The 56,717-nt window shown below is 71.8% G+C and carries 52 protein-coding genes (2 of these 52 cut by a window edge); 12 read left to right on the top strand and 40 right to left on the bottom strand.

Annotated elements, in window-relative coordinates:
- Together ABFX81_RS36490 and ABFX81_RS36485 are read right to left on the bottom strand one after the other, a co-directional pair.
- On the bottom strand, window positions 1-641 hold the 5' portion of the coding sequence (locus ABFX81_RS36490) for an RDD family protein (protein ID WP_346139267.1). The gene continues 97 nt to the left of window position 1, outside the view; only the first 641 of its 738 coding nucleotides appear in the window; the start codon lies at window positions 639-641; the stop codon falls past the left edge of the window.
- 118 nt (window positions 642-759) lie between these two features.
- Window positions 760-2,472, bottom strand: a complete 1,713-nt coding sequence (locus ABFX81_RS36485; protein ID WP_346139266.1) for an RDD family protein — start codon at window positions 2,470-2,472, stop codon at window positions 760-762.
- 244 nt (window positions 2,473-2,716) lie between these two features.
- On the opposite strand from ABFX81_RS36485, the gene ABFX81_RS36480 reads away from it, so the two are divergent.
- Window positions 2,717-3,127: an SsgA family sporulation/cell division regulator gene (locus ABFX81_RS36480; RefSeq protein ID WP_086842356.1), complete on the top strand. Its 411-nt coding sequence runs from the start codon at window positions 2,717-2,719 to the stop codon at window positions 3,125-3,127.
- Between the two features lie 38 nt (window positions 3,128-3,165).
- Here ABFX81_RS36480 and ABFX81_RS36475 read toward each other — a convergent pair whose 3' ends face one another.
- Window positions 3,166-4,587, bottom strand: a complete 1,422-nt coding sequence (locus ABFX81_RS36475; RefSeq protein WP_086842354.1) for an FAD-linked oxidase C-terminal domain-containing protein — start codon at window positions 4,585-4,587, stop codon at window positions 3,166-3,168.
- A 92-nt stretch (window positions 4,588-4,679) separates the two neighbouring features.
- Between ABFX81_RS36475 and ABFX81_RS36470 the strand changes: the two genes are divergently transcribed.
- Complete coding sequence (locus ABFX81_RS36470) at window positions 4,680-6,110, top strand: tetratricopeptide repeat protein (protein WP_086842360.1); 1,431 nt, start codon at window positions 4,680-4,682, stop codon at window positions 6,108-6,110.
- 50 nt (window positions 6,111-6,160) lie between these two features.
- Here the strand turns inward: ABFX81_RS36470 and hppD are convergent, their stop codons facing one another.
- Window positions 6,161-7,306, bottom strand: coding sequence for a 4-hydroxyphenylpyruvate dioxygenase (gene hppD / locus ABFX81_RS36465; RefSeq protein ID WP_086842352.1), 1,146 nt, complete (start codon window positions 7,304-7,306; stop codon window positions 6,161-6,163).
- A gap of 123 nt (window positions 7,307-7,429) precedes the next feature.
- On the opposite strand from hppD, the gene ABFX81_RS36460 reads away from it, so the two are divergent.
- The 7 genes from ABFX81_RS36460 to ABFX81_RS36430 are packed head-to-tail and all read left to right on the top strand — an operon-like array spanning window position 7,430 to window position 12,414.
- Window positions 7,430-7,900, top strand: a complete 471-nt coding sequence (locus tag ABFX81_RS36460) for an Lrp/AsnC family transcriptional regulator (RefSeq protein ID WP_020277695.1) — start codon at window positions 7,430-7,432, stop codon at window positions 7,898-7,900.
- 18 nt (window positions 7,901-7,918) lie between these two features.
- Window positions 7,919-8,566: an ABC transporter permease subunit gene (locus ABFX81_RS36455; RefSeq protein WP_086842350.1), complete on the top strand. Its 648-nt coding sequence runs from the start codon at window positions 7,919-7,921 to the stop codon at window positions 8,564-8,566.
- The gene (locus tag ABFX81_RS36450; protein ID WP_086842348.1) at window positions 8,559-9,818 is read left to right on the top strand and encodes a betaine/proline/choline family ABC transporter ATP-binding protein; all 1,260 of its coding nucleotides are present in this window, start codon (window positions 8,559-8,561) and stop codon (window positions 9,816-9,818) included. The genes ABFX81_RS36455 and ABFX81_RS36450 overlap by 8 nt, the downstream gene beginning before the upstream one ends.
- Window positions 9,815-10,636: an ABC transporter permease subunit gene (locus ABFX81_RS36445; protein WP_086842346.1), complete on the top strand. Its 822-nt coding sequence runs from the start codon at window positions 9,815-9,817 to the stop codon at window positions 10,634-10,636. The genes ABFX81_RS36450 and ABFX81_RS36445 overlap by 4 nt, the downstream gene beginning before the upstream one ends.
- Before the next feature lie 8 nt (window positions 10,637-10,644).
- On the top strand, window positions 10,645-11,595 hold the full coding sequence (locus ABFX81_RS36440) for a glycine betaine ABC transporter substrate-binding protein (RefSeq protein WP_086842344.1): 951 nt from the start codon (window positions 10,645-10,647) through the stop codon (window positions 11,593-11,595).
- A gap of 47 nt (window positions 11,596-11,642) precedes the next feature.
- Window positions 11,643-12,230 (top strand): ArsR/SmtB family transcription factor, encoded by a 588-nt coding sequence (locus ABFX81_RS36435; protein ID WP_428837252.1) that lies wholly within the window; start codon window positions 11,643-11,645, stop codon window positions 12,228-12,230.
- Window position 12,231: 1 nt separating this feature from the next.
- The gene (locus ABFX81_RS36430; RefSeq protein WP_086842342.1) at window positions 12,232-12,414 is read left to right on the top strand and encodes a hypothetical protein; all 183 of its coding nucleotides are present in this window, start codon (window positions 12,232-12,234) and stop codon (window positions 12,412-12,414) included.
- Here the strand turns inward: ABFX81_RS36430 and ABFX81_RS36425 are convergent.
- From ABFX81_RS36425 to ABFX81_RS36400, 6 genes are all read right to left on the bottom strand, one after another.
- Entirely contained in the window at window positions 12,411-13,202 is a 792-nt protein-coding gene (locus tag ABFX81_RS36425; RefSeq protein WP_086842340.1) for a S16 family serine protease, read from the bottom strand. The two genes, ABFX81_RS36430 and ABFX81_RS36425, sit on opposite strands and share 4 nt — an antisense overlap.
- An 87-nt stretch (window positions 13,203-13,289) precedes the next feature.
- A complete protein-coding gene (locus ABFX81_RS36420; protein WP_086842338.1) occupies window positions 13,290-13,931 on the bottom strand; it encodes an IclR family transcriptional regulator in 642 nt (213 codons plus the stop codon).
- A gap of 360 nt (window positions 13,932-14,291) precedes the next feature.
- Entirely contained in the window at window positions 14,292-16,091 is a 1,800-nt protein-coding gene (locus ABFX81_RS36415) for a DEAD/DEAH box helicase (RefSeq protein ID WP_279545618.1), read from the bottom strand.
- Window positions 16,092-16,228: 137 nt separating this feature from the next.
- Window positions 16,229-16,603, bottom strand: a complete 375-nt coding sequence (locus tag ABFX81_RS36410; RefSeq protein ID WP_086845618.1) for a type II toxin-antitoxin system death-on-curing family toxin — start codon at window positions 16,601-16,603, stop codon at window positions 16,229-16,231.
- On the bottom strand, window positions 16,600-16,800 hold the full coding sequence (locus ABFX81_RS36405; protein ID WP_086845616.1) for a hypothetical protein: 201 nt from the start codon (window positions 16,798-16,800) through the stop codon (window positions 16,600-16,602). Before ABFX81_RS36405 ends, ABFX81_RS36410 begins: the two co-directional genes overlap by 4 nt.
- Window positions 16,801-16,894: 94 nt before the next feature.
- Complete coding sequence (locus ABFX81_RS36400) at window positions 16,895-18,358, bottom strand: MFS transporter (RefSeq protein WP_086845614.1); 1,464 nt, start codon at window positions 18,356-18,358, stop codon at window positions 16,895-16,897.
- A gap of 136 nt (window positions 18,359-18,494) precedes the next feature.
- Between ABFX81_RS36400 and ABFX81_RS36395 the strand changes: the two genes are divergently transcribed.
- Window positions 18,495-19,115 (top strand): dihydrofolate reductase family protein, encoded by a 621-nt coding sequence (locus ABFX81_RS36395; protein WP_086845612.1) that lies wholly within the window; start codon window positions 18,495-18,497, stop codon window positions 19,113-19,115.
- A gap of 20 nt (window positions 19,116-19,135) precedes the next feature.
- On the opposite strand, the gene ABFX81_RS36390 is transcribed toward ABFX81_RS36395, so the two are convergent.
- From ABFX81_RS36390 to ABFX81_RS36335, 12 genes are all read right to left on the bottom strand, one after another.
- A complete protein-coding gene (locus ABFX81_RS36390; RefSeq protein ID WP_086845620.1) occupies window positions 19,136-19,624 on the bottom strand; it encodes a DUF6083 domain-containing protein in 489 nt (162 codons plus the stop codon).
- Window positions 19,625-19,708: 84 nt separating this feature from the next.
- Entirely contained in the window at window positions 19,709-20,875 is a 1,167-nt protein-coding gene (locus ABFX81_RS36385; protein ID WP_086845610.1) for an SUKH-4 family immunity protein, read from the bottom strand.
- 165 nt (window positions 20,876-21,040) lie between these two features.
- Entirely contained in the window at window positions 21,041-21,385 is a 345-nt protein-coding gene (locus ABFX81_RS36380; RefSeq protein ID WP_086845608.1) for a hypothetical protein, read from the bottom strand.
- Window positions 21,385-23,703, bottom strand: a complete 2,319-nt coding sequence (locus ABFX81_RS36375; protein ID WP_346139262.1) for a xanthine dehydrogenase family protein molybdopterin-binding subunit — start codon at window positions 23,701-23,703, stop codon at window positions 21,385-21,387. Before ABFX81_RS36375 ends, ABFX81_RS36380 begins: the two co-directional genes overlap by 1 nt.
- Complete coding sequence (locus ABFX81_RS36370; RefSeq protein ID WP_346139261.1) at window positions 23,700-26,444, bottom strand: 2Fe-2S iron-sulfur cluster-binding protein; 2,745 nt, start codon at window positions 26,442-26,444, stop codon at window positions 23,700-23,702. The genes ABFX81_RS36375 and ABFX81_RS36370 overlap by 4 nt, the downstream gene beginning before the upstream one ends.
- Entirely contained in the window at window positions 26,441-27,334 is an 894-nt protein-coding gene (locus ABFX81_RS36365; protein ID WP_086850970.1) for an FAD binding domain-containing protein, read from the bottom strand. Before ABFX81_RS36365 ends, ABFX81_RS36370 begins: the two co-directional genes overlap by 4 nt.
- Window positions 27,335-27,594: 260 nt before the next feature.
- Window positions 27,595-29,226 carry a beta-N-acetylhexosaminidase gene (locus ABFX81_RS36360; protein ID WP_428837249.1) on the bottom strand — a complete coding sequence of 544 codons (1,632 nt, stop codon included), beginning with the start codon at window positions 29,224-29,226 and terminating at the stop codon, window positions 27,595-27,597.
- 1 nt (window position 29,227) lies between these two features.
- Window positions 29,228-30,073, bottom strand: a complete 846-nt coding sequence (locus tag ABFX81_RS36355; RefSeq protein ID WP_086850968.1) for a carbohydrate ABC transporter permease — start codon at window positions 30,071-30,073, stop codon at window positions 29,228-29,230.
- Window positions 30,070-30,978, bottom strand: coding sequence for a carbohydrate ABC transporter permease (locus ABFX81_RS36350; protein WP_086850966.1), 909 nt, complete (start codon window positions 30,976-30,978; stop codon window positions 30,070-30,072). The genes ABFX81_RS36355 and ABFX81_RS36350 overlap by 4 nt, the downstream gene beginning before the upstream one ends.
- A gap of 716 nt (window positions 30,979-31,694) precedes the next feature.
- Window positions 31,695-32,993: an extracellular solute-binding protein gene (locus ABFX81_RS36345; RefSeq protein ID WP_086841124.1), complete on the bottom strand. Its 1,299-nt coding sequence runs from the start codon at window positions 32,991-32,993 to the stop codon at window positions 31,695-31,697.
- 211 nt (window positions 32,994-33,204) lie between these two features.
- Entirely contained in the window at window positions 33,205-33,486 is a 282-nt protein-coding gene (locus tag ABFX81_RS36340; protein ID WP_003990595.1) for a DUF3039 domain-containing protein, read from the bottom strand.
- 29 nt (window positions 33,487-33,515) lie between these two features.
- Window positions 33,516-34,088, bottom strand: coding sequence for a YqgE/AlgH family protein (locus tag ABFX81_RS36335; RefSeq protein ID WP_279545604.1), 573 nt, complete (start codon window positions 34,086-34,088; stop codon window positions 33,516-33,518).
- Window positions 34,089-34,340: 252 nt separating this feature from the next.
- On the opposite strand from ABFX81_RS36335, the gene murA reads away from it, so the two are divergent.
- A complete protein-coding gene (gene murA / locus ABFX81_RS36330; protein ID WP_086841128.1) occupies window positions 34,341-35,681 on the top strand; it encodes a UDP-N-acetylglucosamine 1-carboxyvinyltransferase in 1,341 nt (446 codons plus the stop codon).
- A 240-nt stretch (window positions 35,682-35,921) separates the two neighbouring features.
- On the opposite strand, the gene ABFX81_RS36325 is transcribed toward murA, so the two are convergent.
- From ABFX81_RS36325 to ABFX81_RS36285, 9 genes are all read right to left on the bottom strand, one after another.
- Window positions 35,922-36,203 carry an HU family DNA-binding protein gene (locus ABFX81_RS36325; protein ID WP_003990598.1) on the bottom strand — a complete coding sequence of 94 codons (282 nt, stop codon included), beginning with the start codon at window positions 36,201-36,203 and terminating at the stop codon, window positions 35,922-35,924.
- 339 nt (window positions 36,204-36,542) lie between these two features.
- On the bottom strand, window positions 36,543-37,976 hold the full coding sequence (locus ABFX81_RS36320; RefSeq protein ID WP_086841130.1) for a malic enzyme-like NAD(P)-binding protein: 1,434 nt from the start codon (window positions 37,974-37,976) through the stop codon (window positions 36,543-36,545).
- A gap of 366 nt (window positions 37,977-38,342) precedes the next feature.
- Window positions 38,343-40,628 (bottom strand): UvrD-helicase domain-containing protein, encoded by a 2,286-nt coding sequence (locus ABFX81_RS36315; protein WP_086841132.1) that lies wholly within the window; start codon window positions 40,626-40,628, stop codon window positions 38,343-38,345.
- Window positions 40,629-40,688: 60 nt separating this feature from the next.
- Window positions 40,689-41,516 carry an anti-sigma factor family protein gene (locus tag ABFX81_RS36310; protein WP_311772143.1) on the bottom strand — a complete coding sequence of 276 codons (828 nt, stop codon included), beginning with the start codon at window positions 41,514-41,516 and terminating at the stop codon, window positions 40,689-40,691.
- Entirely contained in the window at window positions 41,516-42,037 is a 522-nt protein-coding gene (locus tag ABFX81_RS36305; RefSeq protein WP_010039908.1) for a sigma-70 family RNA polymerase sigma factor, read from the bottom strand. Before ABFX81_RS36305 ends, ABFX81_RS36310 begins: the two co-directional genes overlap by 1 nt.
- Before the next feature lie 373 nt (window positions 42,038-42,410).
- Window positions 42,411-43,001, bottom strand: a complete 591-nt coding sequence (locus tag ABFX81_RS36300) for an ABATE domain-containing protein (protein WP_086841136.1) — start codon at window positions 42,999-43,001, stop codon at window positions 42,411-42,413.
- A 285-nt stretch (window positions 43,002-43,286) separates the two neighbouring features.
- On the bottom strand, window positions 43,287-44,438 hold the full coding sequence (locus ABFX81_RS36295) for a uroporphyrinogen-III synthase (RefSeq protein ID WP_346139256.1): 1,152 nt from the start codon (window positions 44,436-44,438) through the stop codon (window positions 43,287-43,289).
- Between the two features lie 116 nt (window positions 44,439-44,554).
- On the bottom strand, window positions 44,555-45,940 hold the full coding sequence (locus ABFX81_RS36290) for a nitrate/nitrite transporter (RefSeq protein WP_346139255.1): 1,386 nt from the start codon (window positions 45,938-45,940) through the stop codon (window positions 44,555-44,557).
- Window positions 45,941-46,093: 153 nt separating this feature from the next.
- Window positions 46,094-47,092, bottom strand: a complete 999-nt coding sequence (locus ABFX81_RS36285; protein WP_346139254.1) for a hypothetical protein — start codon at window positions 47,090-47,092, stop codon at window positions 46,094-46,096.
- A gap of 134 nt (window positions 47,093-47,226) precedes the next feature.
- On the opposite strand from ABFX81_RS36285, the gene ABFX81_RS36280 reads away from it, so the two are divergent.
- Window positions 47,227-47,769, top strand: a complete 543-nt coding sequence (locus ABFX81_RS36280; RefSeq protein ID WP_086849439.1) for a hypothetical protein — start codon at window positions 47,227-47,229, stop codon at window positions 47,767-47,769.
- On the opposite strand, the gene ABFX81_RS36275 is transcribed toward ABFX81_RS36280, so the two are convergent.
- From ABFX81_RS36275 to ABFX81_RS36235, 9 genes are all read right to left on the bottom strand, one after another.
- Window positions 47,752-48,342, bottom strand: coding sequence for a hypothetical protein (locus ABFX81_RS36275; protein ID WP_086849437.1), 591 nt, complete (start codon window positions 48,340-48,342; stop codon window positions 47,752-47,754). The genes ABFX81_RS36280 and ABFX81_RS36275 overlap by 18 nt on opposite strands.
- An 8-nt stretch (window positions 48,343-48,350) precedes the next feature.
- Window positions 48,351-49,742, bottom strand: a complete 1,392-nt coding sequence (locus ABFX81_RS36270; RefSeq protein ID WP_086849435.1) for a hypothetical protein — start codon at window positions 49,740-49,742, stop codon at window positions 48,351-48,353.
- On the bottom strand, window positions 49,739-50,041 hold the full coding sequence (locus tag ABFX81_RS36265; RefSeq protein ID WP_086849433.1) for a hypothetical protein: 303 nt from the start codon (window positions 50,039-50,041) through the stop codon (window positions 49,739-49,741). The genes ABFX81_RS36270 and ABFX81_RS36265 overlap by 4 nt, the downstream gene beginning before the upstream one ends.
- On the bottom strand, window positions 50,038-50,667 hold the full coding sequence (locus ABFX81_RS36260; RefSeq protein WP_086849431.1) for a hypothetical protein: 630 nt from the start codon (window positions 50,665-50,667) through the stop codon (window positions 50,038-50,040). Before ABFX81_RS36260 ends, ABFX81_RS36265 begins: the two co-directional genes overlap by 4 nt.
- A 79-nt stretch (window positions 50,668-50,746) precedes the next feature.
- Window positions 50,747-52,048, bottom strand: coding sequence for an acyltransferase family protein (locus ABFX81_RS36255; protein WP_086849429.1), 1,302 nt, complete (start codon window positions 52,046-52,048; stop codon window positions 50,747-50,749).
- Entirely contained in the window at window positions 52,045-54,243 is a 2,199-nt protein-coding gene (locus ABFX81_RS36250; protein ID WP_086849426.1) for a polysaccharide deacetylase family protein, read from the bottom strand. Before ABFX81_RS36250 ends, ABFX81_RS36255 begins: the two co-directional genes overlap by 4 nt.
- A gap of 211 nt (window positions 54,244-54,454) precedes the next feature.
- On the bottom strand, window positions 54,455-55,483 hold the full coding sequence (locus tag ABFX81_RS36245) for a hypothetical protein (protein ID WP_346139253.1): 1,029 nt from the start codon (window positions 55,481-55,483) through the stop codon (window positions 54,455-54,457).
- A gap of 162 nt (window positions 55,484-55,645) precedes the next feature.
- Complete coding sequence (locus ABFX81_RS36240) at window positions 55,646-56,611, bottom strand: LysR family transcriptional regulator (protein WP_086849424.1); 966 nt, start codon at window positions 56,609-56,611, stop codon at window positions 55,646-55,648.
- Window positions 56,612-56,660: 49 nt separating this feature from the next.
- Window positions 56,661-56,717 carry the end of a hypothetical protein gene (locus ABFX81_RS36235; protein ID WP_346139252.1) on the bottom strand. The gene runs 822 nt beyond the window's last position, so the window shows 57 of its 879 coding nt (coding positions 823-879); the start codon falls outside the window, past its right edge; the stop codon is at window positions 56,661-56,663.

Below are 56,717 nucleotides of genomic sequence, written 5' to 3'. Positions count from 1 at the left end.
CAGAAGCAGGCGCAGCAGAAGGCGAACGGGATCCACAGCACCGCCGCGCGCATCAGCGCGTTCTGCCCGGAGGGCGTGGCGCCGTTGTCCAGGTTGGCCACCCGCATGTGCAGCAGCTTCTTGCCGAGGGTCTGGCCGGTCCGCGCGGTCAGGATGGTGTCGTAGGCGATGTAGAGGACGGCGGCGACGGCCGACTGCCAGACGGACTTGCCGATCTCGATGCGGTCGCTGTCCACGTCGTACTCGTTGACGTCGAAGCCCCAGGTGAGCAGCCAGACGACGACACCCACCAGGATCATGTCGATGATGCGGGCGAGCGTGCGCTTGCCGCTGTCGGCGAGCGGGGGCATGCCGGCGAGGGGGTCGGTGGGGCCGCCGCCGTAGGGGGAACCGCCATAGGGGTCACCGGGGCCACCACCGGGAGGGCCGTCGTAGGGGCCGCCGCCTTGGCCGCCGCCGGGAGGAACACCGCCCGGGCCGCCGCCCTGGCCGCCGCCCGGCCCGCCGCCCGGGTACGGCGGGGGCTCATGGCCGTAGGGCGAGCCCGCGCCCTCGCCGGGCTGCTCGCCCGGGGGCCGCTTCCTGAACGGATCGTCTTCCGGGGGCTGCTGACCGGAGCCGGGGGGCGGTTCACTGCTCATGGCCCCGAGTCGACCGCGAACCCCACGGCTCCGCATCCGGCGGCGGCCGTCCGAGGGACGGATTCGCCTGGTGCCGCAGCGGTACGCCGCCCTCCCGTGCCGGACGTACGGGTGCCGCTCAGCCCGCCACGAACGTGTGCGCGGCCTTGTCGTGCCAGCACTGGCGCCACGGCTTGTCGAAGAGGCACCAGGCGATGCCGACGATCCCGACGACGAGGAGTCCGGGCACGCTGTAGACCAGCCAGCGGCGCAGGGCCGCGCCGAACTCCGGGGCGTCGTGGCCCTCGATGTCCCGCACTTCGAGACCCATCAGCTTCTTGCCGAGGGTGCGGCCCCACTTGGCGGTGGGCAGCACCTCCGAGACGACGCCGACGAGCAGCAGGACGGCCAGGACGATGCCGAGGTACGCCGACGTGGTGCCGTCGAGCAGCCAGACCGTGACGGTCTCGCCGGAGAGCTTGGCCTCCTCGATCTTCTCGTTGACGTGGTCGACCGCCTTGATGCCGAGCGGTACGGCGGCCACGGCCGTGATGCCGGCGAGGACGAGGGTGTCGAGGAGCCGGGCGGCGAGCCGCTTGCCGAGTGCCGCGGGGCGGGCCGACGCCTGGCGCCGGGCGGCCGCCTGGAAGATGTCCTCGGTCGGCGGCTTCCAGGGCGCGACGGGCTGATCGTCGTCGCCGCCCGCTCCGGCGAGCCGGTGCACCTGCTGCGCCCAGGAGGACTGACCGCCGCCGGGGCCGGCGCTGAGGGGGGTGGCGGAGGCGCCGGGGCCGGGCTGGGGCCCGCCGGACTGCGGAGGGACGGTGGGCGCCGACTGGGGCCCGGACAGCGCCGTCGGGGCGGCCGCGGAGGCCTGGACGGCGGGGTCGGCCTGTGCGGCGGCCCGGGCCGCGGCGGCCTTCCCGGCATTGAAGCCGGGGCGGTTCGAGGCGTCGGCGGGGGCGGCCGCACCGCGCTGCGCGCCGAAGGCGGGTCCCGACGGGCTGCCGGCCGGGCCCGCGGGGGCGCCGAAACCGGATCCCGCCGGACCGGCCGGGCCCGCGGAGCCGAAGCCCGCCGCCGCGCCCTGAGAGCCGAAACCGGAGCCTGCCGGGTCGCCACCGGATCCACCCGGCCCGGCCTGCGCACCGAACCCGGACGCCGCCGGGCCACTGCCCGGACCGCCCGAGCCCGCCGGACCGAACCCGGGAGTCCCGGAGTTGCCGCCCGGGCCCCCGGCCGTGCCCGGACGCGGGGACACCGCGCGGAACGTCATCGTGCCGTCGTCGGGCGCGTCGGCAGAGGCCCCTCCCCCGGCCTTCCCCGTCGGGCGCCGGAAGACGAACGTGCTGCCGGCGGCCGCGGCGTTCGCCTCCTGGTCGGCGGCGGACGGCGGTTTCCCCTGCGAGGAGGACTCGTCGGCCGGCTGCCGGTCGGCGGGCGACACCCTCGGGTCGGAGCCCTGCGCGCCCTGCGGTGCGCCCCACGCGACACGGCGGTCCTGGTCGCCGCCGAAGCCCGACTGACGGGAGCGGTCGGCGCCCCAGGCGGACGCGGGCTCGGGACGGCTGCCGTGCTGGGCGTCGGCAGGGGACGGCTCGTCGGCCGGATCCTCGTCGAAGAAGTGCGGGCCGGTCTCCTCGACCGAGGCCGAGCCGGGGCCGGAGCCCGAGCCGGAGGCCGCGGCACCGGGCGGCGGCGCGAGCGTCTCGCCGTCCTTGGGCGCGGGACGGCTGGTGCCCGGTACCCAGGACGCACCGTTCCAGTACCGGACATATCCAGGAATGGACGGGTCCGGGTAATAACCTTCGCGGGGCCTGTCGTCACCGGGGGCCGGGGTTGGGGCGCTCATCTCCGTCGTCCCGTATCTGCTCGAGGGCCAAATGGGGGCCTCCACATCTATCAGACCGGCGCAACCCCCACCGCCGGTCCCACCGGACCCACCCCTTTCGAGCACCGATGTGCTACGCATCGCTCGGCCCGGTGCCTCCCTCTGCGAAAAAACTTCCGGCAACACGCGTAATGGCGCCGCCTCCACGCGCTCTCTCCTCCCGACCGGCCCTCGCGGGCAGCCGTGCAGAGAAGGGAACACCGCCATGCGCACCGTGGTGGAACGCGAACTGGAGCTGGAACTCGTCCTGTCGCCGCAGCGCCGGATCCCGGTGCCGGCCCGGCTCGGGTATGTCACCGACGATCCGTACGCCGTGCACGTCACCTTCCACATCGACTCCGCGCACCCCGTGCACTGGACGTTCGCCCGGGACCTGCTGGTGGAGGGCGTGTTCCGGCCGTGCGGGCGGGGGGACGTGCGGGTGTGGCCGGCGAAGGCCGAGGGGCGCGGCGTCGTACTGGTGGCGCTGAGTTCACCCGACGGGGACGCCCTGCTGGAGGCCCCGGCGGCGCAGGTGTCGGCTTGGCTGGAGCGCACGCTGCGGGTGGTCCCGCCGGGGAGGGAGGGTGAGCAGCTCGGTCTCGACGACGAACTGGACCAGTTGCTCGCCCAGTGAGGCCGGTGAAGTCCGTGAAGCCGGTGAGGACCCGGCCGTCAGAACAGCTTGCCCGGGTTCAGGATGCCGAGCGGGTCGAAGGCCTGCTTGACGGCCCGCTGCATCTCCATCCCCACCGGGCCGATCTCACGCGCCAGCCACTCCTTCTTCAGCACCCCGACACCGTGCTCGCCGGTGATGGTGCCGCCGAGTTCCAGGCCGAGGGCCATGATCTCGTCGAAGGACTCGCGGGCGCGCCGGGACTCGTCGGGGTCGGCCGGGTCGAAGCACACCGTCGGGTGGGTGTTGCCGTCCCCCGCATGGGCGACGACCCCGATGGTGAGCCGGTACTTCTCGGCGATCCGGTCGACCCCTTCGAGCATCTCGGCGAGCCGGGAGCGGGGCACGCACACGTCGTCGATCATCGTCACGCCCTTGACCGCCTCCAGCGCGGTGAGCGACAACCGCCGTGCCTGGAGGAGCAGTTCGGACTCGGCCGCGTCGTCGGCCGGTACGACCTGGGTGGCGCCGGCGGCCTCGCACAGCGCGCCGACGGCGGCGAGGTCGGCGGCCGGGGCCGTGGTGTCGAAGGCGGCCAGGAGCAGGGCCTCGGTGCTCTCCGGGAGGCCCATCTGCGCCATGTCGTTGACGGCCTTGACCGTCGTACGGTCCATGAGTTCGAGGAGTGACGGGACGTGGCCGCCCTCCATGACGCGGCACACGGCGTCGCAGGCGGCGGCCGCGGAGGCGAACTCGGCGGCCAGCACCAGCTGCTCGGGCGGCTTGGGACGCAGGCCGAGCACGGCCCGTACGACGATGCCGAGCGAGCCCTCGGAGCCGACGAACAGCCGGGTCAGGTCGTACCCGGCGACGCCCTTGGCGGTGCGGCGGCCGGTGGACATGAGCCGCCCGTCGGCCAGCACGACGTCCAGCCCGAGGACGTACTCGGCGGTGACCCCGTACTTCACGCAGCACAGGCCGCCCGAGGCCGTGCCGATGTTGCCGCCGATGGTGCACATCTCCCAGCTGGAGGGGTCCGGCGGGTAGTACAGGCCGTGTTCGCCGACGGCCCGGGACAGGGCGGCGTTGATCACGCCGGGCTCGACGACGGCGACGCGGTCGACCGGGTTGATCTCCAGGATCCGGTCCATCCTGGTCAGGGAGAGCACGATGCAGCCGTCGGAGGCGTTCGCGGCGCCGGACAGTCCGGTGCGGGCGCCCTGCGGGACGACCGGGACGCGCAGGGCGGTGGCGGTGCGCATCACGTGCTGGACCTGCTCGACCGTGCGGGGCAGGACGACCGCTGCCGGGGCGCCGGCCGGACAGAAGCTGGCCATGTCGTGGGCGTAGGAGGCCGTGACGTCGGGGTCGGTGAGGACCGTCTCGGCGGGCAGGCCGCTGAGCAGGAGGTCGACGAGGTTGCCGGTCGCTGCGGTGTCCGCGCCTTCGGAGCTGGGCGCTTCGATACGGCTCATGATCACAGGTTCGCACCCGGGGCCATCGGTGTGAACCCCGTCGGCGGCACCCTTCACCTGCCCGGGTGTGGTCGTCGTACTGACGCACAGTGATCGTCATGGAGAACCAGCAGGAGGGTCCGCGGCGGCAGCAGAGCAGTCCGAGGGGCCGCTTCCGCACCCGGCGTGTGGTGCTCGGCTGCGTCGCGGGGTGTGCCGTGCTCGGCGGGGTGCTGGTGCTGGTGCCGTGGGAGCGGCCCGCCGAGCCTGCTCCGCCGTCGCCGGGGGCGCTGGCCATGGCGGCGGTCACCACCGGGGTGCCGGCCGCGCTGCCGGATCTGGCGGAGCTGATCGGCGAGCGGGAGAAGCGGCTGCGGACGCATCCGCGGGACGCGCGGTCCTGGGCGGTGCTCGGGGCGGCCTACGTGGAGCAGGGGCGGCGGCTGGCGGACCCGGCGTACTACCCGCGTGCCGAGAAGGCGTTGCGCACGTCGCTGAAGGTGCGGCCGCGGCGGAACACGCGGGCCCTGGCCGGACTGGCCGCGCTGGCCAACGCGCGCCGGGACTTCCCCGCCGCGCGCCGCTGGGGCGAGGCGGCGCTGAAGCTGGAGCCCCGGCGGTGGACGACGTATCCGCTGCTCATCGACGCCTACACCGGGCTCGGCGAGCAGGCGGCGGCCAAGCGGACGCTGGACCGGCTGACGGAGCTGCGCTCCGGGCCTGCCGTGCTGGCGCGGGCCGCTGCCGTCTACCGGGACCGGGGCTGGCGGGAGGACGCGGCGGCCGCGCTGGCGGACGCGGCGGCGGGCGCGCGGACACCGGCCGAGCAGGCGGCCTATCTGGAGCGGGCCGGTCAGCTCGCCTGGGAACGCGGGGACCTTCAGGACGCGCTGCGGCACTTCCAGGAGGCGGTGCGCCTCGACCCGGACCAGCGGGCCGCGCAGGCCGGGCAGGGCAGGGCCCTGGCGGCCCTGGGCCGGACGACGGAGGCGCTGAACGCGTACCGGGTGGCTCTCGCCGAGCAGCCCTGTCCCCGGTACGCCCTGGAGCTGGGCGAGCTGTACGAGTCGCTGGGGATGCCGGAGGCGGCCCGGGTGCAGTACGACCTGCTGCGGGAACGGGTCCGGGGCGCCGCCGCGGGCGGGGCCGACGAGGAGCTCGTGCTGGGGCAGTTCGAGGCGGACCACGGCGATCCGCGAGAGGCGGTACGGCGGTTGCGGGCGGAGTGGCGCCGCCAGCCGGGGACCGAGGTCGCCGACGCCCTGGGCTGGGCCCTGCACCGGTCCGGGGAGCCGGAGAAGGCGTTGCGCTTCGCGGTGCGGGCGACGGAGAGCGGGCACGGGGGCGGGGTGCGCAGCGCGGTGCACATGTACCACCGCGGCATGATCGAACGGGAGCTGGAGCGGTACGGAGCGGCCCGGCGGCACCTCGCGGAGGCACTGCGCATCAACCCGCACTTCTCGCCCCTGCACGCGCCCGCGGCGCGGGCGGCTTCGGAGGCGTTGGGGGAACCGCCGGACGAGGAGCTGCCGGAGCCGGCGGAGGAGTGAGGCGTGCGGGTGCCCCGTGACACCCGCACGAGCTCACAGGGGCGATCGGGTCACAGGTTGCCGCGGCGTGCCTGCTCGCGCTCGATCGCCTCGAACAGGGCCTTGAAGTTGCCCTTGCCGAAGCCCATCGAGCCGTGGCGCTCGATGATCTCGAAGAAGACGGTCGGGCGGTCCTGGACCGGCTTGCTGAAGATCTGCAACAGATAGCCGTCCTCGTCGCGGTCGGCGAGGATCTTCAGCTCGCGCAGGGTGTCGATCGGCACCCGGGTCTCGCCGACCCACTCCCCCAGCGTGTCGTAGTAGGAGTCGGGCGTGTTCAGGAACTCCACGCCGGCCGCGCGCATGGTGCGGACCGTCTGGACGATGTCGTTGGTGTTGAGCGCGATGTGCTGGACGCCCGCGCCGCCGTAGAACTCCAGGTACTCGTCGATCTGGGACTTCTTCTTGGCGATGGCCGGCTCGTTGATCGGGAACTTGACCTTGAGCGTGCCGTCGGCGACGACCTTCGACATCAGCGCGCTGTACTCGGTGGCGATGTCGTCGCCCACGAACTCCTTCATGTTCGTGAAGCCCATCACCTTGTTGTAGAAGCCGACCCACTCGTTCATCCGGCCGAGTTCGACGTTGCCGACGCAGTGGTCGATCGCCTGGAAGGTGCGCTGCGCGGGCGGCTCGACCATCGGCTGGGCCGCCACGAAGCCGGGCAGGTACGGGCCGTCGTAGCCGGAGCGCTCGACGAGGGTGTGGCGGGTCTCGCCGTACGTGGCGATCGCGGCCAGGACGACCGTGCCGTGCTCGTCCTTCAGCTCGTACGGCTCGGCCACCGAGCGGGCGCCGTGTTCGAGGGCGTAGGTGTACGCGGCGCGCGCGTCCGGCACCTCGATGGCGAGGTCGACGACGCCGTCGCCGTGCTCGGCCACGTGCCGGGCGAGGAAGTGGCCCCAGTCGCTGGACGGCTTGATGACCGAGGTGAGGACGAAGCGGGCGGAGCCGTTCTCCAGGACGTAGGCAGCGGTCTCGCGGCTGCCGTTCTCCGGTCCGGAGTAGGCGACCAGCTTCATACCGAAGGCGGTGGAGTAGTAGTGCGCCGCCTGCTTGGCGTTGCCCACGGCGAAGACGACCGCGTCCATTCCCTTGACCGGGAAGGGGTCGGCCTGCCGGGCGGTGTCGGGAGTGTGGTGTGTGGTCTGCGTCATAGCCGCAGGGTCTCCCCGCTCGGCAAGGTGCGCAATAGTTTGCGTTTCCGCTGGGCAATCTGTTCAGCAATACGGCCGTATCTACGGCGCTTCTGTACAGGATGACCATGCCGGGAGGCTGCTGTGGCGATCGATCATCTGGACGGCCGGATCATCCTGCTGCTGGCGCGGGAGCCGCGGATCGGGGTGCTGGAGATGTCCCGGCGGCTGGGCGTGGCCCGCGGCACGGTGCAGGCGCGGCTGGACCGGCTTCAGTCGAACGGAGTCATCCGCGGCTTCGGCCCGGAGGTGGACCCGGCGGCGCTCGGCTACCCGGTCACGGCGTTCGCGACGCTCCAGATCCGGCAGGGCCAAGGCGCCGACGTACGGGCCCACTTGGCGACCGTGCCCGAGGTGCTGGAGCTGCACACCACCACCGGCAGCGGGGACATGCTGTGCCGGCTGGTGGCCCGCTCGAACGCCGATCTCCAGCGTGTGATCGACCGGGTCGTCGGTTTTGATGGCATCGTCCGGGCCTCCACGGCGATCGTCATGGAGAACCCCGTTCCGCTGCGGATCATCCCGCTGGTGGAGCAGGCCGCGGAGGAGACCTGAGTCGTGGGGTGAGCGCGTGTGAACTTCTGGGAGTATCTGGCCGGCCGGCACCAGCAGCTGCTCACGGACGCCTACCAGCACGCGAGCGCCGTCTTCCAGTGCATGGTCGTCGCGACCGTGCTCGGGGTCCTGATCGGCGTCGCCACCTACCGCAGCGAGTGGGCCGGGAACCTCGCGACCACGGCCACCGCCACCGTCCTGACCGTCCCGGCGCTCGCGCTGATCGGGCTGCTCATCCCGGTCGTGGGCCTGGGCGTGGCGCCGACGGTGATCGCGCTCACGCTGTACGGGCTGCTGCCGGTCGTGCGCAACGCGATCGTCGGGCTGCGCGGGGTCGACCCGGCGCTGGTGGACGCGGCCACGGGCATCGGGATGTCCCGCCCGGCCCGGCTGCTGCGGATCGAGCTGCCGCTGGCCTGGCCGCCGATCCTGACCGGGATCCGGGTCGCCACCCAGATGCTGATGGGCATCGCGGCCATCGCGGCGTACGCCTCGGGACCGGGCCTCGGCAACGTCATCTTCCGCGGACTCGCCTCGCTGGGCAGCGCCAACGCGCTCAACCAGGTCCTCGCGGGCACGCTCGGCATCATCGTCCTGGCGCTGCTGTTCGACGCCGCGTACGTCCTGATCGGGCGGCTGACCATTCCCAGGGGGATCCGTGCCTGAGACCGACGGCCACGGGGCCTCCATCGAGCTGGAGAACCTGACCAAGCGCTACCCCGGCGGTGCGCAGCCGGCCGTGGACAACGTGAGCATGGAGATCAAGGCGGGCGAGGTCGTCGTCCTCGTCGGCCCCTCGGGCTGCGGCAAGTCAACCCTGCTCAAGATGATCAACAGGTTGATCGAGCCGACCGGCGGCCGCATCCGCATGGGCGGTGAGGACGTCACCGACATCGACCCGGTCGGGCTGCGCCGCAAGGTCGGCTACGCCATCCAGTCCGCCGGGCTCTTCCCGCACATGACGGTCGCGCAGAACATCGCGCTCGTACCGCGAATGATCGGCTGGCCGAAGGCCCGGATCAGGGCGCGGACCGAGGAACTCCTCGACCTGGTCGGCCTCGACCCCGGCGAGTTCCACGGCCGCTACCCGCGCCGGCTCTCCGGCGGCCAGCAGCAGCGCGTGGGCGTGGCACGGGCCCTGGCCGCCGATCCCCCGGTGCTGCTGATGGACGAGCCGTTCGGGGCGGTGGACCCGATCACCCGCGAGCATCTCCAGGACGAGCTGATCCGGCTCCAGCACGAGCTGCACAAGACGATCGTCTTCGTCACGCACGACTTCGACGAGGCGATCAAGATCGGCGACCGGATCGCCGTCCTGCGCGAACGCTCCCACATCGCGCAGTTCGACACCCCGGAGGCCATCCTCACCAACCCGGCGGACGACTTCGTGTCCGGTTTCGTCGGCGCCGGGGCGGCGCTGAAACGGCTGAACCTGACCCGCGTACGGGACGTGGAGATCACCGACTACCCGACGGTGACGATCGACGACCCCTTGCAGCAGATCTTCAACCGGCTGCGGGCCGCCGGCACCAACGAGGTCCTGCTGCTCGACCGGCGCGGCCGCCCCTACAAGTGGCTCAGACGCGGCGACCTGATGCGGGCCCGGGGCTCGCTGGCCCGCGCCGGGACGCTGGTGCACGACACGGTCACCCGGGACGCGACCCTGCGGGACGCGCTGGAGGCGGTGCTCACCGACAACACCGGGCGGGTGGCGGTCACGGGACGGCGCGGTGAGTACACCGGCGTCGTCGACATGGAGACGCTCCTCAACTCCGTGCACGACATGCTGGAGGCCGACCGGCTCGACGCGCTGGAGCACCAGCACGAGCTGGAGGAACTGCGGGTGGCGCAGACGCACGCGGAGCAGGAGGGCGGCGGGAGCGTCACGGGCGTGGGCGGCTTCGGAGGGACGCGGTGACCGCTCCGGGGCAGGTGCGCACCGCCCCCGAACCGGCGGGCGAAGACGAGGCCGAGGCGCCCCGGACGCCACCCGGCCCGCCGCCCCGGCGCGTCGGCCGGCAGAAGCTGACCGTGCTGCCCGCCGTCCTGATGGCCGTGCTGCTCGCCACCTGGCTCTGGTTCGAGCAGGCCGACCTGGACGCGCTGTCCCGGAACGCCCTGTCGGGCGGCCAGGTGTCGAAGGCCCTGTGGCAGCACATCCAGCTGACCGCGATCTCCACGTTCTTCGTGCTGATCATCGCGATCCCGCTGGGGATCCTGCTGACCCGCCCGGCGTTCCGCAGGGCCACCCCGGTGGCGATGGCGTTCGCCAACATGGGCCAGGCGACCCCCGCGATCGGCCTCCTGGCGCTCCTCGTCATCTGGCTGGGCATCGGCCGCAGGGCCGCCCTGATCGGCATCATCGTCTACGCCGTCCTGCCCGTGCTGTCGAACACGATCACCGGCCTGAAGGCGAACGACCCGACGCTGCTGGAGGCGGCGCGGGGCATCGGCATGTCGCCGGTGGGAGTCCTGACCCGGGTGGAGCTCCCCCTGGCGGTTCCGCTGATCCTCGCGGGCGTCCGCACGGCCCTCGTCCTGAATGTCGGCACGGCGACGCTGGCGGTCTTCGGCGGGGGCGGTGGACTGGGCGTGCTGATCACGACCGGGATCACCAACCAGCGGATGCCGGTGCTGGTGCTGGGCTCGGTCCTCACGGTGGTCCTGGCGCTGCTGGTGGACTGGCTGGCCTCGCTGGCGGAAGTGCTCCTGCGGCCCCGGGGGCTCCAGCCGTGAGGCGGCGGATGTGCCTGGCGGCAGCAGCGGGACTGCTGGTCGCGGGGTGCGGCCTGACCAGCGGCTCCCCCATGGCGGACGATGTGCGGCCCGGGTCGGTCGGGCGCGGCGAGCCGCTGAAGGGCGCGCGTCTGACGGTGACGTCGAAGTCGTTCACCGAGGGGCTGATCCTCGGCGCGATCATGGGCATCGCCCTGGAGGCGGCCGGCGCGGAGGTGCTCGACCGCACGGGCATCCAGGGTTCCATCGGCAGCCGCGAGGCCGTCCGCAAGGGCGACGCCGACGCCGGCTACGAGTACACGGGCACGGCCTGGATCACGTACCTGGGGCACAGCGAGCCGATCACCGATCCGCGCGAGCAGTGGGAGGCGGTGCGGAAGGCCGACGCGGTGAACGGGCTGGCCTGGCTGCGGCCGTCGTCCCTGAACAACACGTACGCGCTCGCGATGAACCGGCAGAACGCGGAGAAGTACGGCACGAAGACCCTGTCGGACGTGGCGAAGCTGGCGGAGTCCGACCCGGGGGCGGTGAAGCTGTGCGTGGAGGTCGAGTTCGCGAACCGGGCGGACGGGCTGCCGGGCATGCAGCAGGCGTACGGGATGAAGCTGCCGGCGCGGAACGTCACGCAGATGGACACGGGGATCATCTACACCCAGACGTCCCAGGGGAGTTGCCCGTACGGGGAGGTGTTCACCACCGACGGGCGCATCGAGTCCATGAAGCTGGCGGTCATGGCGGACGACAGGAAGTTCTTCCCCAACTACAACGCCGCGCCGATGATCAACGCGAAGACCCTCAAGCGGTGGCCGGCGATCGCGGACGTACTGGACCCGGTGACGGCGAGGCTGAACAACACGATGGCGCGGGCGCTGAACGCGAAGGTGGATGTGGAGGGGGAGGATCCGCATCAGGTGGCGCTGGAGTGGATGGTGGAGGTGGGGTTGGTCAGGGAGGGGTGACTTACAAAGGACCCGTTGCAAAGCTCCCTTTGCAACGCTATCTTTGCATCGTGAGCGAGCCCGAGAACACACCCGTACGGCAACTGGACGCCCGGTCTTTGCGCGGACTGGCGCACCCTCTCCGGATGCAGCTGCTGGACGCCCTGCGCTTCGGCGGCCCGGCGACGGCCTCCCAACTCGCCCAGAAGCTGGGCGAGTCCAGCGGGGCCACCAGCTATCACCTGCGCCAACTCGCGGAGTATGGCTTCGTCGAGGACGCCCCCGAGCACGGCAAGGGACGCGAGCGGTGGTGGAAGGCGGCTCACCACGGCCTCCGATTCGACGACGCCCTGCTCACCGACTCGGACCCGACCGTGCGCGGCGCGGCGGACATGTACCTCCACGAGGTCGCCACCACGCAGACCCGGGACCTGTCGACCTGGCTGGGAAACCGCGACTCATGGCCCGAGGAGTGGAGCCGCTCCTGGGACATGAGCAGCGCGACCCTGCGACTGACGCCCGAACTGACGCGGGAGCTCGTCGAGAAGATGCACGCGCTCGTCGATACGTACCGCGACCGCGCGACCACCGAGGACACACCCGGCACCGAGCAGGTCCGCCTCCACACCCACGCCTTCCCGATCAGGACGGACTGAGATGCACCCCGACCTCCACCTCACCCTGCACCACGCCCGCGCCGCCGAACTCCGTGCCGAAGCCGGCGTCCCGCGCCCCACCGCCCGGAACAGACATGGCCTCCGCACCCGACTCGGCTGGACCCTCGTAGAGGTCGGATTAAGACTCGCCACCCGGCCGGGGACGGCAGCCGCAGCCCTCTAGCAGCTGGGCACGGATCCCTTCCCCGTCTCCAGAGCCACCAGTGAGCTCACCGTGCTCTTCAGCGTGGTCACCGGGATCAGCCGCAGCCCCTTCGGCAGCTCGGCGCGCGCGTCCGCGCACTCCGCCTTCGGGACGAGGAACACGGTCGCACCGTCACGCTTGGCCGCCTGGGTCTTGAGGGCGACGCCGCCCACCGCCCCGACCGTGCCGTCGGCGGCGATCGTGCCGGTGCCGGCGATGACACGGCCCCCGGTGAGATCACCACCGGTGCCGTCACCGTCGAGCTTGTCGATGATCCCCAGGGAGAACAGCAGCCCGGCACTGGGCCCGCCCACGTCCGCGAGCTTCAGGCCGACCTTGACGTCCTTGTCGTCGAGGCCGAGGTGGTTCAGCGCGGCCTGCGTCGCCGCGTCCTGGGACTGCTTCATCTGCCTCTCGTTGTGCCGCTCGATCTCCTGGACCGTGTCGCCGCTCGGGTAGATCGCGTCGCGCGGCATGACCGCCCGGTCCGTGCGGAACCAGCTGTCGAGGATGTCCGGGAGCGAGACCCGGGTGTCCGGTGAGGTCGCCACGATGGTGGTCATCCGCAGCTGGCCACGGGTGTCCCGGACCGGCGCCCCCGAGATGGTGATCACCGGGGCGCCCTTGTTCTCCCCGAGCACGTTCGTCGTCTGGCCGGGCTGCGCCACCGAGAACGGCAGCGGCGCGAACACCGCCGTGGCGAGCAGAGCCGCGACGGGCAGGGCGCAGACGGCGATGGCCTGGGGACGCGTGAGGCGAGAGAACACGGGATCAATCTAACTCGGGCGGGGGAACCGGCCGGGCCCAGGTCACCCGGGGCCCGGCAGGAGGGCTCCGTGAGGGGCCCACACCCGTCAGCGCAGCGCGTCCGCGACCTCTCGTGCCGCCTCGACGACCCTGACCCCCACCCGTTCCGGCACCACGTCCGCCAGCATCACCACGCCCACGCTGCCCTCGACGCCCGTCACGCCCAGCAACGGGGCCGCCGCCCCGCACGCGCCGGCCTCCAGCTCCCCGTGGGTCAGGGTGTAGCCCGGGTCCGTCATCGGGTGCTGCCGGGCCGCGAGGATCGCCTTGCCCGCGGCGCCCCGGTCCAGGGGGTGCCGGAACCCGGCCCGGTAGGCGACGTGGTAGTCCGTCCAGGTCGGCTCCACCACGGCCACGGCGAGCGCGTCCGCCCCGTCGACCAGGGTCAGGTGCGCCGTCGCGCCGATGTCCTCGGCCAGCGACCGCAGCGCCGGCATCGCGGCCTCGCGTACCAGTGGGTGGACCTGCCGCCCCAGACGCAGCACCCCGAGCCCGACCCGGGCACGTCCGCCCAGGTCACGGCGTATGAGCGCGTGCTGTTCCAGCGTGGCGAGCAACCGGTACACAACGGTCCGGTTGACGCCCAGTTTGAGGGAGAGCTCGGTCACGGTCAGCCCGTGGTCCGTGTCGGCGAGCAGCTTGAGGACGCGCAGTCCCCGGTCGAGCGTCTGGGAGGTCTCCGCGGTCACGACGCCCACTCCTTAGTGGTGAGGTCGGCGGCCCTCTGGCGGTCGGATGCGTCACCGAGTCCCGTCGGCAACGCGCTTCAGAGGCCGCCGATCGGCCGGCGGCCCGGCCTGTCCGGGCCGCGTCGCTTCACGGCTGCGCTCCGCGGCGGCGTTGCCACGGGGCGTATGCGTAGCCGGACATTAGCGAAGGGGGTTCGCTGAGCGGAAGGCTCCGTCCAGAATCCGGGCACACGTCGGGGTCGACTGGCACCCTTTGCCCGGATACGTGCGACACGGGACTCATCGGCCCCAGTGAGTACACATGACACCCGCACATACGGAAGGGCCGGGCTCGGCCCGGCCCTGTGACGACGCCCGGCGTCACTTCATCCGCGTGGCCCACTCCTGGACCTTGGCGATCCGCTGCCGCAGCTGCCCCGCCGTCGCCTCCGCCGCCGGAGGCCCCCCGCACACGCGCCGCAGCTCCGTGTGGATCACGCCGTGCGGCTTGCCGCTCTGGTGGACGTACGCGCCGACCATCGTGTTGAGCTGCCGCCTCAGCTCCATCATCTCCTTGTGCGAGACGACCGGCCGCCGCTCGGCGGGCACTTCGAGCAGGTCGGCCTCCTCGTCCGGCTTCTTGCGGCTGTGCGCGATCTGCCGGGCCTGCCGCTTCTGGAGCAGCAGCTGGACCTGGTCGGGCTCCAGCAGTCCGGGAATGCCGAGGTAGTCCTGCTCCTCCTCGCTCCCCGGGTGGGCCTGCATGCCGAACTCGGCGCCGTTGTACATGACCCGGTCGAAGACCGCGTCGGACTCCAGCGCCTCGAAGGGCAGCATGTCCTGCTCGCCGGTGTCCTCGTCCTGCTCCTTGTTCGCCTCCTCCATCTCCTTCTCGGATTCGGCGTACGGGTCCTCCTCGCCCTCCTTCTTGGGCTTGTCGAGGACGTGGTCGCGCTCGCGCTCCATCTCGTTGGCGAAGGAGAGCAGGTCGGGCACGGTCGGCAGGAACACGGAGGCCGTCTCGCCGCGCCGCCGGGACCGCACGAAACGCCCGACGGCCTGCGCGAAGAACAGCGGCGTCGAGATGGTCGTCGCGTACACGCCCACCGCGAGCCGCGGCACGTCGACGCCCTCGGACACCATCCGCACGGCGACCATCCACCGGTCGTTGTTCGCGCTGAACTCGTCGATCCGCTCGGAGGCCCCGGAGTCGTCGGACAGCACGAGGGTCGCCTTGCTGCCGGTGATCTCCCGGATGAGCTTGGCGTACGCGCGGGCCGAGTCCTGGTCGGAGGCGATGACGAGCGCACCGGCGTCCGGGATGGCCTTGCGCACCTCGGTCAGGCGCTGGTCGGCGGCGCGCAGCACGGCGGGCATCCACTCACCGCGCGGATCCAGGGCGGTCCGCCAGGCCTGGCTGATGGCGTCCTTGGTCATGGGCTCGCCGAGCCGCGCGGCGACCTCGTCACCGGCCTTGGTGCGCCAGCGCATGTTGCCGCTGTAGGAGAGGAAGATGACGGGCCGGACGACGTTGTCGGCGAGGGCGTTGCCGTAGCCGTAGGTGTAGTCGGCGGCGGACCGACGGATGCCGTCGTTCCCCTCCTCGTACGTGACGAAGGGGATGGGGTTGGTGTCGGACCGGAAGGGCGTACCGGTCAGGGCGAGCCGGCGGGTGGCGGGCTCGAAGGCCTCCAGACAGGCCTCGCCCCAGGACTTGCTGTCACCGGCGTGGTGGATCTCGTCGAGGATGACCAGGGTCTTGCGCTGCTCGACGCGGTTGCGGTGGAGCATCGGCCGCACACCGACACCCGCGTACGTCACGGCGACCCCGTGGTACTCCCGGCCGAGCGGCCCGGCGCTGTACTCCGGGTCGAGCTTGATGCCTATCCGGGCCGCGGCCTCGGCCCACTGCTTCTTCAGGTGCTCGGTCGGAGCCACGACGGTGACCTGCTGCACGACATGGTGGTGCAGCAGCCAGGACGCCAGCGTCAGCGCGAAGGTCGTCTTGCCGGCGCCGGGGGTGGCGACCGCCAGGAAGTCCCGCGGCTGCTCCTGGATGTACTTCTCCATCGCGCCCTGCTGCCAGGCGCGCAGCTTGCTGGCGGTACCCCAGGGGGCGCGGCCGGGGAACGCCGGGGACAGGTGGTGCGAGGCAGAGCTGGTGCCGGCGGTGGTAGTCACGGTCTCCGTTGGGGGTCGGGCGGCTCGTTCGAGGGAGCCTGACGGCTCGGCTACGTATGACAACCGGGCCACCCTACCGGCGGCCCACCACTGCTCATGCGCGGACCAGGCCCGGTCACACCAGGGTGGGATCCACGTCACAGCCGCCGCAGGCGCTCGGCGATGAGGCGGATGTCGCTCTCGTCCCCGGAGGCGACATCGATGACCAGGGCGTACGCGGTGTCCTGGTCGCAGCCCGTGAGGTCGACGCCGTTGACCCCGAGGAAGGTCGCGGCGGCCAGCCAGGCCGTGCGCTTGTTCCCGTCGACGAGGGGGTGGTTGGTCGCGACGGCATGCAGCAGCGCGGCCGCCTGCTCGTGCAGGTCCTCGTAGGCCGCCGTGCCGAACATGCGGGCGCGCGGCCGGTGCACGGCGGAGACGAACAGCCCGTTCTCCCGGACTTCGGGGTCACGCCCGCCGAAGGCGATCCGGGCGATCGTCGTGACCTCCGCGACGGTGAGGTGTCTGGTCATTCGCCGAGCCTGCGCAGCAGATCGGCATGCGCGCCGGCGAGCGACTCCGCCGTGCCCCGCACCGCCGACGACTCCCGCGCCAGCCGGTGCAGTACGGCGTCCAGCGCGATGTCCTCGGGGAGGCGGCCGGTGGCGTCCGCGAGGTCGTCGAGCTCCTGCCGGACGTGCGGCGGGAGGGGGATGGTCAAGTCGGTCATGCCGCTGACGATACGGAGCGCGATCGGGAACGGGCGACCGTATTACGGCCCGCCCGTGCCGCCCGCTGCCGAACAGCCCACCGCTCACCGGCTCTCACCGCTCCCGCAACCGCGTGGCCACCCACGCCCCCGCCAGCGCCACCACCGCCATCGGCAGGAACACCGCGGCGAAGGCGGCCGGGTGGGAGCCGGTGGTGTCGGTGGTGGTGTGGGTGACCGTGCCGCCGCCGAGGGCGGCGAAGGCGGCGCCGCCGGCGGAGAGCAGGACGACGTTGGAGAGGCCGTCGGAGATCTGGAGGGCGGCGGAGTTGGTGCCGGCCTCCTCGGGGGCGGAGAGCTTGAGCAGGAGCACGCTCGTGGAGGAGATGACGAGGCCCATGCCGAAGCAGCCGAAGGCCCAGGCGACGGCCAGGGTCCAGACGGGCACGGAGTCGATCAGCACACTCGGTGCGGCGGCGACGGCAGCCGCCACCAGCAGCATCCCGAGAGTCGTCAACCGCTCCCGGTACGGCTCGAACCGCGTCCGCGACTGCACCCACGAGCCCAGCGCCCACGTCCCGCCGCCCGCGGCGAGCGAGAACCCGGCCAGGGTCGGACTGAGCCCGCGCTGGGTCACCAGCATCAGCGGCACGAAGGACTCCGCGGCGACGAAGGACCCCGCGGCGACGCCGCGCAGCAGCACGACCGAGGGCAGCCCGCGAGCCGCCCGGTAGGTGCCGCGCGGGAGCAGCCCGAGCACGGCGGGCACCAGCAGGGCCAGTCCCGCCGCGCCCGGCAGGAGGGAGAAGGGGCGCAGATCCTGGGCGGCGTACTGGAGGAGGCCGGCGCCGAGGGAGATGGCCAGGGCCAGTCGGATGCGGCGGCCGCTGGGGGAGGGGGGTTCGTCGGTGGCGGAAGGCTCCGCCGCGGGTACCGGTCCGGCCGCCCGGCGCCGTATCTGCGGCAGGGCGAGCGCGAGCGGGAAGACGACGAGCACGGGTATCCCGATGAACACCCACCGCCACCCGAGCTGCTCGGTCACCGTGCCGGCGGCGAGCGGGCCGACGATCGACGGCAGGATCCAGCTCGCGGCGAACGCGGCCATGATGGCCGGCCGCAGCCGCTCCGGATACGCCCGCCCGACGACGACGTACAGCGCGACGATCACCAGCCCGCCGCCGAGCCCCTGCACGGCCCGCCCCAGGATGAACACCCACATCGACCCGGCGGTCCCCGACAGCAACAGCCCGGCCCCGAAGGAGGCGATGCCCGTCGTCAACGGCCCGAGGGGCCCGCGCCGGTCCGACCACTGCCCGGAGAGCACCATCCCGAACAGGCTCGTCGTGAAGTACCCGGAGAACGCGAACGCGTACAGCGACACCCCGTCCAACTCCCGCGCCGCGACCGGCATCGCCGTACCGACGGCCGTCGCCTCGAAGGCGACGAGCAGCACCACGGAGACGATGCCGAAGCTCAGCGCCCGATAGGACCGCCCCAGCACGGTCTCCTCGACCCCGGGGGCGGAGGCCAGGTCATCGGCATCCACGACATCTGCGTCACGCGGCTTCGGGACGGTCATGACCGCCAGGGTAAGGGCCACGGCACACTTTTACCCCTGTCGCGAGACGGTCCCCGCCTGGGACCTTGGTCGTACACCTCCTCGTCACAAAGCGTCATGCTGTGTCTGTTCACGCCGGCGCTTGGAGGAGAGAACGATGACCGAACGAACCGGCAGGGTGATCTGCGACATCACGGTCTCGGCCGACGGCTACTCCGCGGGGCTCGACCAGACCGAGGAACGCCCGTTCGGCGACGACGGCGGGGACGGCACGGGCGACAAGCTGCACTCCTGGATGTTCGACACCCCCGACGAGAACCGGGCCGAGATCGACCAGTTGGCCGCCGCCGGAGCGTTCATCATGGGCCGCAACATGTTCGGCCCCGTGCGCGGCGAATGGGACCGTCGGTGGAACGGCTGGTGGGGCGACAATCCGCCGTTCCACGCGCCGGTGTTCGTCCTCACCCACCACCCGCGCGAGCCGCAGCCGATGGACGGCGGCACCACGTACCACTTCGTCACCGACGGAATCGCGTCGGCACTGGCCCAGGCCCGAACCGCGGCCGGCGACGGCGACGTCCTGGTCCTCGGCGGCGCGACCACCGTCAACCAGTACCTCACCGCCGGCCTGATCGACGAGCTGCGGCTCCACATCGTGCCGTTCACCCTGGGCGCCGGCACGCGCCTGTTCGAGGACGTCCCACCGCTGAGACTGGAACAGGTGAAGTCCCGCCCGGCGACCCAGGTCACACACCTGACGTACCGCGTGCTGTCCTGAACCGCAGGGCGTTGCCGTCCCTAGCCGGCATCGGGAAGCGCTCCCGGACCGGCTTCCTCCTCTGCCTTTCGCCACGCCCTGCGCGCGTTCTCCGCCCGTACGGCGTCCAGCCACCGCCAGAGACCGATCTCCTCGAGCCGCAGCCCGGGACAGGCGATCCGGTGCGGCACGCGGCACACGGCACCGAACGCGGGCTCGTCCTCGCGGCTGTTCCACGCCGTCCCGTTGGAGTCCAGGTACCAGCGGTGCCAGGCGGGCACCATGTGCGCGGGCACCGGCATGTCCGGTTCGAGCAGGACGTGCCAGCCGTAGTAGGTGACACGCCGGTCACCGACGAGCCCGCAGTTGGGGCAGACGGGTGGAGCGGGCGGCTCAGGGCCGGTGGCGCCTTCCATCGCGGCCTGGGCCCGGTCGGTCTTCTCCCACGGCTGCGGCGCCCCCGGTGGCCGCTGCCGGTGTCCGTCGGGGTCGGGTAACGGGATGATGCTCGACTCGGCTGTTTCCCCCATGGGACCGAGCATGTGCCTGCGTCCGGGAGTCGGCCAGGGCGCAATCAGGGCGCAACGGGAGCAGTCGGGTGGGGGACCCCGCTCCTACAACACCCCGCCCGCCTCGTCCTGGAACGCGTCCGTCCAGTAGTGGCGGCCCGAGCCGCCCGCCGTGACGCCCGTCGGGTCGACCGCCGACAGGACCTGGAGCATCGTCATGGCCAGCTGGTCGTAGGTGTCGGTCGTCAGCTCGTGGTCCGACTGGGCGTCGATCACCCGCTCGCGGTGCAGCAGCCAGAGGGTGAACGCCAGGGTCGACACGTCCGTGTTCAGCGGGTACAGCGTCGCCTCGGGCTCGCACCAGTTCAGGACCGCGCCCGTCTCGCCGTCGACGACCAGGCTGTTGTCCTCGACGAGGTGGCCGAGGCGTATCAGGCGGTGGGTGCCGGAAGGAAGGTCCGTCGGGTCGTCCCGGTCGGCGTAGTACTCAGCCAGCGTCGCCAGCGGAACGTCCGTGTCCAGGGAGAAGACGTAGGCGTCCTCCGGCAGGCCCACCTCGCGCAGGAAGCGGCGGGTCGGCTCGTGCGTGAGGGTCGCGGGGAAGTCGACGTCCTCGAAGCGGGCCACCTTGCCGGGGCCGAACTCCTGGTCCAGGAGGCGGTGCGGGAGGTCCAGGGACAGGCCGGATGTGCCGCCCCGGCCCGCGATCAGGGAGAGCGGACGGATCAGGGCCGCCATCTTCCAGAACGGGGCCGGCTCGCCGTCCGTCCCGTCCCGGAACACCGCCAGCAGGTGCTGGGAGGCCTCCGCCACCGCCTTCGGGCCGAAGCGGCCCGCGTAGGAGGCGAACTGGCCGCGCAGACCCGCCAGTTCGTCCGTCGCCTCGGCGAAGCGGACCAGTGTCCGCAGCGAGGGCGCCAGCGGGCGGCGGTCCATCAGGTCGGGGCGGTCGTGCAGGAAGTACGTCGTCGAGATCTCGCCCGTCGCGCCGTCCAGCAGGACGGACTCCGTCTCCAGGCCTCCGGGGCCGAGCAGTCCGCCTATCACGAGCTGCTCGCGCAGCTCCGCCGACAGCCGGTCCTCCGGGCCGCCCGTCGAGTCCGCCACCGTGCGCAGACCCTTCCGGTCCAGCTCGGCGAAGCTCAGCACGCCGCTGTCGCCCGGCAGTCCGGGCCCGGTCAGCCAGTGCCGCGTCGACGCGTGCGTCACCCACGGGTCCAGCTCGGACTCGGTCAGGGTGATCACCGCGGAAGCGGCGTCGATCGTACTCATGGGCTCCCCCGAATGTGCTTGCTCACCGTCCCCTGGCGGAGCACGGCGGACCGCCCGGCCAGGCCCGGCAGCCGTCCCCCACTGCCCAGAACAGTACGCCCCACCACTGACAACGCCCCGGAACAGCGACGCGCCCAGCGAGGGCGCGTCCACCCCAGCAGACGCTCAGACCACCCTCGCGCGTTCCCTTTCCGCCAGAATCGCCTCCACGGTCTGTTCCACCGTCAGCTCCGAGGTTTCCAGCCACGGTCCGATGCGCGGCGTCCGCGTGCGCAGCGCCTCGTCCAGCATGCCGACGGTCCATGAACAGGCGGTACCGGAGCCGGAGTTGGCCTCGGCCTCGTCCCCGGCGCCGGGGACGTACTCCTCCCGGCCGGACACGATCATGCGCCGGAACACGTCGCCGCGGACGTGCGCGGCCCTCGGCAGGGCCTCCGCCGGCGCCTGGGCGACCGTCGACTTGCCGGCCGCCATCACTCCGGTGACCGGACGACCCCGTCCGGGGGGCATCAGGACCGTTCCGTGACCACCGCGGCCTGCGGGCGGATCGGCAGCCGGTTCACGGGGCGGCCCGTGGCGGCCCGTACGGCGGACGCGATGGCCGCCGGGGACGCCACCACCGGCACCGCGCTGACCGCCTTGGCGCCGAAGGGGGCGACCACGTCGCGCTCCTCGACCAGCCTGACGATGCGGATGTCGGGCGCGTCGAGAGCCGTCGGGAGGGCGTATCCGGTCAGGTCCGGGTGGCGGATCAGACCGCGCGGGGTGCGCAGGTTCTCGGTCAGCGCGATGCCCAGGCCCTGGGTCACGCCCGCCTCGATCCGGGCGGCCAGTTGGGTGGGGTTCAGGACCCGCCCCACGTCCTGGGCGACGGCCAGTTCCACGACCCGTACGGAACCGAGCTCGATGTCGACGTCCACCACCGCGCGGATCGCGCAGAAGGCCATGCCGACGAAGGCGTCGCCCTGGCCCGCCTCGTTCAGCGGCTCGGTCGGGTGCGGGCGGCACTGGGCGGTGGCCCACAGTTCCTTGCCGTCCAGCGCCTCGGTGACGGTCGTCGAGAGGACGCCGTCGTACGACGTGATCTTGCCGTCGGTGATCTGGAGCAGCTCCGTGGACATGCCGAACTTGTGGGCGAGCGGCTGGAGGAGCTGTGTGCGGACCATCTTGGCCGCGCGCTCCACCGCGCCGCCCGACACCCAGGTGTGCCGGCCCCGGCAGCCCGCGCCCGCCGGGGGCTGGTCGGTGTCGACGGGCGCCACGTGCACCTCGTCTATGCCGAGCGTCTCCTGCACGATCTGCCGGGCCAGGGTCGTGAAGCCCTGGCCGGTCTCGACGGCCGCGCACAGCACCGTCGCCACACCGTCGTGGACCTTCACGGTCGCCGTGGAGACCTCGTCCGCGCCCTCGGCGCCGAGCATGTGCACCATGCCCACCCCGTAGCCCACGCCCCGGCGCACCGCGCTCGGTTCGCCCGCGCCCTCCGGGCCGCCGGGCAGCAGCCACTCCTCCTCGGGCGTGTCCTTGGGCAGCGGCGGCAGCGGGAAGTCCCGCACGGCCTGGAGCAGTTCGGCGACGGGGGCCGGACAGGTCACGGTCTGGCCGGTCGGCAGCACGTCGCCCGTCGCCATCGCGTTGCGCAGCCGCACCTCGGCCGGGTCGATGCCGAGCTTCTTGGCGATCTTGTCCATCTGCGCCTCGTAGGCGGCGCAGACCTGCATGGCGCCCTCGCCGCGTACGTGCCCGGACGGGGGGTTGTTGGTGCGGACGGCCCAGCCCTCGATGAAGGCGTTCGGGACGACGTACGGGCCGCAGGCGAACGCGACGGCGGCGGCCAGGGCGTCGGCGGAGGTGTCGGCGTAGGCACCCGCGTCGAGCAGGATCTGCGCCTCCACCTTCACGAGTCTTCCCTCTGCGTCGGCGTGGTGGCGATAGCGCAGCAGGGTGGGGTGCCGGTGGGCGTGTCCGAGGAAGGACTCCTCGCGCGTGGCCGCGAGTTTCACCGGGCAGCCGGTCCGCAGCGCCAGCAGGCCGAGCGGGAGCTGGAAGCCCTGGTCCTCGCGGTCGGCCGTGGCGCCGGGGACACCGGTGACGACGACCTTGACCCGCTCGGGTTCCAGGCCGAAGGCGGCGGCGGCCGTGTCGCGGTCGGCGTGCGGGTCGGTGGAGGCGAGGTACAGCTCCACACCGCCGTCCGGGCGCGGTACGGCCAGGCCCGCCTCGGCGCCGATGGGCGCGGGGTCCTGGCGGCCGATGCGGTACAGGCCCTCGACGACGATCTCGCCGGCCGCTTCCGGGTCGCCGTGGCGCAGCGGGATGTGCCGGATCAGGTTGCCGTCGGGGTGCAGCGGCTCCGCCTCGAAGGCCTGCTCCGGGTCGGTCACCGGGTCGAGCACCTCGTACTCGACGATGACGGCGGCGGCGGCCATCCGCGCGGTGTCCGGGTGGTCGGCGGCGACGGCGGCGATGGGCTCGCCGTGGTGGCGCACGACCTCGGAGGCGAAGAACGGGCGGTCGGCCGTGCCGCGGCCGTGCAACGGGCTGCCGGGGACGTCCTCGTGGGTGACGACGGCGCGTACGCCTGGCATCTCGCGCGCGTGGGTGGTGTCGATGGAGACGATGCGCGCGTGCGGGTGCGGTGAGCGCAGCACGGCCGCCCACAGCAGGCCCTCGGCCCACAGGTCGGCGGCGTACGGGAAGGTGCCCTCCGTCTTGGCGCGGGCGTCCGCGGGCGGGAGGGAGGCGCCCAGGCCGTGCGGCAGCGGTTCGGGGGCGGGGGCGGCCTCCGCGGCCTGTGCGGCCTGCGCGGTGGCTGCTTCGTTGCTCACGCGGGGCCTCCGTCCTGGCCGTAGGGCTGGTCATGGGGGTCTGGAGTGTGCGGTTCCGGCGGCGAGCCGAAGGCCGACGCGTGGACGCCGCCGGCGCCCGGGCCCGCCTGGTGCGGGATACGGGCCTCGCCGGTGTCGCCGTCGGCGGGCGCGGAGTGCGCCTCGCGCTCGGCGACGACCTCCTGTACGGCGTCCACCACGCCCCGGTAGCCGGAGCAGCGGCACAGGTTGCCGCACAGCGCCTGGCGGGTCTCCAGCTCGGTGGGCGCCGGGTTGCCCTCCAGGAGGTCGTGCACGGTCATCGCCATGCCGGGCACGCAGAAGCCGCACTGCACGGCGCCGCAGCGCGCGAGCGCCCGCTGCACGTCCGACGGCTGCCCGTCCTCGGCCAGGCCCTCGACGGTACGGACCTCGCTGCCGGCGGCCGTCACGGCGGGGACCAGGCAGGACGCGACGAGCCGCCCGTCGACCTGGACGTTGCACGCGCCGCACTCGCCCTGCGAACAGCCGTCCTTGGCCCCCGCGAGTCCGAGCCGCTCGCGCAGCACGTACAGCAGGGACTCGCCGATCCACGCGTCGGTGACGGGGCGGTCGGTGCCGTTGACGCGCAGGACGAAGGAGGCGAGGGGGTGTTCCTCCTGCGGGGCCGTGGAGGGCGCGTCCTGGGACGCCTCGCCCTGGGCGCCGGCCGGGTCGTGCGAGACGGCGGAGTGGTCCTGCGCCGCCGGGTCGTCCGGGGTCCCGCCGTCGGCGTCCTCCGGTCCGGCGTTGTCCGGGCCCGCCTCGGCCGGGAGGGGCCCCGCGGACGGCTCGGCGGGGGCGTCGGCACCGTCTGCGGCCTCTGCGCCCTCTGGGGCGTCCTCGGCGGCCTCACCGGGGCCGGGAGCGTCCTGTGAGGCTTCCTGGGCGGTCTGCGGAGGCGCGGCGGCTTCCGCGTGCGCCCCGGGCGCGGGCTCGCCGGGGGCCTCCCCCGGGGCCTCGGGGTACGGCTGGGGGGACGCGGGCTGTTCGGGAGCGTGCGCGGCTGAACCGGGGTGCTCGGCGTGCTCGGGTGCGCCATCGGTGGCGGCGGGGTGCCCGGTCGGTTCACCGACGTGGCCCGCCGGCTCCGGCGCGTGGCCGGGTGCGCCGGAGGAGTCCGACCCGTGGCCTGGTGCGCCCGACGCCTCAGGGCCGTGGCCTGGTGCGCCCGACGCCTCAGGGCCGTGGCCAGGCGAGCCGGAGGGCTCCGGGCCGTGGTGGTCCCTGAAAGCGTGCGGCTCCGAGCCGTAGTGGTCCGCGTCGTGCGGCCCCGGGCCGTGGCCGGAGAAGGCGGACTGATCCGAGCCGTGGCCCGTGAAGCCGTGCGGATCCGAGCCGTGGGCGGCTACGTCGTGCGGCTCGGGGCCCTGGCCGGGTACACCGTGCGGATCCGAGCCATGGCCGGATCCGCCCTGCGGATCCGAGCCGTGGCCCGAGAAGGCGGACTGATCCGAGGCGTGGTCCGTGAAGCCCTGGGGGTCCGGCCCGTGCTCGGTGAAGGCAGACGGCTCCGGGCGGTGGTCGGTGAAGGCGTGCGACTCCGAGCCGTGGCGGGGCGCGCCGTGCGACTCCGAGCCGTGGTCCGTGAAACCGTGCCGCTCCGAGCCGTGGCCTGGTACGCCGTGCGGATCCGACCCGTGGTCGCCGAAGTCCGGCCGCTCCTGCCCCTGGCCGGCACCGTCGGACGGCTGAGGTGTGTGACCGGCGCCGGGCATCTCCGGCCCGTGGCCGCCGAATCCCTGCGACTCCGGCTCATGGCCGCCGAATCCGGGCGACTCCGGCCCATGACCGGCGAAGCCGGACGGCTCCGGTGCCTGCCCGGCCCCCTCCGGCTGCTGCGGCACGTGACCAGCCGACGGGTCCGCCTCCTGCGGCATGGGCCCGGCAGGCGGCTGGTCCGGGGCTTGGGCGCCCTGCGCGGCCGGATCCGGCGCGTACCCGGAGGTCGGCGGCTGCCCGTGTCCGTGCCCACCGTCCTGCTCGTGCCCGTGCGGATAGCCCGGCCCGGACTGCTCCTGCCCCGCCGTGTCCTGCTGCCCCCACGGCCGGCCCGTCGCCTGCGTCGCCCACGGCGCGGGCGCACCGCCCGGCAGCGTGGGCGGTGGGGTGCCGCCCCACTGCTCGACCAGCGAGGACGTGGTGAACTCGCCCGACTCGTCCGGAAGATCGCCCCCGGCGACGGGGATGGACCACTGCCCGGTCACGTCATGGCCGGGCGCGGATTCCGCCGCCGTGGCCTCGTCGAAGTTCCACTGCCCGGTGGCTCCCGGGTTGTACGTGAAGCGGTCGTCACCGCCGTGCCGGGGCGCCCCCGCGCCGGAACCGTACGGCGTGCCGGATCCGTACGGCGCCTCCGTGCCGTACGTCCGCTCGCCCGTGTCGTGCCCCGGCTGCTGGTGGCCGCCGTGCTCGTGGCCCTGCTCGTGCGCCGCGTGCGGATCGTGCCACTGGGCGCCGTCGACGGGCGCGCCGGGGACCGGCCACGCGCCCGGGGCCGCCGGGTCGGTTCCGGCGGTCGTGGCGGGGTCGACCGTTATCTGCGGCGGTACGTAGCCGTGGCCGGGCGCGGCGAGGGGGCTGTCGGCGGCCAGCAGTGCGTCGACGCCCCCCTCGGGGAGTTCGACGAAGGCGGTGGCGCCGTCGTCGTACTCGCCCTGGGGCAGCGGGTCCCAGCGGCTCCCGCCCCGGGGCGTGCCCTCTCCGTGCTGGTCGTCGGTCACGACAGCGCCCTCCCCAGTGCTCGTCGGGCCAGCGCGGCGACGGTGCGCCGCAGGTGCAGTACGGCGGGCGGAAGCTGTGCGACCGAGCCGTCCTCGGCCGGCGCCGCGTCGGGGATGCAGGCCGCGGCGACGTACTCGCCGAAGGCGCTCAGGGCCTCCGGCACGAGCGCGCGGTTGTTGTCCCAGTCGATGAGGCTGCCGACCCACTGCTCGGCCTCCAGGGGCCGCAGCGGCATCGGCGCTATGGCGCCCACCGCGCAGCGCACACCCCGGCGTGCGGGGTCCAGGACCAGGGCCACGGACGCCACCGCGCGCCCCGGGCCGGTGCGTCCGGTCGCCTTCAGGAAGACCTGCGGGGCGTGCAGCAGCGGCACGCGCACGTAGCCGATGAGTTCGCCGGCGCGCAGCATGTCCATCCCGGCCAGCAGGTGCGACACCGGGATCTCCCGGCGGGCTCCGCCCGGGCCCGCGATGATCAGTGTCGCCTCCAGGGCGGCCAGCACCGGCAGCGCGTCCCCGGTGGGGGCGGCCGAGGCGATGTTGCCGCCCAGGGTGCCCGCGTTGCGGATGTGCGGCGGGCCCGCGGCGCGCGCGGCGGCGGCGAGCGCCGGGATCAGGGCCGCGAAGTCGGGGCGGCCCATGCGCGCGTGCGTGAGGCCGGCGCCGAGCAGCGCGTGACCGTCGAGGTACTGCCAGCCGCGGATTTCGCTGATCCGGCCGAGTCCCACCAGCGCGGCGGGCCTGAGCTGTCCGGAGTTGACGGCGGCCATCAGGTCGGTGCCGCCCGCGACCGGCACGGCGGCGGGCACGGCGGTGAGTGCCGCGACGGCCTCGTCCAGCGTCGTGGGCAGCGTGACGGCCTGCGCCGCCTGCGGTGCGTGCGTGGTCAAACCGGCTGCCCCTTCCCGCTGCCCCACCTGGTCCCACCTGTGCTGCCGTACGGTACGTGCTGACAGGGCGGACGTGGCAACTCTGGCACATCTTGGCGAGAGCCGAAGACACGGGTCCGCTAGGAGGCATTCGCCCACCTCACCGGGGAGATGTTCCGTTTTAGCCCGGGTTCCCCAGTGCATGTGCATTGGCACTTTCGGTGACCCTTGTGCGCTTTTTCCGTGGCTTGTTCGAGCTGTTCGGTAGGGACGGCCCGGTGCTACCGGCTGGGCGGCGGTCCGTCCTTCGGGCGGCCCAGCACCCCGGGGCGCCGCTGCCAGGGCAGCGGGCCGGCGGGTGGCCGGTAGGCGACGCCGAGGGCGTCGAGCCGCCGGTAGTGGGCGGCCATACGGCGTTCGAAGCCGGTGAAGTCCCGTTCCGCCGGGACGGGCAGGGCGCTCCAGGCGACCTCGGCGAAGGCCGCGAGCCGGGGGAACGTCTGGTAGTCCACCCGTGCGTGGTCCTCCATCACCTCGGTCCACACGTTGGCCTGGGTGCCCAGCACGTGCCGGGCCTCCTCCGGCGTCAACTCCGGCGGCACGGGCTCGAACCGGTAGACGTCCTCCAGGGTGCGCACCCACCCGATCGGTACCGGCTCGTCGGGGCCCGGGGCCTGACGGTGGTCCAGATACACCTGCTGCTCGGGGCACATGACGACGTCGTGGCCGGCCCGGGCGGCGGCGATGCCCCCGGCGTAGCCGCGCCAGGAGGACACGGCCGCGCCCTTCGCCAGCCCGCCCTCCAGGATCTCGTCCCAGCCGATCAGCCGGCGCCCGCGCGCGGCGAGCCACGCGTCGAAGTGCCCGATGAACCAGGACTGGAGCTCGTCCTCGTCCGCGAGGCCGAGTTCCCTGATGCGCGCCTGGGCCGTCCCGGACCGCCGCCACTGGTCCTTGGGGCATTCGTCGCCGCCGACGTGGACGAACTCCGACGGGAACAGCTCCAGCACTTCCTCGAAGACGCCCTCGTAGAAGCGCAGGGTGTCGTCGGTGGGGGCGAGTACGTTCGGGTTGATTCCCCAGGTGTCCCAGACCGACAGGACGCCCGTGTCGATGACGTCGGTGTTGCCGAGTTCCGGGTAGGCGGCGATGGCGGCCTGCGAGTGGCCGGGTACGTCGATTTCGGGGACGACGGTGATATGCCGCTCGGCGGCGTAGGCGACGATCTCCCGGATGTCGTCCTGGGTGTAGTAGCCGCCGTGCGGCTTCTCCTCCCACAACGGCGAGGCCCGGTGGCCGGTTTTCGTCCGCGCGCGCCAGGAGCCGATCTCCGTCAGCCGTGGATGCCGCTCGATCTGGATGCGCCAGCCCTGGTCGTCCGTCAGATGGAAGTGGAAGACGTTGAGTTTGTGCGCGGCCATCAGATCGAGATAGCGCAGGACGCCTTCCTTGGGCATGAAGTGCCGGGCGACGTCGAGCATGAGGCCGCGCCAGCGGAATCGGGGTGCGTCGTGGATGGTGACGGCGGGCACCTCCCATTCCTGCCGGCGGGTCACCGGCGCGCGGCGAAAGGCATCGGGGCCCAGCAGCTGACGGAAGGTCTGGGCGCCCCAGAACAGGCCCGCCGGGCTCGCCCCTTCGATGAGGACGCGGTCGGCATCGGCCGTGAGGCGGTACGCCTCGGGTCCGCCCAGGGCCGGCAGGATCCCCAGTCGGACGCGGCGGGCGTCGCCGGTGTGCGGGTCCAGCGGCAGACCGGTCGCCGCGCCGACGGTCGCGCGCAGCCACCGCGCGACCCGCTCGGTGCCGGGGCCCGCCTCGATCCCGGTGTCCGCGTCGAGGAGGAAGCCCGGACCGTCCCCGGTCTCGACGCTCAGGGGCGCCGGAATCACGTCCGTGTTCGGAGGAGTCACGTCAGTCCTTCACCGCTCCGCCCAGTCCGGAGACCAGGCGCCGCTGTACGAGTACGAAGAAGACCAGGACCGGAATCGTCATCACCGTGGAGGCGGCCATGACGCCGCCCCAGTCCGGGTCGTCGGGCTTGTAGAAGACCAGCAGCGCCATCGGCAGCGTCGACTGGGAAGTGTCACTGATGATGAACGACTTGGCGAAGAGGAAGTCGTTCCAGGCGGAGATGAAGGAAAAGACGCTGGTGGCCACGAGTCCCGGCAGGACCAGCGGGAAAAGGATCTGCCACAGGAATCGCGCCCGGCTCGCCCCGTCGATGTAGGCGGCCTCCTCCAGTGCCTCCGGAACGGCTTTCACGAACCCCCGCAGCATCCAGATCGCGAAGGGCAGCGAGAAGGCGATGTGGGGCAGGATCAGCGAGCCCAGGGTGTTCAGCTGGCCGAAGTCCCGCATGAGGAAGAAGAGGGGGATCGTCAGGGCCTCCACGGGCACCATCTGGGCCACCAGAAACATGATCAGCAAGGTGGTCCGGAGGCGGAACCGGAATCGTGTCACGGCGGTCGCGGCGAGAAACGCGATGAGCGCGGAGGCGATCACCACACAGCCCGCGACGACGAGGCTGTTGAGGAAGTACCGGCCGAATTCCTGCTGCCCGAAGACGCGTTGGAAGGAGTCCAGAGAAGGCGCGAGAGTCCATGGTCTGGGCTCGCTCGACTCGATCTCCCCGGCCGGTTTGAAGGCGCTGAGCACCATCCAGTACAGGGGAAAGGCGACAACGACCGCGACCAGCAGGGCCGAGGCCTCGGCGGCCAGCCGCCCCGGGCGGCGCACACGAACGCGAAGTGGGTTCACAGTTCCTCCCCCTGCCGGCGCAGCAGCCGCAGGTACACGAGCGTGACGGCGAGCAGGATCAGCAGCATCACGACGCCGATCGCGGAGCCGAGGCTGTACTGCGAGGACGCGAACGCCTGCTGGTAGGCGTAGACGTTCAGGACCAGGTTCTGGCCCGCGATGCCGCCGCCGCCCGTCATGACGTAGATCTGGGTGAAGACCTTGAAGTCCCAGATGACCGACTGGATGGTGACGACGACAAGGATCGGCCGGAGGATCGGGGCGAGTACGGATCGCCAGATCCGCCACTGGGAGGCACCGTCCAGGGCGGCGGCCTCCAGCACTTCGACCGGTACGGCGCGAATCCCCGCGTACACGGTCACCATCACGAACGGGAAGGAGCACCAGACCACTTCGAGCAGGACGAGGAAGAAGGCGCTGAGACGCCCGTACGTCCACGAGTGGTCGCCGAGGCCCAGCATCCGGTTCACCGGGCCGAAGTCCGGGTCGAAGAGGAACAGCCAGACCGTGGAGCCGGTCACCGCGGGCGTCGCCCACGCGCCCAGGGCGGCCAGCATCAGCGCGAGCCGCGGTACGGCCCGCACGCGCGTGAGCAGTACGGCGAGGGCACAGCCGACCGCGAGCGTGGAGACGACACAGGCCGCCGCGAACAGCACGGTGGCGAGCAGCACCTGCCAGAACTGCGGATCCCCGAACAACTCGGCGTAGTTCGCGAACCCCCGGAACGCGGTCGGTTCCCCGCCGCTGACCTGCGCCTGCGTGTACTCGAAGAACGAGATCAGGCCGAGTTGGTAGATGGGGTAGACGAGCAGCCCCCCGAGCACGACCAGCGCGGGCGCGAGATACAGCCAGGGCGTCCACCCACCGGCCGCGAGCGGCGACGTACCGGCCACACCCCGCCGCACTCCCGTCCGACCACCCCGCCTCCCCCGGCTGCCCTTGGCCGAAGGCCGCCCCCGCGAAGCACCGCTATACCCAGCGCGGCCCTCACGGGAACCGCCCCCGCCCCCTCCGATCCTGGCCACGAGTGACAAGCTGCCGCTCCCAGAAGCGGACGGGGGACGGCTACCGGTCGGACCACGCGCGTCTCCCGCGGGGGCAACGCCAACCGGGGCGACTCCCGCGGGGGCACTCCCGTCAGAGGCGGCTCCAGCAGGGACAGCCCTGGCCGGATCGCCTCCCGCGGAGGCAGCCTGGTCCGGATCGGCCCCCGCAGGGGCAGCACCCGCAGATCCACCCCCAGCGAGACCGGCTCCTGCCGGGACACTCCCAGCAGAGGCGAATCGTACGGCGGCACTCTCAGCCGGACCGCCTCCCGCAGACCCACCCCCCACAGGGGCAGAACCCGCGGCAGTGGCCGCGGCCGGGACGGTTCCCAGCACGCCACTTCCGGCCAGGTCGGCTCCCGCCGCAGCCGCTCTCGTCCCCTCTTCCCCAGCCGAGTCGGCTCCGGCCAGGTCGGCCACCTCCGTATCGCTCCCGGTCGGCCCGGCCCCGGCAGAACCACCCTCGGCCTCCACCAGGCCGCCCGTCGCCGGCGTGGCGCCGGACAAGTCCTCCCCAGCCGGATCACTCCCCGCCAAGGCGGCCCCCGCCGATTCCCCCCGGTCGTTCACCCGGCTCACCCGGCGGAGCCGAACGCGGTGTTCATCTTCTTCGCCGCGTCCTCGGAGGCCGCGGCCACGTCCTTCTTGCCGCTGATGATCTCCTGGAACATCGTGGGCAGGACGAGCGAGGAGTCGATCTGGGCCCAGGCGGGTGAGGCCGGGACGAACTTGGTGCCGGCCGAGAGGGTCCGCACGAAGGGCTTCACGAACGGCTCCTTCGAGGCGACGTCCTGCCGTACGTCCGTGAAGGTCGGCAGGAAGCCCATCGCGTCGAAGAGTTCGGTCTGGGTCTTCTTCGAGGCGAGCTGTTCCATCAGCTCGACCGCGAGCGTGCGGTGGGAGGTGCTCTTCAGGACGCCGATGTTGTTGCCGCCCGCGAAGGCCGGTGCGATCGAGCCGGACTTCACACCCGGCAGCGGGACGACGGCGTACTTGCCCTTGACCTTCCCGGCCTCGACGGCGGTGTGGCTGAAGTCGCCGCCGATCGCCATCCCGGCCTTGCCCGCGGCGAACGCGGAGATCGTGTCGTTGCCGCCCATGCCCGCGCACTTGGCAGCCGGACAGTTGTCGTCGCCGAAGAGGGACGTGTACGCCTTGATGCCCTTCTGCGCCTGCGGGCTGTCCAGGCCGGAGGCGTACGAACCGCCCTTGCCGCTCGCGAGTTCACCGCCGTTGGCCCAGACGAACGGCATCGCGCCGTAGGTGTAGGCGCCGCCGACGACGAGCCCGTAGAGGTCGGGCTTCGCGGCCCGTATCTCGCGGGCGGTGGAGGCCAGTTCGTCCATCGTCTTCGGGGCGGACAGGCCGAGTTCCTCGAAGACGTCCGTGCGGTAGTACAGCGCGCGGACGCCGACGTAGAAGGGGGCGCCGTAGACCTTGCCGTCGACCGTCACCGACTGCTTGGCCGTCGGGTCGGTGTCCTTCGCCTCGCTCCAGTCACCGAACTCCTCCGTGACGTCGAGGAGTCCGCCGTCCTTCACATAGCCGGCCGTGTCGGTATTGCCGTACTCCATGACGTCGGGAGCGGAGGCGGGGTCGTTGAAGGCGGCCTTGACGCGCTGGGCGCGGGTGTCGATGGGGATGTACTCGACGTCGACCTCGGTGCCCTTGTGGGCCTTCTCGAAGGCGGCGACGACCGAGTCGACGACCTTCTCCTTGGGGGTGTTGCCGACCTCCTGGAAGAGCCACACACGGAGCGTGCCGGTCTTCTCGTCCTTGTCGGAGGAGGAGTTCGTGGCGGTCTGGGGGGCGCAGGCAGTGGCGAGGAGAGCGGCGAGGGCGGCGAGCCCGGCACATCGGACGGACAACTTCATGGAGTGCTCCTCCGAGGGAGTGTTGCAACATGCGCAATGAAGGTTTCGCTGTGCACAACACCTCGGAGGCTATGGAGTGCAGGAACACGCCCACAAGAGGTCTCAACCACTCTGTGACCGGCTGACGCATCCTGCGCAACGCCCGAACAGCACAAAAGCCCCCAGGGCGCGCAAAACGCACCCTGGAGGCTTTACGCCGCGCAGGCCGGGGCTACTTGTCGCCCTTGCCCTTGTCGTCGTCGCCGGAGCTCATGGACTCGTAGATCTCCTTGCACATGGGACACACCGGGTACTTCTTCGGGTCGCGGCCCGGCACCCAGACCTTGCCGCACAGCGCCACGACGGGGGTTCCGTCGAGGGCGCTCGCCATGATCTTGTCCTTCTGGACGTAATGGGCGAAGCGCTCGTGGTCACCGTCACCGTGAGAGGTCTGCGGCGTCGGCTCTACGAGGGTCCCCGTACCAGTCCCGCGCTCGGGCTCGAGAGTGCTCATAGGCCCAAGGGTACTGAAGCTCACAGACATCAGTTGAGCGAAGGGTCGTCCGGGTACGTCGCCACCATCGCCAGCTCGTTGCGCTGGCGGCGCAGCACCTCGCGCCAGAGTCTCTCCGGGAACGGCGAGGAGACGTCGCCCGGCTCCGACTCGACGACGTACCACGCGCCGTCCACCAGCTCGTCCTCCAGCTGGCCCGGGCCCCAGCCGGCGTACCCGGCGAAGATCCGCAGCGAGCCGAGGGCGGAGGCCAGCAGCTCCGGCGGGGCCTCCAGGTCGACCAGACCGATCGCGCCGTGCACCCGGCGCCAGCCCAGCGGTGCGGCCTCCCCGGACGCGCCGCCGGGGACGACGGCGACCCCGAGGGCCGAGTCCAGCGACACCGGGCCGCCCTGGAAGACGACGCCGGGTTCGCCGGCGAGGTCCCCCCAGCCCTCCAGGATGTCGCCCACGTCCACCGGGGTGGGGCGATTGAGGACGACACCGAGAGAGCCCTCCTCGTCGTGGTCGAGGAGCAGCACCACCGCGCGGTCGAAGTTGGGGTCCGCCAGGGCGGGCGTGGCCACGAGCAACCGCCCTGTGAGCGAGGACACCTCGGTCATGCCAGACATGATCCCGCATCTTCCCTTTCCGTGGGGAGGCAATGCGGGTACGGGAGGGGACGCAGCTCAGGGCGCACTGGTGCGTTTGTCGCGCACGGATGTGACGGTGACCCCATGTGCCCGGCACGGAACGGTTCGTGTTGTGACAGAGCTATGACGTGGCTGGGTCTGCTTCAGGCTTACGGAAGGGGGGTGGAAGGCGATTACCCTTTCCCTCCTGGCCCCTGCCCGACTCCACGGAACGCGAGATTCATGACCGTCAACGACGATGTCCTGCTTGTCCACGGCGGAACCCCGCTGGAGGGCGAGATCCGTGTCCGCGGTGCGAAGAACCTCGTACCGAAGGCCATGGTGGCAGCGCTGCTGGGCAGCGCCCCGAGCCGCCTCCGCAATGTTCCGGACATCCGTGACGTACGGGTCGTACGGGGTCTGTTGCAGCTGCACGGTGTGACGGTCCGTCCGGGGGAAGCGCCCGGCGAACTGGTGATGGATCCGACGCGCGTGGAGAGCGCGAACGTCGCTGACATCGATGCCCATGCGGGTTCGAGCCGTATCCCGATCCTGTTCTGCGGCCCCCTTCTGCACCGCCTCGGCCACGCGTTCATCCCGGGCCTCGGCGGCTGCGACATCGGCGGCCGGCCCATCGACTTCCACTTCGACGTGCTGCGGCAGTTCGGCGCGCGGATCGAGAAGCGGGCGGACGGGCAGTACCTGGAGGCCCCGCAGCGGCTGCGGGGTACGAAGATCAGGCTGCCGTACCCGTCCGTGGGCGCGACCGAGCAGGTGCTGCTGACGGCGGTGCTCGCCGAGGGTGTCACCGAGCTCTCGAACGCGGCTGTCGAGCCGGAGATCGAGGACCTGATCTGCGTCCTTCAGAAGATGGGCGCCATCATCGCGATGGACACCGACCGGACCATCCGTGTCACCGGTGTCGACAAACTCGGCGGCTACACCCACCACGCCCTCTCCGACCGCCTGGAGGCCGCGTCCTGGGCGTCCGCCGCGCTGGCGACCGAGGGCAACATCTACGTCCGTGGCGCCCAGCAGCGCTCGATGATGACGTTCCTGAACACCTACCGGAAGGTGGGCGGTGCCTTCGAGATCGACGACGAGGGCATCCGCTTCTGGCACCCCGGCGGCCAGCTGAAGTCCATCGCGCTGGAGACGGACGTCCACCCCGGCTTCCAGACCGACTGGCAGCAGCCGCTGGTGGTGGCCCTGACCCAGGCCACGGGCCTGTCCATCATCCACGAGACGGTCTACGAGTCCCGCCTCGGCTTCACCTCCGCCCTGAACCAGATGGGCGCCCACATCCAGCTCTACCGCGAGTGCCTGGGCGGCTCCGACTGCCGCTTCGGCCAGCGCAACTTCCTCCACTCGGCCGTCGTCTCCGGCCCCACCAAGCTCCAGGGCGCCGATCTGGTCATCCCCGACCTCCGCGGCGGCTTCTCGTACCTCATCGCGGCGCTGGCGGCCCAGGGCACGTCCCGCGTCCACGGCATCGGCCTCATCAACCGCGGCTACGAGAACTTCATGGAGAAGCTCATGGAGCTCGGGGCGAAGGTCGAGCTGCCGGGCAAGGCGCTCGGCTGATCCCGGCCCCGGAGCAACGCCCGCCCGGCTGGGGGTCCGGGGGTTGTCCCCCGGGAAAGCACAGCATGGAGAAGCTCATGGAGCTCGGGGCGAAGGTCGAGCTGCCGGGCAAGGCGCTCGGCTAGCACCCGAAGTCAGTACACGCAGTGAAGCCCAAAGGGGCGGCCACCCGGATCGGGTGGCCGCCCCTTTGGTGTCACTGTGCCTCGTACGTCGTCCTGAGACGCACGGACGACCAGGTCACTTACCCTTGGCCGCTTCCTTGAGCTTGGAGCCCGCGGAGACCTTCACGCTGTAGCCAGCCGGAATCTGGATCGGCTCGCCGGTCTGCGGGTTGCGGGCGGTGCGAGCGGCACGGTGGGTGCGCTCGAAGGTCAGGAAGCCGGGGATGGTGACCTTCTCGTCCCCCTTGGAGACGATGTCGCCGACCACGTCGGCGAACGCGGCCAGCACGGCGTCGGCGTCCTTGCGGGTCACCTCGGCGCGGTCGGCCAGCGCGGCCACCAGCTCACTGCGGTTCATGTTGTTACTCCCGTGTTCATCTTGCCGTTGAGGCGTCAGATCGAAGCCGATGCTGCCAGGGTCCTCCATGAGTCCCCGGACCCGGGTCCGTCGTCAGACCCTCGCGCCCAGGGAGGCATCCTGCCTCTACCTGCGGCGGGAAAGCCAATCCGGCACCCGGCGGAGTCGTGAGAGCACCCTTGGGAGTCACACGAAAAGAGGGCCTGAGCCTGGCCGCCACGATAGGGCTCCGCCGCTGACAGTGGTCCCTCGACGCGCCGTTTTCCGGGTTGCCGTGGGGATCCTCACAGTCCGGGGGCCGGTGCCCCCGGACCTCACTGCGGGTCGAGCGCCTCGTCCTCAGACGCCGGACGAGCTGCTCACCGTGGCGCCCGCCGCCTTCGCGGCCTCCCGGACCGCTCCGGCGACCGCGCCCGCGACCTTGTCGTTGAAGACGCTCGGGATGATGTAGTTCGGGTTCAGCTCGTCCTCGGTCACCACGTCCGCGAGGGCGGTCGCGGCGGCCAGCATCATCTCGGTGTTGACCGTGCGGGACTGGGCGTCCAGCAGACCGCGGAAGACACCCGGGAAGACCAGCACGTTGTTGATCTGGTTCGGGAAGTCGGAACGGCCGGTGGCCACAACGGCCGCGGTCTGGCGGGCGATTGCCGGGTCGACCTCGGGGTCCGGGTTCGCGAGCGCGAACACGATGGCACCCTCGGCCATGGCGGCCACGTCGTCGCCGTCGAGGACGTTCGGGGCCGAGACGCCGATGAAGACGTCGGCGCCGCGCACGGCCTCCTTGAGGGTGCCGGTCTGGCCCTCGGGGTTGGTGTTGTCCGCGATCCAGCGCAGCGCCGAGTCCGGGGCGGCGTCCACCAGGTCCTCGCGGCCCGCGTGCACGACGCCGTGGATGTCGGCGACGACGGCGTTCTTGACGCCCGCGGCCAGCAGCAGCTTCAGGATGGCCGTACCGGCCGCGCCGGCGCCGGACATGACGACGCGGATGTCCTCGATCGCCTTGCCCGCGACGCGAAGTGCGTTCGTGAGGGCGGCGAGGACGACGATCGCGGTGCCGTGCTGGTCGTCGTGGAAGACGGGGATGTCGAGGGCCTCGCGCAGCCGGGCCTCGATCTCGAAGCAGCGGGGGGCGGAGATGTCCTCCAGGTTGATGCCGGCGAAGCCCGGGGCGATCGCCTTGACGATCTCGACGATCGCGTCGGTGTCCTGGGTGTCGAGGCAGATCGGCCAGGCGTCGATACCGGCGAACCGCTTGAAGAGGGCCGCCTTGCCCTCCATGACGGGCAGCGCGGCCTTCGGGCCGATGTTGCCCAGGCCCAGCACGGCGGAACCGTCCGTCACGACCGCAACGGAGTTGCGCTTGATGGTGAGGCGGCGGGCGTCCTCGGGGTTCTCGGCGATCGCCATGCAGACGCGGGCGACACCCGGCGTGTAGACCATGGACAGGTCGTCACGGTTGCGGATGGGGTGCTTCGACGCCATCTCGATCTTGCCGCCGAGGTGCATGAGGAAGGTCCGGTCCGAGACCTTGCCCAGCGTGACGCCCTCGATGCCGCGGAGTTCCTCGACGATCTCGTCCGCGTGCGCGGTCGACGAGGCCGCGATGGTGACGTCGATACGGAGCTTCTCGTGACCGGAAGCGGTGACGTCGAGGCCGGTCACCGAGCCTCCGGAGGACTCCACGGCGGTGGTGAGCTGCGAGACGGCGGTTCCGCTCGCGGGCACCTCCAGCCGGACCGTCATCGAGTAGGAGACGCTGGGCGCCGTTGCCATGGCCGACTTCCTCTGCTTTCACCTGACGCTGAGTTGTGCCGTCCGATCGTCGCACCTACCGCTGAGTAGCAGGTAGCCACCCTCGATTGCGAACGTTTTGTTCGCGGAACAGGCCAGCAAAAAGAGACCCACGTCACGTAGGACGTGGGTCTCTTATGAAGTAGGTGGCACCGACCCGCCATGCTCGCCTCGCGGCAAGTGGTCGCTCGTAGCGACGATGGTTGGGCCCGGGGGCTTGGATCGAGCCGGTGCCACGTCCAGGCTAACAAACAGATCCCGTAAGGCCATTCCCGTACCGGGAGTTCATTTCGCCGACAAGTGGGTAACCGGGCGCGGCCCGTCCAAGAGGCCCTCCGAGAGGGCGGATCAGTCCCTGAGCAGGTCCGGCACTCCCGTCGCGTCGGGCTCGTCCCGTTCGGCCGAGACGACCGTGAGCTGCTGGGTGGCCCGAGTCAGTGCGACGTAGAGCACGCGCAGGCCGGCCGGGGACTCGTCGGCGATCTCCGCCGGGGAGACCACGACCGTCGCGTCGTACTCCAGGCCCTTCGCCTCCAGGCTGCCCAGTGCCACGACCCGGTCGCCGAGCCCGGCGAGCCAGCGGCGGGCCTCCTCGCGGCGCTGCATGGCGACGACCACACCGACCGTGCCGTCGACGCGCTCCAGCAGCCGGGCCGCCTCCGCGCGGACGGTTTCGGCCAACGTGTCGTCCACGACGGTGAAACGGGGCTCGACGCCGGTGGAGCGGACCGCCTTCGGGGACGCGGAGCCCGGCATGGCGAGGGCCAGCACCTTCGAGGCGAGCTCGGCGATCTCGGCCGGGTTGCGGTAGTTCACGGTGAGCTCGAAGCGGCGGCGCGGGCGGGTGCCGAGTGCCTCGTCGCGGGCCTGGGCGGCCTCGTCGGGGTCGGACCAGGAAGACTGGGCCGGGTCGCCGACGACCGTCCAGGTGGCGTGCCGGCCGCGGCGGCCGACCATGCGCCACTGCATCGGGGTGAGGTCCTGGGCCTCGTCGACGATGACGTGCGCGTACTCGGTGCGCTCCTGCGCGAGGCGCTCGGCGCGCTCGCGCTGCGACTCCTCGCGCACCGGCATCAGCTCCTCCAGGCCGGTGAGCTGGTCGAGCGGGTCGAGTTCGCGCCTCTTCCGGGGGCGGGCCGGGGCGCCGAGGATGGCCTGGAGCTCGTCGAGCATCGCGATGTCGTGCACCGAGTGGCCGTCGCGCCTGAGGGAGCGGGCGACCTTGCGGATCTCGCCGGGGTTGAGGATCCGCCGGGCCCAGCGGCCGAGGCGCCGCTCGTCGGCCATGGCGTCCAGGACGGCCGCCGGGGTCAGCTCGGGCCACCAGGCGTCGAGGAAGGCGATGAAGCTGTCCTCGGAGGTGATGTCCTCGTCGAAGGAGGAGCGCAGCTCGGCGGCGAGCTCCGGGTCGGTGTGGCGGCCGGCCGCGCCGGACTGCTCCCACAGGGCGTCCAGGAGCAGCTTGCGGGCGCGGGGGCGCAGCAGGTTCACGGGGGCGGTGCCGCCGAGGGCGGCGCGGCGGATGTCCGCCAGCTGCTCGGCCTCCAGTTCCAGGCGGCGGCCGAAGGCGACCACGCGCAGCCGGGCCGGTGAGTCGTTCAGCTCCAGGGCTCCGCGCGCGGCCTTGCGCAGCACCTTGAGCATGCGGGACGAGCCCTTGGCGCGGGCCACGGACGGGGAGTCGTAGAGCGTGGCCTCGGCGCCGTCGACGAGGGAGCCGATGGCGCGGATGGCGACCTGGCCCTCCTCGCCGAGGGAGGGCAGCACGCCCTCGGTGTAGGCGACGAGCAGCGGGGTCGGCGAGACGATCAGGATGCCGCCCGCGTAGCGGCGGCGGTCCTGGTAGAGGAGGTAGGCCGCGCGGTGCAGGGCGACGGCGGTCTTGCCGGTGCCGGGGCCGCCCTCGACATAGGTCACGGAGGCGGCGGGGGCGCGGATGACCAGGTCCTGCTCGGCCTGGATGGAGGCGACGATGTCGCGCATGGTGTGGCTGCGGGCCTGGCCGAGCGCGGCCATCAGGGCGCCGTCGCCGATGACGGGCAGCTCGTGGCCGTCGAGGAAGGCCGTCAGCTCGGGGCGCATCAGGTCGTCCTCGACGCCGAGCACCTTGCGTCCCTTGGAGCGGATGACCCGGCGGCGGACGACGCGGCCGGGGTCCACGGGCGTCGACCGGTAGAAGGGGGCGGCGGCCGGGGCCCGCCAGTCGATCACCAGCGGGGCGTAGTCCTGGTCGAGGACGCCGATGCGGCCGATGTGCAGCGTCTCGGCGATGTCGGCGGTGCTGTCCTCGCGGATCGCGCCCTCGGCGGGCTCGACGGCGGTGTACGCGCCGTCGGGGCCCTTCTTGCCGTCCTTGCCGCGCAGCAGGTCGATGCGGCCGAAGAGGAAGTCCTCGAACTCGTTGTTCAGGCGGCTGAGGTGTATGCCTGCGCGGAAGACCTGGGCGTCCCGCTCGGCGAGCGCGCCGGGTGTTCCGACCTGGCCGCGCTGGGCCGCGTCGTTCATGAGGAACTCCGCCTCGTGGATCTTCTCCTCGAGACGCCGGTACACCCGGTCCAGGTGTTCCTGTTCGACGCCGATCTCTCTGTCTCTCAGGGAGTCGAGCGCGGTTTCCTGCTGAGCCTGAGCGGCCACCGGGCCCCCTTCTGACGTGCTGGGCAGCCGTCCACCGTACGCGAAGGGGACCCGGTAAGGCTACGCGTCGACCTCGACCAGCCGCTTGCCGTCGAAGGTCACTACCTCGAAGTGGTCGATCTCGTTCGGCTCGAAGGCGGCACCGCCCTGGACGTACAGCGGCTCCTTGGCCTTCTCGGACTTGGCGTCCGGGAGGCCGTAGCCCCATTCCGGGACGGACCAGGAGGACAGGGTCTCCCGCTCGCCGTTCTTGCCGACCGCGACGAGGGCGCACTTCAGCGGGCCCTTGACGTTCTTCAGCTCGAGGACCATTCCGGTGCCCCAGTCCTTCTTCTGGACTGCGACGGTCGCGGAGACCTTGGTGTTCGGGTCGGTGGCCGTGATCTTGTCGGAGATGCCGTCGAAGGCTTCCTTGGCGGGGCTCGCGGCGAGCGGGCGGTTCTCGGCGCCGCCGCCGTCACCGCCGCCGTTCGTCGCGACGGCGACGAAGGGGCCGCCGATGATCAGCGCGCCGGCCGCGGCCACCATGTAGAAACTGCGGCGGCGCTTCTGGGCGCGACGGTCGGCGACCTCGTCGACCAGCTTCTCCACCAGGCGCGGCCGGGGCTTCGCGGACAGCGACTCGCCGATCGCGGGTGTGCCCGAGCCGGGCAGGTCGGCGAGGGCGGCGAGCATCGGCTCCATGCCGGCCAGCTCGTCGAGCTGCTGGGCACACCACTCGCAGGTCGCGAGGTGGGCTTCGAAAGCGGTTGCTTCGGCGTCGTCGAGGATGCCGAGAGCGTAGGCGCCGACGGTCTCGTGCTCATTCGGCACCGGAGATCCCTGCATGGGTCCAGACATACCCATGCCTCCCGTACCGAACCCCTGGTTTCCCCCGTAAACACTCATCACGCCGTCACCCCCCGCTCCTCCAGTGCCAGCTTCATGGAACGCAGAGCGTAGAAGACCCTGGAGCGGACGGTTCCGCTGGGTATGCCCAGGGTCTCGGCCGCCTCATTGACGGTACGCCCCTTGAAATACGTCTCGACGAGCACCTCCCGATGGGCGGGGGTCAGGTCGTCGAGTGCGTCCGACAGAGTCATCAGCCACAGCGCCTTGTCGATCTCGTCCTCCGCGGGGATGACCTCCAGCGGCGACGGGTCGACCTCCTGCGGCCGGGCCTGCCGGCTGCGGTGGCCGTCGATGACGATGCGCCGGGCGACCGTCACCAGCCAGGGGCGTACCGATCCGGTCGCTCGATTGAGCTGTCCGGCGTTCTTCCAGGCACGGATGAGCGTCTCCTGCACGACGTCCTCGGCGCGTTGCCGGTCTCCGGCGACCAGGCGCAGGACATAGGCGAGCAGGGGTCCGGCGTGTTCGCGATAGAGCGCACGCATCAGCTCCTCGTCGGGTTCCGAGGGCTGGGACATGCGATGTCGGGCCCTCGGTGCACGTTCATTGGCCACGACGGAATCCTTGCGCACGCCCACCTCCGGTGTCCGGGGGTTCCCCCAGTCGGTCGCTCCACATGCCGTACGGACGCGAGCTGTTGGGTGTTCAAAGAGGCGTGACAGATTTCTTCGAAGTGACGTGACGAGGGGGACATGGGAGCACATTCCCACCCCGCGTTCTTTACATTTCCGCCACATCGACCAGATCAAGCCAGGCTTTCCCTACGGGTGCGTAGGTAAACGACGTGTAATCGAAATCACTTCGACAGTGCATCCACAGAAGTCGCATTTAGGACAGGGAAATTGAATGTAGCGACCACCCAACGGCTTTGCGGTGAAGGGCAAAAGGGACTTAAGCACGGGTGAGTGCCGCGCGGCGGCGATGTCGGGCGACCCGTTCGCGGTTCCCGCAGACCTCGCTGGAGCACCAGCGCCTCCGGCGCCCCCGGGACGTGTCGAGGTACACGATCGGGCAGTTGTCGCCCTCGCACTGGCGCAGGGCCGCGCGGGCGACGGGATCGGTCAGCAGGTCCACGGCGTCCCGGGCGACGGCCGCGAGCAGGGCGGGGCAGCCGGGTGGGTCCAACTGCCGTACGAGCTCGCCCTCTCCGCTGCGGACGGCACGCGGGGCGGGGGGCGCGGGACGCGCGAGGTCGTTGACGCGCGCCAGTGCGAAGTCGTACGCCGGGGCCCCGGATCCCGGCCAGCCGCGCACCAACCGGTCGATCTGACCGCGCAGTTCGCGGAAGGCGGCAGGCCAGGTGGCGTCGACGTGGGCCAGGACGGTGTCCGCCGGGACCAGCCCGGAGCCGGTGATCCAGGCGCGCAACACGTCCACGGAGTCCAGCCGTTCCTCCGGATGCGTGGTGGAGAGCAGATCGAGGCAGATCCGCCCGGCATCGAACCGCAGCTCGTACGGGGCCGTGGCCGTACCCAGTGCCATGTGCCTGTCACCGCCTAGGGTGCACCCCGGTCGCGAGGGGTTCGGTGGGGTGCCAGTGAGAGGGCTGGGAAACCGTTCCCTCTTACAGTGCCTGCCCGCTGCGACGCCGGAAACCCCTTGGGGCGTGCCCGCAAAGTCCCGCCTGCCCCGCGACGCCCGGCACGCTCCCCCACTGTCTTGAGGGCGAGTGGGAGGTGCCCCCACTCGCCACTCCGTTCGAACGCTCGCGTACAACCAGTACACGGGCGTCAGCGTGGCGGTATTTCGCTCAACCCGCGGACGCGGTCACGCGTCCGCGTACTTCGTGTCCGCTGCCGGGTCCAGGGCGAGGCGGTAGCCACGTTTGACCACCGTCTGGATCAGTTTCGGCGTGCCGAGGGCCGTGCGGAGGCGGGCCATGGCCGTTTCGACCGCGTGTTCGTCGCGGCCGGAGCCGGGCAGGGCGCGCAGGAGCTCCGCGCGGGCGACCACCCAGCCGGGGCGGCGGGAGAGGGCGCGCAGGAGGGACATACCGGCGGGCGGTACGGGCTTGAGGTCGCCGTCCACCAGAACGGCGTGCCCACGGATCTCCACCCGGTGCCCGGCGATCGGCAGGGCGCGCGCCCGGCCGGGCAGTTCCTTGCACAGGAGCTGGACGAGGGGGCCGAGCCGGAAGCGTTCGGGCTGGATCGTGTCGATGCCGCGGGACTGCAACGGCAGGGCGGTGACCGGGCCGACGCAGGCCGGCAGTACGTCGTGGCTCATGGCCTCCAGTACCTCGGGGAGCATCCCGCGCTCCTCCGCACGGGAGAGCAGGGAGGCCGCGGCCGGGGCGCTGGTGAAGGTCAGCGCGTCCACGCCCCGGGAGACCGTGGCGTCCAGGAGGCGGTCCACCGGGGCGATGTCCTCCGGCGGCATCCACCGGTAGACGGGCACGCCCACGACCTCGGCCCCGCCCTCCCGCAGCGCCTCCACGAACCCGGGCAGCGGCTCACCGTGCAGCTGGATCGCGATCCGCTGCCCGTCGACACCCTCCTCCAGCAGCCGGTCGAGCACCTCCGCCATGGACTCCGACGACGGCGACCACTCCTCCGTCAGCCCGGCGGCCCGGACCGCGCCCTTCACCTTGGGGCCGCGCGCCAGGATCCGTGCGCCGCCGAGCCGTGCCAGCAGATCGTCGCCGAGCCCCCAGCCGTCTGCGGCCTCGACCCAGCCCCGGAAACCGATCGCTGTCGTGGCGACCACGATGTCCGGCACCTGGCGGATGAGCTCCTTCGTCGCGCCCAGCAGCTCGCTGTCGTCGGCGAGCTGCACGATCCGCAGGGCAGGGGCGTGCATGACGGCGGCTCCGCGCCGCTGGAGCAGCGTGCCCAGCTCGTCGGCCCGGCGCGCGGCCGTCACACCCACGGTGAAACCCGCCAGGGGCCCGTGGTCCGGTCGCTGTTCTTCCTCGTACATGGCTCTCGTCCCGCACTCGAGTCGTCGTACTGATGGGTACGGCGTACCTACATGCCGATCGAGCCTGTCAACGGCTCGTGACAGGCTCGGATCGGCTTGATGACGACGGTGTTACGTCACACCCTGGCGTAGCTGAGCTGCGGCTCCGCCTCCGAGGTCGCCGTCGTGGCGGGTACCCGGGGAGCCGTACGGCGAAGGTATACGGCCCAGGTGACCGCGAAGCAGACCGCGTAGAAGGCGAGGAATGCGACGAAGGCGCCGGTGCCGGAGCCGTAGGAGAGGAAGGACTGGCGGAAGGCGAGGTTGATGCCGACGCCGCCGAGCGCGCCCACCGCGCCGATGAGTCCCATGGAGGCCCCGGAGAGGCGACGACCGTAGGCAGCGGCCGCTTCACCCTCCAGTCCCTTGGCGAGTGCCTTGTTCTGGAAGATGCCCGGGATCATCTTGAACGTCGAGCCGTTGCCGAGCCCGCTGAGCACGAACAGCACCACGAACGCGACGGTGAACAGCGACAGCGACTTCTCCATCGAGGCACCGATCAGGACCGCCGTCGCGATGCCCATGCCGACGTAGTTCCACAGGCTGATCTTCGCGCCGCCGTACTTGTCGGCCATCCAGCCGCCCAGGGGGCGGATCAGCGAGCCGAGGAGCGGACCGATGAAGGTGACGTACGCCGCCTCCAGCGGGGTGCGTCCGAACTGGTTCGTCAGGACCTGCCCGAAGGCGAAGCTGTATCCGATGAACGACCCGAAGGTGCCGATGTAGAGGAACGACATGATCCAGGTGTGCGGGTCCCTCGCGGCGTCCTTGGCGGCGCCGGTGTCGTTCTTCACGTTCTCGATGTTGTCCATGAAGAGCGCGGCGAGGACGGCGGCGACGAGGATCAGCGGGATGTAGATCCCGAGCAGCACGCGAGGACCGCCGCTGGCGCCGATGATCGCGAGCGCCGCCAGCTGGATCACCGGTACGCCGATGTTGCCGCCGCCCGCGTTCAGGCCGAGGGCCCAGCCCTTCTTCCGCAGCGGGAAGAAGGCGTTGATGTTGGTCATGGAGGAGGCGAAGTTACCGCCGCCGATGCCGGCCAGCAGGCCGACGAGGAGGAAGGTGGAGAAGGAGGTGCCCGGCTCCATCACGGTGAACGCGGCGACGGTCGGGACGAGGAGGAGGCCGGCGGAGATGATCGTCCAGTTCCGGCCGCCGAAGATCGCTACGGCGAAGGTGTAGGGGACGCGGACGACGGCGCCGACGAGCGTGACCATCGAGGTCAGCATGAACTTGTCGGCCGGGGTCAGTCCGTACTCCGGGCCCATGAAGAGGACCAGTACGGACCACAGGGTCCAGATCGAGAAGCCGATGTGCTCTGAGAGGACGGAGAAGAAGAGGTTCCGGCGGGCGACCTTCTCCCCGGTCTCCTTCCAGAAGGTCTCGTTCTCCGGATCCCAGTGCTGGATCCAGCGTCCGCCCCTGCTCGGGGGTGCGGGTGCCGTGCCAGGGCCTGTCATGACGCCTCCACTTGCTCCGGGACTCGGTCGTTCCATGAGTGCTGGTCCCGAAGGTAGGGAGGACTCGTTTCGTGACTGTGCCAGCGGGTGACCGCGAGGGAACTTTGCTCTCACCCCGGCCTTGGGCGGGATGAGAGGTTCGGTGGCATTGTGTCAGTGTTGCGGGTGCTGCCCGGGGGCGTTCTGCTGAGGATACGGCTGGTTGTAGGGGCCGGAGGGCTGAGCACCGTACGGGCCGGGCGCGGGCTGAGCACCGTAGGGACCGGGCGCGGGCTGGCCTCCGTACGGGCCCGGTGCGGGCTGGGCGGGGTACGGGCCGGGGGCCGGCTGCGCGGGGTACGGGCCCGGCGCCTGCTGGGCATACGGCCCCGGCTGGGCGTACGGCCCCGGCGCCTGCTGTCCGTAACCCGCGGGGGCGCCCCCGGCCGGAGCGGGCATCCCACCGGGCCGGCCCGGCACCCCGGGCGCCTGCCCCGGCGCTCCGGCATACCCCGGCGCCCCGGTCCCCGGCCCGCCGCCGTACGGCCCCGCCCCGAACGGATTGCCCTGCCCCGGCAGCTGCGCCCCGGGCGGCAGATACCGCAGCCGCCCGTTCTCATCGGTCACCGGCATGAAGCCGGCCGCCTGCAACCGCGCGGCGAACTTCGTGTTGCGCTTGCGCGTGACCAGCAGCCCGATGCCGAGGATCGCCATGACCAGCAGCCACACCACACCCGCCACGACGAAGTCGAAGGACTCACCACCGGCGCGGAAGGCGAGGACCACACAGCCGAGGGTGACGCCGAGGGCCGCGTAGCCCATGCGCTTCTCGGCGTTCTTGCCGGTGAGGTCGAAGTTGATGCGGGCCTTGAGGAGCTCGAAGGCGTCCGGCACGAGCGGCGGGAGGGAGACGCCGTCGCCGGCGCCCGGGTACTGCGCCCAGTTCTGTGCGGCCCGGGCCCGGGCCTGCGGGCTGGGGTCGGGCAGGATCAGCATGGTGAGCGCGCCGTTGCGGCCGCTGCTCTGCCGGACGTCCGCGTACTCGTAGCCGAACTGCTGGGCGACGAAGGCCAGCCGGGCGAGCTTCTTCACGGACGCCATCGGGCTGGTGAGCTCGACCGGCTCTCCGCTCGCCATCAACCGCAGCATCTTCTGTGTCTGCCGCTTACTCATCCGACCGCTCCCCCGTAGACCCACTGGGCACATTGTTCACATACGCAACTCAGGCAGTTTTCCACACCGGGAAAGGCCGGGGGAACGGGGTCCCGTTATCCTCTAGCGGACCCCACACGGGAAGGGGAAAGTCCATGTCCGCAGAGTCGGGGGCCGAGCGGCCGGAGGCGCAGCGCTCGCAGCGCTCCTTTGCCGGAAACGTCGCCTTCGGGGCGGGAATGCTCCTCGTGCTGGCGACGGCCACGCTCGGCGCCTTCGCGGCCGTGGCCCTGCTGGGCAGGGCGGTGGACACGGCCCCCCTGTCGGGCCTGGTACCGGATGACGGGCACAACGCCCTGGTGGTGGGAGGCATCGCGGTCGGCGGGCTGACCGGGCTGATGCTGCCGGTGATCCTCTTCGGCATGGTGCGCGGGAACGAGGACACGCCCCGGGTCGGTCCGGGAGCCGCGGCGCGCAAGGTGCTGGCGGTGCTCGTGTTCGACGTCTGGCTGCTGGTCGTGGCGTTGCTCGTCGCCCAGCTGGGGTGGCTCCTCCCGGCCCAGGCCACCACCGTCGTCGCCGTCTTCGCCGTCGGGTTCAGCTGGATGCCGCTCGCGATGCTCCCCTGGGAGCGGTTCGGTCTGGGCGACGTGTTCGCCAAGCGCCGGGGTTCCGCCGCGTCACGCCAGGCGGAGTGAGTCCGCCAGCTCGTCGGCGACCTTGACGAGCTCCGCGCCGAGCCCCAGGGACGTCCACAACAGCCGGCATTCCAGCGCGGTGGGGTGCCGGCGCGGCAGGACGTAGTGGGCCACGCCCTCCACGACCGTTCCGCTGTCCGCCTCCGGGTCCGTCGGCTCCTGGCGGTGCACGCGCAGGGCAGGTCCCAGGGGCAGCTCGACCTCGGTGAGGAGCTGGCGGTCGCCGAAGTACGGGCCCGGCGCCCGCTCCGCCTCGGCCCGGAACGCGGTCACCGTGCGGGATTCCGGAGGGACGGTCAGCTCTCGCACCGTGTAAGCCGCCACGACGGGCCCGTCCTGCGGTGCCAGGACCGCCGCGCACAGGGCGCCCTGCCGGACCGCGGCGCCCCAGTACCAGAGCAGGTCCGTCGCGAACGCCTCCCGCCACTGCTCGGGTACGTCGCCGCCGAGGTGCTGTTCGGCGAGGGTGCGCGCCCAGGCCTCGGGGTCCTCGTTCCGCAGGTCCAGGACCAGCCAGTTGTGGTGGGCGGGCAGCGCGACGTGGCACTCCCGCCAGTCCGCCGGGTTGGTCATGGCCGGGCTCACCGTCCGGCCAAGGACGCGTCGGGGCCGGTGACGTCGATCTCCGGGTCACCGCCGAACAGGCCGACGAAGCTGTTGGTGTCGGAGGCCGCGCCCGTCCCGGTGCCGCCGAGGCCGACGACGTTGTACGCCATGGCCTGCTTGAACGCGTCGGGCGTGCCGATGAACCTCAGGTCCGCCGGGTCGATGTTCTTGATGCGCGTGAGTTCGTCGACCATGCCCGGGCCCGCGTACATGCTGGCCAGACCGCGCGGTCCGGCGGCGTTGTAGGCGTCGCGGGCCGCCGAGAGGTTGTCGCCGGCCTTGAACAGGTCGCGCCAGTTGCCGCGGATGGTGGCCAGGTCGTCCGCGAAGGAGCTCGGCAGTCCGCGGAAGGCCGCCCTCAGGCCCACGTCGGGCAGGGCCGCCCCGGGGCGCGCTCCGGCCCGCGCCCCGACCATGGACTCCACGAGTGCGCGGCGCGCGGCCGAGTTCATGCCCGGGTTCCAGCCGCGCACGTACTGCGTGGCCGCCGTCCAGACGCGGCTGCGGCCGACGGTGGCGGCGGCCTTGGCGCCCGCGGAGAAGACGCGTCCGATGCCGAACGTGGCGAGGCCCAGCACGTCGATGGCCACGTCACCCCAGGAGCCGTCGCCGTTGATGGCGAGCAGCACATGGCAGACCAGTGAGATCGCGGTCATGACCAGGGCGATGGTGCCGAGCACACCGGCCAGGGCCTGTCCGATGACGGGGATCCAGCCGACGAGCAGGGACAGCACCCCGCAGACGGCGGCGATGGCTCCCGTGATGTCGCTGACGAGCTTCAAGGTGTCGCGCAGGTCGTCCAGCCAGCCGTCGTTGAGGCCGTCGCCCTCGGTGGTGTCGTGGATGCGCTTGGCGGCCTTGTCACCGGCCTCCCTGTGACGGGTCTTCAGCTTGTCGAGCTGGCCGCGGAGCCCGTCGATCCCCTCCTGGAGGTCGGTGACCGCCTTGTCGAGCTTGTCCTGCCCGGCGTCGTCGGTGCCCTTGGGCGGGTTCTCGGCCTTGGACTTCGCGGTGGACAGGGTGTTGTGCTTGGTCTCCGCCTGGGTGAGGAGCTTGTCCGCTTCTCCCTGGATGGTCTCCAGGTCGGTGGAGTAGTCCTTGAGGGCGACTCCGGCGTCGGCGTAGCGGTCGTGGGCCTTGCTCACCGTCTTGGCCGTGTCGTTCGCCTTCTCGGCGAAGGCGCGTCCGGCCTCGGAGTCCCAGCTCTCCAGGTTGCCGAGCCGGCGCAGCGCGTCGGCCGTCTTGGTGATGGTCTCGGCCGTGGCCGTGAACCGGCGCGCGAGGGCCTTCATGTCATGGACGTCACCGGGTACGGGGTCACCGCTCTCCCCCAGTACCTCCCACCGGTGCTCGGCGGGGCGGGTCACTTCTTCTTCCCCTTGCCCGTGAGCGCGTCGTACAGCGCGGTGTCGAGCTCGGTGTACGCCTTTCCGGACTCCTTGGCGATCTTCCCGAGCCCCTGGATCTCCTCGATCATCTTCTTGCGGTTGTCGTCCCAGCCGTCGGAGAACTCCTGGAGCCGGTCGTGCAGCGTCTGGTGGCCGACGGTGCGGCGGTCGTAGGCGTCCATGAGCTTGTCGAGCCCTTCCAGCTCGGTCGCCACCGTCCGAAGTCCGTTCCCGGCCGTTTCGAGATCCTGCGTCGAGACCCTGAGCTTCCCGCTCACTTCTGTTCCTCCCCCGTCCGCTCCTCGTCGCGGGGCTGCCAGCGCAAGGTTCCGGCCACCGCGTCGAACAACTCCACCATGGCGTCCGCGATCGGCTCCAGCGGTGTGCTGAACGTCAGCATCAGCACCTCGTCGCGGTCCGGGACCGGTACGAAGTACTCGACGACCGTGTCCTCGAACTCGGAGCCCAGCTTCCGCGACTGCTTCGTCCGCTCCTGCCGCCGGAGCCGGGCCACTCGGCCCACTGCGGGCAGCGACTCCAGCGCGACCTCGCCGGAGCCGGCCAGGGCGGCGACGGCGTCGAGGCCGTCGAACCTCTCGTACAGGCGGGAGACCAGCAGGGAGGCCGACAGCGGGATGCCACCGGCTTCCAGGAACGACAGGTACAGCACCACGCCGCCCTGCTCGACCGCCGCCTCGGCCGTGCCGAGCAGCTGCTCCTCGGCCTTCCGGCGCAACACCGGCTGGTCGTCGACGCCCGTGAACTGCCGCCGGATCAGCGCGTTCACGGACGCCTCACGGCGGTCTGCGGGCAGGAGCGGGATGCGGTACCAGTCCTCGGGCGTGATCAGCCCGAAGACCGGCGCGCGCGGTCCGGCCGGTTGTGGTGTCCGTGCCTGTGTCACTGTCGTTCTCTCACCTGGACCGAAAAGGAACCCTCGGAAAGGGCCGCTCATCGTCCGCCCCCGCCGATGCCGGGCCAGCTTAGCTTCCGGGTGCCGAGCGCCTCCGGCTGCCACGAACCCTCACCCGAGGCGCACTGTTCGGCCACAACCGGGGTTTCCGCTTCGCCGCGACGTCCTCGACCCAGCCGAACGCGAGGATCGCCGCGCCGATCAGGGGCCAGACCAGGAAGAACATCCAGATCGTGTACGTGGTGTCCAGGGCGGACACCGCGCTGTCGCTCTGGAGGAACGGCAGTTCGTAGAGGAGGTCGAGGATCGGGACCGTGGCCATGATGAGGAGGTTGTGCCAGAGGTAGATCGTGACGGCGCGGTTGTTGGAGAGGGTCACGAGCTTGTCCCACCTGGCGAGGCGGCCCGGGAGTTCGCGCCAGGACGGGGAGTACTGGAGCAGGATCACCACGAAGCCGAAGGACCAGGCCGCCTGGGCCAGGGGGATGTCGTTCAGGTCCCAGCCGTCGGGGCCCAGGTGGCCGGAGGCCCACCACAGGCCGAAGGCCATCAGCAGGGCCGCGCAGGAGATCGACAGGTAGCGGGGGATCTGCTTGAGCAGGCCCTCGTGGTGGGCGAAGCCCAGGACCCAGCAGCCGCCGTAGACCGCGAAGTCCGTCACGGCGTTGCCCGTCTCGCCGGGGATCTTCACCAGGCCCGTACCGACGACCGCCGTGAGGCCCAGGGGTGCCAGCAGCGTCGGCCATGGTGCCCGGCGGAACGCCCACAGCAGCAGCGGGGAGGCGATGACGAACCAGAGGTAGGCCCGCAGGTACCACAGCGGACCGGCCGCCTGCACCGCCCAGGTGTCCTCCAGCAGGCCGGACTTGGCGCCGAGGTGCCAGGGGAAGGGCGGGGCGCCGACGGGGAAGACGTAGTTGAACAGTTCGATCAGGCCCCAGGTGCCGCCGTGGTCCGGGTCCTTCAGCGGGTTCCAGCCGCCCGCGAACATCATCGCCAGCAGCACCACGCTGAACGCCCAGAGCGGGGGCAGGAGCCGGCGGATCCGGCCCCGGACCACCCCGAGCGCGGGGCGGTTCAGCGAGCGCGCCATCAGGGAGCCCGCCAGCGCGAACATCACGCCCATCGACGGGAACAGCACCGTCAGCCACGCCCAGCCGAACAGGTGGTACACGACGACACGGACCAGGGCGATCGAGCGCAGCAGGTCCAGGTAGCGGTCACGACCGCCGCCCTGGCGCGGCGTCGCAGCGGGGGCGGTTCCGCCCGTGGCCGCGGGGTCCGTCGTGCGCTGCTGCGGGATGCCGTACGACGGCGGCCCCGGTATGCCGGACGCCGCCGACGAGGTGGGGATCTGGTTTCCGTGGGTCATGCCACCGGCCTCCGCTCGCCGCTGCTCTGGGACCGCTGGCTCGGCACGGGGCCGCCGCCGGGCGCGCCGACCACACCGGTGCGCCGCAGCTTCTGCCAGCGCAGCCGGCCGCCGGTGAGGGCGGTGATCCAGGACTGGAGCAGGACGACGTACATGAGCTGTCGGTAAAGGATCTGCTGCAAGGGCAGGGAGACGAGGTGGATCATGCGCTCACGGTCGAGTCGGAAGGCGTAGGCCGCGCAGACCGCCTGGATCGCCAGGACGCCGAGCCACGCGATGATCGTCTTCTGGGTCGGGCCGAACACCAGGCCGTAGACGAGGAACACGTCGATCAGCGGGGCCAGCAGGGGCGCCACGACCATGAAGAGGGACACCAGGGGCAGGCCCACGCGGCCGAAGCGGCCCGAGGCGCCCTTGTCCACCAGGGCCCGGCGGTGTTTCCAGATGGCCTGCATGGTGCCGTACGACCAGCGGTACCGCTGGGACCACAGCTGCTGGACCGTCTCGGGCGCCTCGGTCCAGGCACGAGCGTTCTCCGCGTAGACCACGCGCCAGCCGTCGCGGTGCAGGGCCATGGTGATGTCGGTGTCCTCGGCGAGCGTGTCGTCGCTCATGCCGCCGACCCGCTCCAGGGCGCTGCGACGGAAGGCTCCGACCGCACCCGGGATCGTCGGCATGCAGCGCAGGACGTCGTACATCCGGCGGTCGAGGTTGAAGCCCATCACGTATTCGATGTGCTGCCAGGCGCCGATGAGGGTGTCCTTGTTGCCGACCTTGGCGTTGCCCGCGACCGCGCCCACCCGCGGGTCGCCGAAGGGCTGCACCAGTTCGCGCACGGTGGACGGTTCGAAGACCGTGTCGCCGTCCATCATGACGATCAGGTCGTAGCGGGCGTTGGCCACACCGCGGTTGAGCGCGGCCGGCTTGCCCGCGTTGAGCTGGCGGACCACCCGGACGTTGGGCAGACCCATGGCCTCGACGATCCGTGCCGTGCCGTCGGAGGAGCCGTCGTCGATGACGAGGACCTCGATGGGGTGGTCACTGGCGGCGAGGGAACGGACCGTGCTCTCGATGCACTTGGCCTCGTTGTACGCCGGGACCAGGACCGACACCGGTTCGGTGACCGGCGGCCCCCAGCTGAAGCCGCGGCGGCGCACCCGGCGTGCGTGCAGCCCGGAGAGCACCAGCATCAGGACGAAGCGGCCGATGACGAGGGTGCCGACGATCGCGAGGCCGACGACCAGCCCGTCGGTGAGGTGCTCCGAGGCCTGCACCAGGAAGATCCACGCCTTGCCCTTCCACTGCTCGAGGCCGGTGACCCGGGAGTGCGCGCTCGGGGCGTCGAGGGCCTCGGTGAGGTTGGCGAACTCGTATCCCTGCTCGCGCAGGTCGGGCAGCATGCGGTCCAGTGCCTCGACGGTCTGGTGGCGGTCGCCGCCGGAGTCGTGCATCAGGACGATGGCGCCCTTGCCGCCCTTGGGCTTGGCCTTGCGGATGATCTCCTCGACGCCGGGCTTGCGCCAGTCCTCGCTGTCGGTGTTGTTGACGACGGTGATGTAGCCGCGGTCGCCGATGTACTCGGTCACCGGCCAGGACACGTTGTCCATGGCGCCGGCGAAGGAGGAGTACGGCGGCCGGAAGAGAGAGGTGCGGATGCCCGCCGCGCCCGAGATCGCGAGCTGGTTCTGGGACAGCTCCCAGTCGATGCGCTTCTTGGACTGGTAGGACAGGTCGGGGTGGTTGAAGGTGTGCAGACCGACCTCGTGGCCTTCCTCGACCATGCGCCGGACCAGGTCCGGGTAGCGCGAGGCCATGGTGCCGGTGACGAAGAAGACGGCGTGCGCGTCGTGCTTCCTCAGGACGTCCAGGACCTTCGGCGTCCAGACCGGGTCCGGGCCGTCGTCGAAGGTGAGGACCAGACGGCGGTCGGGCACGCGCAGGCTCTCGGTGCGGCCGCTGCGGGTGTCGATGACCGGGCCGCCGTTCATGATCTTCTCCGGCACCTGGTCGGTGGCGGCGGGCGGCCGGACCCGGTGGTCGGCGAGGATCTCGCTGTGCACGTAGCCGCGCAGCATGAGCATCGCCATCAGCGCGACGAGGACGAGCAGGGGCAGCAGCAGGCGCAGGGGCAGGCGGCGCCTGGAACCGCCACGGGCTCGGGGGGCGGGCCCGGGACGGCGGGTATGGGATGCCATGGGTGGTGGTACTCCGGGGTGGTGCAGGGATGAAGTGCTGCGGGGACGTGGTGGTGCAGGGACGGTGCCGGCCTGCTCCGCGGCGTCACGGGCTCCCGCCGCTCCAGCGGGGCCGGGAGCTCAGGGCCCGAGATGCGGGGCGCCGGAGCGCCCCTCCCCCCGGATCTCTCCTGGAGGGCGGACGCGGCCGGCGCCGCCCTCGCGACCGGGTCTAGACGGCGGGCGGCTGCTCGACGGGCGGTTGCGCGACGGGCGGCTGGACGACGGGCGGCATCTCGGGCGGGCCTTCGGCGACCGTTTCGGTGCCGCCGTCGCCGGCGCCCGTGGGCTCGGTCGGTTCCGGCGTGGGCTCGACCGTCGGCGTCGGGTCGGTCGCCGGCGTGGTCGGCGGGTCCGCCGGCTCGGTCGGGGTCGGGTCGGTCACGCCCTTGCCCGGGGCCGGTGCGGTCGGGGTCGCCGTCGCCGAGGGCCCGGCGGTCGCGCCGGAACGGCCCGGGCTCGCGGAGGCCGCAGGTTCCAGGGCGCTGGGGCCGGGCGCAGGTGCCGTGGCCTCGCCGGTCGTCGGCACGCTGCCCGGGGCGGTGGCGCCCGTGTCACCGGCCGGTGCCGACTCGGTGGGCTGCGACGGGGTGTCGACCTGCCCGGCCGGCTGGCCCTCCTGCTGGCCCGGCACGGGCAGCCAGGGCGCGTCGGAGTTGCCCGACAGCAGCGTGGCGACGATGACGACGGCGTAGACCCCGCAGGCCAGGGCGACGGCTATGCCGATCCGGCGGAGGCGACGGCTGCGGCGACCGGACTCGTCCACGAAGACGGGCCGGTCGGCGGAGCTCGCGCCGGTGTCTTCCTTGACCTGCCGTACGAACCCGTCCCCGAGCTGCACGGCGTCGAGCTGGATGGTGACCTCGTGCGGGTCGTGGGTGTGCCCGGCGGGGGCCCCGGCCCGGGCGTGCCCGACCGGGTCGGCGTCCTCCTGCCAGGGGTCGCGGACCGCCGGACGGGTTCCGGGACCCGCCGCGAACGAGTCGGCCCCGCCCTCGCTCTGCCGGGGAATGCCGCGCAGTATCTCCGTCAGCTCCGTCCCGGCGGGCGGGCGGGTGCCCGTCACCTGGACGTCGCCACCGGCGAAGACCTGCTTGGCTCTCCAGTCCCGGGCTCTGCCGTCCGCGGGGAGTTCACCGGTCGCCGCTGCGACGTCGGGCCATTCGGGTTGGGCGTCTTCTCGCCACGATTTCACACGCACGCACTTCCCCCCACGGGATGGTTCAGGTGCGCTTACGACCTGAGCACCCGTCGTCCGGACCAGGTCCCCAACCCGTCCAGAGCGCCCCCCATTACCACACCGTGCTCAGGCGTCGAATGTAGCGCACGCGGAGGATATGTGCGGACCACGTGCGGAATCGTGTCACCGACGAGACATCATGAGGACATCATCGGTGGCCGGAACCCACCCCCCGGTGGGCCTCCGAAGCCACCCCTCCGCCACCGCCAGCAGCGCCGCCGCCCGTCGCAGCGCGTCGAGCGCGGGGTGCGTCAGGCCCTTGCGCCACACCAGCGAAACAGGGGAAAGCGGAACGGGATCTACCAGGGGACGGGACACCGTCGCCGGCAGGGCCGGGAACCCCACGACGGCCAGGACCGGGTTGCGCGTACGGGCCATGACCCGCTGGAACTCCTCCTCCCCGACGGCCAGTGGTGCCGGTGGCGCGATCTCGATGCCCCGCCCCTCGAACAGCAGCCGCGCGAGGCCGGTCCACTCCGGCGTCCGGGGATTGCCGGCGCCCGCGTAGACGGTCTCGCCGGCCAGCTCGGCGAGCGGCACCTCCGCCAGCGCGGCAAGCCGGTGGTCCTCGGGCAGTACGACAGCCATCGGCTCGTACCGCACGGGCTGGTGGTCGAGCCCGGACCGCAGCGCCGGGTCCAGCCCGGCGAACCGTCCGAACGACGCGTCCAGCCGGCCCGCGAGCAACTCCCCGGCGGCCCCGGTCAGGCCGCTCTCGTAGCGGGCCATCAGCTCATGCCCGGGGGCGAGTTCACGCGCCCGGTGCAGCACGCGGCGCGGTGTGACCAGGCCCGGGGAGTTGAGGTCCACCAGCAGGGGCCGGGCCTGGTCGAAGGCGGCGAGCAGTTCCTCCTGCGCCTGGAGCACGCGGCGGGCGTACGGCAGCAGCCGCTCCCCGTCGGGCGTGAGCGTCACCTGCCGGGTGGTCCGCACGAACAACTCGGCACCCAGCTCACGCTCCAGCCGCCGCACGTCCCGGCTCAGTGCCTGCTGGGCTGTGTGGAGGCGCACCGCGGCACGGGTGAAGTGCAGCTCCTCGGCGACGGTGACGAAGGCACGCAGGAGTCGTGGGTCGAGGTGGCCGGGCATGCCGTGAACCTACAGCGGCGTACCGCCCGCCCGGCCCCCCGGCGACCTCTCAGCCCCGGCGGCCTCCTCCGCCCCCGCGAACTTGCCCGGGCCCCTCGCCCTCACC

Origin of the sequence: Streptomyces coeruleofuscus (assembly GCF_039532725.1) — a bacterium.
Taxonomy (GTDB): Bacteria; Actinomycetota; Actinomycetes; order Streptomycetales; family Streptomycetaceae; genus Streptomyces; species Streptomyces coeruleofuscus.
This window is presented reverse-complemented; position numbering and strand designations above follow the sequence as displayed.

Bases quoted from the DNA above. Each gene is read 5' to 3' on its own strand.
- ABFX81_RS36395 (WP_086845612.1), top strand. From the start codon at position 18,495: ATGACCGAACGAACCGGCAGGGTGATCTGCGACATCACGGTCTCGGCC.
- ABFX81_RS36345 (WP_086841124.1), bottom strand. From the start codon at position 32,993: ATGAAGTTGTCCGTCCGATGTGCCGGGCTCGCCGCCCTCGCCGCTCTC.
- ABFX81_RS36305 (WP_010039908.1), bottom strand. From the start codon at position 42,037: ATGTCCCAGCCCTCGGAACCCGACGAGGAGCTGATGCGTGCGCTCTAT.
- ABFX81_RS36285 (WP_346139254.1), bottom strand. From the start codon at position 47,092: ATGAGTAAGCGGCAGACACAGAAGATGCTGCGGTTGATGGCGAGCGGA.
- ABFX81_RS36430 (WP_086842342.1), top strand. From the start codon at position 12,232: ATGCACCCCGACCTCCACCTCACCCTGCACCACGCCCGCGCCGCCGAA.
- ABFX81_RS36470 (WP_086842360.1), top strand. From the start codon at position 4,680: ATGGAGAACCAGCAGGAGGGTCCGCGGCGGCAGCAGAGCAGTCCGAGG.
- ABFX81_RS36280 (WP_086849439.1), top strand. From the start codon at position 47,227: ATGTCCGCAGAGTCGGGGGCCGAGCGGCCGGAGGCGCAGCGCTCGCAG.
- ABFX81_RS36380 (WP_086845608.1), bottom strand. From the start codon at position 21,385: ATGCCCCCCGGACGGGGTCGTCCGGTCACCGGAGTGATGGCGGCCGGC.
- ABFX81_RS36480 (WP_086842356.1), top strand. From the start codon at position 2,717: ATGCGCACCGTGGTGGAACGCGAACTGGAGCTGGAACTCGTCCTGTCG.
- ABFX81_RS36310 (WP_311772143.1), bottom strand. From the start codon at position 41,516: ATGAGTGTTTACGGGGGAAACCAGGGGTTCGGTACGGGAGGCATGGGT.
- ABFX81_RS36385 (WP_086845610.1), bottom strand. From the start codon at position 20,875: ATGAGTACGATCGACGCCGCTTCCGCGGTGATCACCCTGACCGAGTCC.
- ABFX81_RS36400 (WP_086845614.1), bottom strand. From the start codon at position 18,358: ATGACCGTCCCGAAGCCGCGTGACGCAGATGTCGTGGATGCCGATGAC.
- ABFX81_RS36340 (WP_003990595.1), bottom strand. From the start codon at position 33,486: ATGAGCACTCTCGAGCCCGAGCGCGGGACTGGTACGGGGACCCTCGTA.
- ABFX81_RS36255 (WP_086849429.1), bottom strand. From the start codon at position 52,048: ATGACCCACGGAAACCAGATCCCCACCTCGTCGGCGGCGTCCGGCATA.
- ABFX81_RS36290 (WP_346139255.1), bottom strand. From the start codon at position 45,940: ATGACAGGCCCTGGCACGGCACCCGCACCCCCGAGCAGGGGCGGACGC.
- ABFX81_RS36240 (WP_086849424.1), bottom strand. From the start codon at position 56,611: ATGCCCGGCCACCTCGACCCACGACTCCTGCGTGCCTTCGTCACCGTC.
- ABFX81_RS36320 (WP_086841130.1), bottom strand. From the start codon at position 37,976: ATGGCAACGGCGCCCAGCGTCTCCTACTCGATGACGGTCCGGCTGGAG.
- ABFX81_RS36325 (WP_003990598.1), bottom strand. From the start codon at position 36,203: ATGAACCGCAGTGAGCTGGTGGCCGCGCTGGCCGACCGCGCCGAGGTG.
- ABFX81_RS36275 (WP_086849437.1), bottom strand. From the start codon at position 48,342: ATGACCAACCCGGCGGACTGGCGGGAGTGCCACGTCGCGCTGCCCGCC.
- ABFX81_RS36390 (WP_086845620.1), bottom strand. From the start codon at position 19,624: ATGGGGGAAACAGCCGAGTCGAGCATCATCCCGTTACCCGACCCCGAC.
- ABFX81_RS36300 (WP_086841136.1), bottom strand. From the start codon at position 43,001: ATGGCACTGGGTACGGCCACGGCCCCGTACGAGCTGCGGTTCGATGCC.
- ABFX81_RS36410 (WP_086845618.1), bottom strand. From the start codon at position 16,603: ATGACCAGACACCTCACCGTCGCGGAGGTCACGACGATCGCCCGGATC.
- ABFX81_RS36485 (WP_346139266.1), bottom strand. From the start codon at position 2,472: ATGAGCGCCCCAACCCCGGCCCCCGGTGACGACAGGCCCCGCGAAGGT.
- ABFX81_RS36295 (WP_346139256.1), bottom strand. From the start codon at position 44,438: ATGTACGAGGAAGAACAGCGACCGGACCACGGGCCCCTGGCGGGTTTC.
- hppD (WP_086842352.1), bottom strand. From the start codon at position 7,306: ATGACGCAGACCACACACCACACTCCCGACACCGCCCGGCAGGCCGAC.
- ABFX81_RS36405 (WP_086845616.1), bottom strand. From the start codon at position 16,800: ATGACCGACTTGACCATCCCCCTCCCGCCGCACGTCCGGCAGGAGCTC.
- ABFX81_RS36440 (WP_086842344.1), top strand. From the start codon at position 10,645: ATGTGCCTGGCGGCAGCAGCGGGACTGCTGGTCGCGGGGTGCGGCCTG.
- murA (WP_086841128.1), top strand. From the start codon at position 34,341: ATGACCGTCAACGACGATGTCCTGCTTGTCCACGGCGGAACCCCGCTG.
- ABFX81_RS36335 (WP_279545604.1), bottom strand. From the start codon at position 34,088: ATGACCGAGGTGTCCTCGCTCACAGGGCGGTTGCTCGTGGCCACGCCC.
- ABFX81_RS36250 (WP_086849426.1), bottom strand. From the start codon at position 54,243: ATGGCATCCCATACCCGCCGTCCCGGGCCCGCCCCCCGAGCCCGTGGC.